Origin of the sequence: Streptomyces sp. NPDC058796, assembly GCF_042745235.1 — a bacterium.
Taxonomy (GTDB): domain Bacteria; phylum Actinomycetota; class Actinomycetes; order Streptomycetales; family Streptomycetaceae; genus Streptomyces.
The window spans coordinates 224,487-280,543 of sequence record NZ_JBHYOP010000008.1 but is presented as its reverse complement, the minus strand read 5'-3'; the positions used below and the strand labels follow the sequence as shown (position 1 = coordinate 280,543).

General features: G+C 72.3%; 52 protein-coding genes and 2 pseudogenes (2 of these 54 cut by a window edge). 29 read left to right on the top strand and 25 right to left on the bottom strand.

Annotated features, from left to right (window positions below):
- Nucleotides 1-944: the 3' portion of a hypothetical protein gene (locus tag ACFW47_RS21715; RefSeq protein ID WP_386306721.1), read on the top strand. It extends 529 nt beyond the left edge of the window; only the last 944 of its 1,473 coding nucleotides appear in the window; its start codon lies off the left edge, out of view; the stop codon is at nt 942-944.
- A gap of 21 nt (nt 945-965) precedes the next feature.
- Here ACFW47_RS21715 and ACFW47_RS21710 read toward each other — a convergent pair whose 3' ends face one another.
- Entirely contained in the window at nt 966-1,868 is a 903-nt protein-coding gene (locus ACFW47_RS21710) for an aminoglycoside phosphotransferase family protein (protein ID WP_386306720.1), read from the bottom strand.
- A 51-nt stretch (nt 1,869-1,919) separates the two neighbouring features.
- Nucleotides 1,920-2,516: a TerB family tellurite resistance protein gene (locus ACFW47_RS21705; protein ID WP_361205185.1), complete on the bottom strand. Its 597-nt coding sequence runs from the start codon at nt 2,514-2,516 to the stop codon at nt 1,920-1,922.
- 233 nt (nt 2,517-2,749) lie between these two features.
- Between ACFW47_RS21705 and ACFW47_RS21700 the strand changes: the two genes are divergently transcribed.
- The 3 genes and pseudogenes from ACFW47_RS21700 to ACFW47_RS21690 form a co-directional block, all read left to right on the top strand.
- A complete protein-coding gene (locus tag ACFW47_RS21700; RefSeq protein WP_386283484.1) occupies nt 2,750-3,157 on the top strand; it encodes a RidA family protein in 408 nt (135 codons plus the stop codon).
- Nucleotides 3,158-3,252: 95 nt separating this feature from the next.
- Nucleotides 3,253-4,182: an SDR family oxidoreductase gene (locus ACFW47_RS21695; RefSeq protein WP_386306718.1), complete on the top strand. Its 930-nt coding sequence runs from the start codon at nt 3,253-3,255 to the stop codon at nt 4,180-4,182.
- A 97-nt stretch (nt 4,183-4,279) separates the two neighbouring features.
- Nucleotides 4,280-5,331, top strand: a pseudogene (locus ACFW47_RS21690) (amylo-alpha-1,6-glucosidase); the annotation flags it as partial.
- A 21-nt stretch (nt 5,332-5,352) separates the two neighbouring features.
- On the opposite strand, the gene ACFW47_RS21685 reads toward ACFW47_RS21690, so the two are convergent.
- Nucleotides 5,353-5,787, bottom strand: a complete 435-nt coding sequence (locus tag ACFW47_RS21685; protein ID WP_386306717.1) for a hypothetical protein — start codon at nt 5,785-5,787, stop codon at nt 5,353-5,355.
- A 163-nt stretch (nt 5,788-5,950) separates the two neighbouring features.
- Between ACFW47_RS21685 and ACFW47_RS21680 the strand changes: the two genes are divergently transcribed.
- On the top strand, nt 5,951-6,880 hold the full coding sequence (locus tag ACFW47_RS21680) for a GNAT family N-acetyltransferase (protein WP_386306715.1): 930 nt from the start codon (nt 5,951-5,953) through the stop codon (nt 6,878-6,880).
- Between the two features lie 22 nt (nt 6,881-6,902).
- Here the strand turns inward: ACFW47_RS21680 and ACFW47_RS21675 are convergent, their stop codons facing one another.
- A complete protein-coding gene (locus ACFW47_RS21675) occupies nt 6,903-7,700 on the bottom strand; it encodes a TSUP family transporter (protein WP_386306714.1) in 798 nt (265 codons plus the stop codon).
- An 85-nt stretch (nt 7,701-7,785) separates the two neighbouring features.
- Here ACFW47_RS21675 and ACFW47_RS21670 point away from each other — a divergent pair, with 85 nt between their 5' ends.
- Nucleotides 7,786-8,562: an AraC family transcriptional regulator gene (locus tag ACFW47_RS21670; protein ID WP_386306712.1), complete on the top strand. Its 777-nt coding sequence runs from the start codon at nt 7,786-7,788 to the stop codon at nt 8,560-8,562.
- Here ACFW47_RS21670 and ACFW47_RS21665 read toward each other — a convergent pair.
- The 3 genes from ACFW47_RS21665 to ACFW47_RS21655 form a co-directional block, all read right to left on the bottom strand.
- Nucleotides 8,559-9,233, bottom strand: coding sequence for a GntR family transcriptional regulator (locus ACFW47_RS21665; protein WP_386283477.1), 675 nt, complete (start codon nt 9,231-9,233; stop codon nt 8,559-8,561). The two genes, ACFW47_RS21670 and ACFW47_RS21665, sit on opposite strands and share 4 nt — an antisense overlap.
- A gap of 129 nt (nt 9,234-9,362) precedes the next feature.
- On the bottom strand, nt 9,363-10,088 hold the full coding sequence (locus ACFW47_RS21660) for an aspartate/glutamate racemase family protein (RefSeq protein ID WP_386283476.1): 726 nt from the start codon (nt 10,086-10,088) through the stop codon (nt 9,363-9,365).
- Nucleotides 10,089-10,137: 49 nt separating this feature from the next.
- On the bottom strand, nt 10,138-11,625 hold the full coding sequence (locus ACFW47_RS21655; protein WP_386283474.1) for an NCS1 family nucleobase:cation symporter-1: 1,488 nt from the start codon (nt 11,623-11,625) through the stop codon (nt 10,138-10,140).
- A 223-nt stretch (nt 11,626-11,848) separates the two neighbouring features.
- On the opposite strand from ACFW47_RS21655, the gene ACFW47_RS21650 reads away from it, so the two are divergent.
- A complete protein-coding gene (locus ACFW47_RS21650) occupies nt 11,849-13,324 on the top strand; it encodes a glycoside hydrolase family 43 protein (RefSeq protein ID WP_386306711.1) in 1,476 nt (491 codons plus the stop codon).
- A gap of 18 nt (nt 13,325-13,342) precedes the next feature.
- Here ACFW47_RS21650 and ACFW47_RS21645 read toward each other — a convergent pair whose 3' ends face one another.
- On the bottom strand, nt 13,343-14,395 hold the full coding sequence (locus tag ACFW47_RS21645; protein ID WP_386306709.1) for a LacI family DNA-binding transcriptional regulator: 1,053 nt from the start codon (nt 14,393-14,395) through the stop codon (nt 13,343-13,345).
- 145 nt (nt 14,396-14,540) lie between these two features.
- Between ACFW47_RS21645 and ACFW47_RS21640 the strand changes: the two genes are divergently transcribed.
- The 4 genes from ACFW47_RS21640 (at nt 14,541) to ACFW47_RS21625 (ending at nt 19,673) form a co-directional block, all read left to right on the top strand.
- On the top strand, nt 14,541-15,911 hold the full coding sequence (locus ACFW47_RS21640) for an extracellular solute-binding protein (RefSeq protein WP_386283468.1): 1,371 nt from the start codon (nt 14,541-14,543) through the stop codon (nt 15,909-15,911).
- A 23-nt stretch (nt 15,912-15,934) separates the two neighbouring features.
- Nucleotides 15,935-16,876 carry a carbohydrate ABC transporter permease gene (locus ACFW47_RS21635; protein WP_386283466.1) on the top strand — a complete coding sequence of 314 codons (942 nt, stop codon included), beginning with the start codon at nt 15,935-15,937 and terminating at the stop codon, nt 16,874-16,876.
- A gap of 2 nt (nt 16,877-16,878) precedes the next feature.
- Nucleotides 16,879-17,778 carry a carbohydrate ABC transporter permease gene (locus ACFW47_RS21630; RefSeq protein ID WP_386283464.1) on the top strand — a complete coding sequence of 300 codons (900 nt, stop codon included), beginning with the start codon at nt 16,879-16,881 and terminating at the stop codon, nt 17,776-17,778.
- Between the two features lie 68 nt (nt 17,779-17,846).
- Nucleotides 17,847-19,673: a glycoside hydrolase family 2 protein gene (locus ACFW47_RS21625; protein ID WP_386306707.1), complete on the top strand. Its 1,827-nt coding sequence runs from the start codon at nt 17,847-17,849 to the stop codon at nt 19,671-19,673.
- Nucleotides 19,674-19,731: 58 nt separating this feature from the next.
- On the opposite strand, the gene ACFW47_RS21620 is transcribed toward ACFW47_RS21625, so the two are convergent.
- From ACFW47_RS21620 to ACFW47_RS21590, 7 genes are all read right to left on the bottom strand, one after another.
- Nucleotides 19,732-20,670: a TauD/TfdA dioxygenase family protein gene (locus ACFW47_RS21620; RefSeq protein ID WP_386283459.1), complete on the bottom strand. Its 939-nt coding sequence runs from the start codon at nt 20,668-20,670 to the stop codon at nt 19,732-19,734.
- A 327-nt stretch (nt 20,671-20,997) separates the two neighbouring features.
- Nucleotides 20,998-21,831, bottom strand: a complete 834-nt coding sequence (locus ACFW47_RS21615; protein ID WP_386283457.1) for a class II glutamine amidotransferase — start codon at nt 21,829-21,831, stop codon at nt 20,998-21,000.
- Between the two features lie 28 nt (nt 21,832-21,859).
- Nucleotides 21,860-23,338, bottom strand: coding sequence for a glutamate--cysteine ligase (locus tag ACFW47_RS21610; protein WP_386283455.1), 1,479 nt, complete (start codon nt 23,336-23,338; stop codon nt 21,860-21,862).
- Between the two features lie 150 nt (nt 23,339-23,488).
- Nucleotides 23,489-23,986, bottom strand: coding sequence for a peptidylprolyl isomerase (locus tag ACFW47_RS21605; protein WP_386283453.1), 498 nt, complete (start codon nt 23,984-23,986; stop codon nt 23,489-23,491).
- A 49-nt stretch (nt 23,987-24,035) separates the two neighbouring features.
- Nucleotides 24,036-25,034 carry a type I glyceraldehyde-3-phosphate dehydrogenase gene (gene gap, locus ACFW47_RS21600; protein WP_386283450.1) on the bottom strand — a complete coding sequence of 333 codons (999 nt, stop codon included), beginning with the start codon at nt 25,032-25,034 and terminating at the stop codon, nt 24,036-24,038.
- Nucleotides 25,035-25,147: 113 nt separating this feature from the next.
- The gene (locus ACFW47_RS21595; RefSeq protein ID WP_217254995.1) at nt 25,148-26,104 is read right to left on the bottom strand and encodes a DJ-1/PfpI family protein; all 957 of its coding nucleotides are present in this window, start codon (nt 26,102-26,104) and stop codon (nt 25,148-25,150) included.
- Between the two features lie 27 nt (nt 26,105-26,131).
- Nucleotides 26,132-27,004: an SGNH/GDSL hydrolase family protein gene (locus tag ACFW47_RS21590; protein ID WP_386283447.1), complete on the bottom strand. Its 873-nt coding sequence runs from the start codon at nt 27,002-27,004 to the stop codon at nt 26,132-26,134.
- Nucleotides 27,005-27,187: 183 nt separating this feature from the next.
- Between ACFW47_RS21590 and ACFW47_RS21585 the strand changes: the two genes are divergently transcribed.
- The 3 genes from ACFW47_RS21585 (at nt 27,188) to ACFW47_RS21575 (ending at nt 31,510) form a co-directional block, all read left to right on the top strand.
- Nucleotides 27,188-27,787 (top strand): GNAT family N-acetyltransferase, encoded by a 600-nt coding sequence (locus tag ACFW47_RS21585; protein WP_386306705.1) that lies wholly within the window; start codon nt 27,188-27,190, stop codon nt 27,785-27,787.
- A 214-nt stretch (nt 27,788-28,001) separates the two neighbouring features.
- Nucleotides 28,002-29,903: a molecular chaperone HtpG gene (gene htpG, locus ACFW47_RS21580; protein WP_386306704.1), complete on the top strand. Its 1,902-nt coding sequence runs from the start codon at nt 28,002-28,004 to the stop codon at nt 29,901-29,903.
- 311 nt (nt 29,904-30,214) lie between these two features.
- Nucleotides 30,215-31,510, top strand: a complete 1,296-nt coding sequence (locus tag ACFW47_RS21575) for a YeeE/YedE family protein (RefSeq protein ID WP_386306703.1) — start codon at nt 30,215-30,217, stop codon at nt 31,508-31,510.
- Between the two features lie 49 nt (nt 31,511-31,559).
- Here the strand turns inward: ACFW47_RS21575 and ACFW47_RS21570 are convergent, their stop codons facing one another.
- From ACFW47_RS21570 to ACFW47_RS21560, 3 genes are all read right to left on the bottom strand, one after another.
- Nucleotides 31,560-32,150: a TetR/AcrR family transcriptional regulator gene (locus tag ACFW47_RS21570; protein ID WP_386283438.1), complete on the bottom strand. Its 591-nt coding sequence runs from the start codon at nt 32,148-32,150 to the stop codon at nt 31,560-31,562.
- 10 nt (nt 32,151-32,160) lie between these two features.
- Entirely contained in the window at nt 32,161-32,742 is a 582-nt protein-coding gene (locus ACFW47_RS21565; protein ID WP_386283436.1) for a sugar O-acetyltransferase, read from the bottom strand.
- An 86-nt stretch (nt 32,743-32,828) separates the two neighbouring features.
- Nucleotides 32,829-34,040, bottom strand: a complete 1,212-nt coding sequence (locus ACFW47_RS21560; RefSeq protein WP_386306702.1) for an MFS transporter — start codon at nt 34,038-34,040, stop codon at nt 32,829-32,831.
- A 158-nt stretch (nt 34,041-34,198) separates the two neighbouring features.
- Between ACFW47_RS21560 and ACFW47_RS21555 the strand changes: the two genes are divergently transcribed.
- The 3 genes from ACFW47_RS21555 (at nt 34,199) to ACFW47_RS21545 (ending at nt 39,185) form a co-directional block, all read left to right on the top strand.
- The gene (locus ACFW47_RS21555; protein ID WP_386306701.1) at nt 34,199-35,407 is read left to right on the top strand and encodes a Cmx/CmrA family chloramphenicol efflux MFS transporter; all 1,209 of its coding nucleotides are present in this window, start codon (nt 34,199-34,201) and stop codon (nt 35,405-35,407) included.
- Between the two features lie 176 nt (nt 35,408-35,583).
- Nucleotides 35,584-36,699, top strand: coding sequence for a winged helix DNA-binding domain-containing protein (locus ACFW47_RS21550; RefSeq protein ID WP_386306700.1), 1,116 nt, complete (start codon nt 35,584-35,586; stop codon nt 36,697-36,699).
- Nucleotides 36,700-36,965: 266 nt separating this feature from the next.
- Nucleotides 36,966-39,185 carry an MMPL family transporter gene (locus tag ACFW47_RS21545; RefSeq protein WP_386306699.1) on the top strand — a complete coding sequence of 740 codons (2,220 nt, stop codon included), beginning with the start codon at nt 36,966-36,968 and terminating at the stop codon, nt 39,183-39,185.
- Nucleotides 39,186-39,245: 60 nt separating this feature from the next.
- On the opposite strand, the gene ACFW47_RS21540 is transcribed toward ACFW47_RS21545, so the two are convergent.
- Nucleotides 39,246-40,559: an aspartate aminotransferase family protein gene (locus ACFW47_RS21540; RefSeq protein ID WP_386306698.1), complete on the bottom strand. Its 1,314-nt coding sequence runs from the start codon at nt 40,557-40,559 to the stop codon at nt 39,246-39,248.
- 97 nt (nt 40,560-40,656) lie between these two features.
- Between ACFW47_RS21540 and ACFW47_RS21535 the strand changes: the two genes are divergently transcribed.
- On the top strand, nt 40,657-41,646 hold the full coding sequence (locus ACFW47_RS21535) for a LysR family transcriptional regulator (protein WP_386306696.1): 990 nt from the start codon (nt 40,657-40,659) through the stop codon (nt 41,644-41,646).
- A gap of 38 nt (nt 41,647-41,684) precedes the next feature.
- Nucleotides 41,685-41,935 (top strand): annotated as a pseudogene (locus ACFW47_RS21530) (MMPL family transporter); the annotation flags it as partial.
- 74 nt (nt 41,936-42,009) lie between these two features.
- On the opposite strand, the gene ACFW47_RS21525 reads toward ACFW47_RS21530, so the two are convergent.
- The 3 genes from ACFW47_RS21525 to ACFW47_RS21515 form a co-directional block, all read right to left on the bottom strand.
- Nucleotides 42,010-42,681, bottom strand: coding sequence for a CBS domain-containing protein (locus ACFW47_RS21525; protein ID WP_386283420.1), 672 nt, complete (start codon nt 42,679-42,681; stop codon nt 42,010-42,012).
- Nucleotides 42,682-42,775: 94 nt separating this feature from the next.
- Nucleotides 42,776-44,860: a SpoIIE family protein phosphatase gene (locus ACFW47_RS21520; RefSeq protein WP_386306695.1), complete on the bottom strand. Its 2,085-nt coding sequence runs from the start codon at nt 44,858-44,860 to the stop codon at nt 42,776-42,778.
- A gap of 141 nt (nt 44,861-45,001) precedes the next feature.
- The gene (locus ACFW47_RS21515; protein WP_386283416.1) at nt 45,002-45,217 is read right to left on the bottom strand and encodes a hypothetical protein; all 216 of its coding nucleotides are present in this window, start codon (nt 45,215-45,217) and stop codon (nt 45,002-45,004) included.
- Between the two features lie 133 nt (nt 45,218-45,350).
- On the opposite strand from ACFW47_RS21515, the gene ACFW47_RS21510 reads away from it, so the two are divergent.
- Entirely contained in the window at nt 45,351-46,340 is a 990-nt protein-coding gene (locus ACFW47_RS21510; RefSeq protein ID WP_386283411.1) for a Ku protein, read from the top strand.
- Here the strand turns inward: ACFW47_RS21510 and ACFW47_RS21505 are convergent.
- Both ACFW47_RS21505 and ACFW47_RS21500 read right to left on the bottom strand, forming a co-directional pair.
- Entirely contained in the window at nt 46,337-46,726 is a 390-nt protein-coding gene (locus ACFW47_RS21505) for a glycerophosphodiester phosphodiesterase (protein WP_386306694.1), read from the bottom strand. The genes ACFW47_RS21510 and ACFW47_RS21505 overlap by 4 nt on opposite strands.
- 270 nt (nt 46,727-46,996) lie before the next feature.
- Complete coding sequence (locus tag ACFW47_RS21500) at nt 46,997-47,200, bottom strand: hypothetical protein (protein ID WP_386283407.1); 204 nt, start codon at nt 47,198-47,200, stop codon at nt 46,997-46,999.
- A gap of 138 nt (nt 47,201-47,338) precedes the next feature.
- Between ACFW47_RS21500 and ACFW47_RS21495 the strand changes: the two genes are divergently transcribed.
- The 6 genes from ACFW47_RS21495 (at nt 47,339) to ACFW47_RS21470 (ending at nt 53,497) form a co-directional block, all read left to right on the top strand.
- Entirely contained in the window at nt 47,339-47,875 is a 537-nt protein-coding gene (locus ACFW47_RS21495; protein ID WP_386306693.1) for an AAA family ATPase, read from the top strand.
- Between the two features lie 135 nt (nt 47,876-48,010).
- Complete coding sequence (locus ACFW47_RS21490; protein WP_386306691.1) at nt 48,011-48,472, top strand: nuclear transport factor 2 family protein; 462 nt, start codon at nt 48,011-48,013, stop codon at nt 48,470-48,472.
- A gap of 77 nt (nt 48,473-48,549) precedes the next feature.
- Nucleotides 48,550-50,067, top strand: a complete 1,518-nt coding sequence (locus ACFW47_RS21485; RefSeq protein WP_386306690.1) for a Y4yA family PLP-dependent enzyme — start codon at nt 48,550-48,552, stop codon at nt 50,065-50,067.
- Nucleotides 50,064-51,401 (top strand): pyridoxal-phosphate dependent enzyme, encoded by a 1,338-nt coding sequence (locus ACFW47_RS21480; protein WP_386283399.1) that lies wholly within the window; start codon nt 50,064-50,066, stop codon nt 51,399-51,401. The genes ACFW47_RS21485 and ACFW47_RS21480 overlap by 4 nt, the downstream gene beginning before the upstream one ends.
- Complete coding sequence (locus tag ACFW47_RS21475) at nt 51,398-52,633, top strand: aminotransferase class V-fold PLP-dependent enzyme (RefSeq protein ID WP_386283397.1); 1,236 nt, start codon at nt 51,398-51,400, stop codon at nt 52,631-52,633. The genes ACFW47_RS21480 and ACFW47_RS21475 overlap by 4 nt, the downstream gene beginning before the upstream one ends.
- Before the next feature lie 93 nt (nt 52,634-52,726).
- Entirely contained in the window at nt 52,727-53,497 is a 771-nt protein-coding gene (locus tag ACFW47_RS21470; RefSeq protein WP_386283395.1) for a class I SAM-dependent methyltransferase, read from the top strand.
- Between the two features lie 30 nt (nt 53,498-53,527).
- Here the strand turns inward: ACFW47_RS21470 and ACFW47_RS21465 are convergent, their stop codons facing one another.
- Nucleotides 53,528-54,088, bottom strand: a complete 561-nt coding sequence (locus ACFW47_RS21465) for a GNAT family N-acetyltransferase (protein ID WP_386306688.1) — start codon at nt 54,086-54,088, stop codon at nt 53,528-53,530.
- An 81-nt stretch (nt 54,089-54,169) separates the two neighbouring features.
- Between ACFW47_RS21465 and ACFW47_RS21460 the strand changes: the two genes are divergently transcribed.
- The 3 genes from ACFW47_RS21460 to ACFW47_RS21450 all read left to right on the top strand — a co-directional run.
- Nucleotides 54,170-54,778 (top strand): GNAT family N-acetyltransferase, encoded by a 609-nt coding sequence (locus tag ACFW47_RS21460; RefSeq protein WP_386283391.1) that lies wholly within the window; start codon nt 54,170-54,172, stop codon nt 54,776-54,778.
- A 195-nt stretch (nt 54,779-54,973) separates the two neighbouring features.
- Entirely contained in the window at nt 54,974-55,462 is a 489-nt protein-coding gene (locus tag ACFW47_RS21455; RefSeq protein WP_386283389.1) for a DUF6083 domain-containing protein, read from the top strand.
- Nucleotides 55,463-55,578: 116 nt separating this feature from the next.
- A protein-coding gene (locus tag ACFW47_RS21450; protein ID WP_386283387.1) for a haloacid dehalogenase type II crosses the window boundary here: on the top strand, nt 55,579-56,057 show its 5' portion. Its footprint extends 205 nt past the window's final position; only the first 479 of its 684 coding nucleotides appear in the window; its start codon is at nt 55,579-55,581; its stop codon lies beyond the right edge, outside the window.

Genomic DNA, 56,057 nt, shown 5'->3' with positions numbered 1-56,057 from the left:
CCGCCGAGACCTACGGCGGGCGACCGGGCGCCTACGACGGGGTGCTGCTGACCAACGGCGTCCTCGGCGGCGGTTCGCGCGGCTACGACTACCGGGTCGACCTGCGAGTCGTCTACCAGTACTACTGCCGCAACCACCCGCGCCCGAGCGAGCCGCAGTACCCGCTGTGGCAGGGACTGCGCCCGGACTCCACCATGACCACCGCGGGGCTGCGCGCCCGTCTCCAGGAGTGCACCGGCTACGCCTCCGACCCGGCGGACCGCACCGCCCGCCAGCAGAGCAACCTCGACGACATCCTCGCGGTGACCGGCGTCCCGGAGCGCACCCTGGAGTCCCACCTGCGCTTCGCGACCTTCACGTTCCGGGACATCGTCGCGAACCGGCTCGGCGGCCGCAACCCGTTCTCCAACCGGGGCGTGCGCTACTCGGGTTCCCACGACGACAAGGCGCTCAACGCGGGCGTCGCGCGCTTCTCGGCCGACCCCACCGCCCGCCGGGACCTCTCCTACGACAGCGACCTCACCGGCAAGGTCTCCCTGCCGGTCCTCACCCTGCACGCGATCAACGACCCCACGGCCTTCGTGGAGCACGAGGCGGCCTACCGTGCCACCCTCCGGGGCGCGGGCCGGGGCGGGAACCTGGTCCAGACGTTCACCGACGAGCACGAGCACAGCTCACTGAGCGATGCCGAGTACGCCAACTCCCTCGCGGCGCTGGACGACTGGGCGCGCTCCGGCCGCAAACCGACCCCCCGCTCGGTCGCCGCGTCCTGCGCCGCCTTCGACGCGGTGTACGGCGGCGGCTGCCACTACGAACCCGGGTACCACCCGGCGTCCTACGCCTCCCGGGTGCGGCCCCGGCCGGGCGGGCTGGACTGGCCCGCCATGACGGCCGCACAGGAGCGGGCGTGGAGCAGGATCGACGGGGTCGGGATCGCGCCGTAACGGAGCGGTCGGGGCGAAGGTTCAGCCGGTCTCCGCCAGTACCGCCCGGATGACATGGCGAGCGTTGGCCGCCATCGCGGAGTTGGTCCTCCGGTAGTACGGCAGCGCGATCAGTGCCTGGGAGAGCGTCCGGCCCCGGCCGCGGCGCCAGGTCGCGTCGTCCACGTCCAGTGCTTCGAGGAAGACCTCACGGGCGGTGGCCGGAAGCAGATTCCACGCCGGGAAGAGGTCACAGGCCGGATCGCCCGCCCCCATGCAACCGAAGTCGATCACCGCGGCCAGCCTGCCCCCGTCGACCAGCAGGTTCCCCGGCATCAGGTCGGCGTGCAGCCAGACCGGCGGCCCGTCCCAGCCCGGCGCCCGCAGCGCGTCCTCCCACACGGCGGCCAGGGCCCCGCAGTCGATGCCCTCCTCGGGAAGGGCGCGCAACGCGTCGAGGGCGGCCCGGGTCTCCGCGTCGAGCGTGGCGAGCGGGCCGCCGCGATGGGCGGCCGGCGCGCCCGGCAGGGCGACGTCGCGCATGGCGGCGACGAAGCGGGCCAGGTCGCGGGCCAGCGGCTCCGGTGCGGTCAGCGCCCCGGCCTCCGGGATGTCGCCGGGCAGCCACCGGCAGACCGACCACGGCCACGGGTAGCCCCCGGCCGGCTCACCGGCGCCGAGCACCTCGGGGATCGTGGTGGGCAGCAGGGGCGCGAGGCGGGGCAGCCACTCGCGCTCCGCCGTCACGTCCCCGGCTCCGCCCGCCACCAGAGGCAGTCGTACGACCATGTCGTCGCCCAGCCGGTACATCGCGTTGACCGTGCCGCCAGAGGGGAAGCGCTCGACGGGCAGGCCCCTCCATTGAGGGAACTGCCCGGCGACCAACCGCCGCACGAGACCGGTGTCGAGGGGGTACGCGGCCGGCTCTGTCCGCCCTGAACTCATGGACGTCATCCGACCCCCCGACGGCGGCACCGTCAAACGCTTTCCGGTGGATCAGACGCCGAACTCCGACGGCGGCACGCCGAGAGCGGTGCAGGCCTCGCGGATCGCGTACTGCTCGGACGGCTCGAAGACCCCGTCGGCACCGGCGATGACCATGCCGGTCTGGATGACGGCCCGGGCCTCCGCGGGCTTCTTGGCGGCCTTGGCGATCACCTGAAGGGCCTCGCTCCTGCCCAGCTCGAAGTTGGCGAGGAGCTTGTCCACGTGCTGGTTGAAACGCTGGCGGAGCTGGTCGGCCGGGAAGTTCTGCAGCACCTCGTTGGAGACGATCAGCTCCTCCACGCGCTGCCGCTCCGCCGGCTCCACCTGGCCGTCGGCCGCGGCGACCAGCGCGCACATGGCCATGCTGGCGTCCCGGTAGGCACCGCTCTTGAGTTCGGTCTTGACCGACGCCAGCTGGGACTTGAACAGCCCGATCAGCTGTGCCTTGGAACCGCCCGACGACGACGACCCCGACCCGCCGCCGACGCCCTGCTGCCCGTACCCCTGCTGCCCGTGCCCCTGCTGTCCGTGTCCGCTTGCTCCCCGAGTGCCCTGGGACTGCTGGAAGGTCTTGGCCTGGTCCTTGATCTTGTCCCACATCGCCACTCGTGCCACCTCGGCTTCTGTTGCTGTGTATGCGTCTTGACTCTCACCAGCCTGAACGCCCCTGGGAGCCACGGGGTTCCCGGAAGGCAAAGGCGAGGCAAAGTGTCTCACGCCGGTGGCACGGCCATCGGGACTTCTCGGTCACCAAAAGGTTCCTCAGTCACCGAAAAGTGCGTTCTTCCATGTCAGGGGCCACTCTCCTACGGTTTCCGAGTAACCGAAGGAGACGAAACATGGCCATCGCCCTGATGAACCCCGAAGGACTGCCGGAGATCGACGTCTACCGGCAGGTGTCGATCGCCGCCGGATCGAAACTGGTCTTCGTCGCCGGCCAGGTCGCGTGGGACGCCGACGGCAGGACGGTCGGTGCGGGCGACCTCGCCGCGCAGACCGAGCGGTGTTACCTCAACGTCGCCACCGCCCTCGCCGCGGCGGGCGCCTCCTTCGCGGACGTGGCGAAACTGAACGTCCAGGTCGTCGACTGGACCCCCGACAAGATGCCCCAGCTGCTGGAGGGCATCGCCCGCGCGTCCGCCGTGCTGGGAACGACCCCGGTGCCGCCCGCCACGCTCACCGGCGTCGCGGCCCTGGACGTGCCCGAGCACCTGATCGAGGTCGAGGCCACCGCGGTCGTCGACTGAAGCGGTGGGTCGTTTGAGGCTCTGAGCTCGGGACACGCGAGCTCTGGGCGCCGTCGGCCGACGGCGCCGACCGTGCACGCGATCGGAGGCCAGTGATGGCGGAGAGGAACGGCACGGGCGGCGGACCGCTCGACCGTCCGGCGATGCCCCAGGAGGAGGCGGAGATCACCCCGCCCTACCGCTTCGAGCGCCAGCAGCGGCCCGGCCTGGAAGAGCTGATGGAGGTGCGCCCGCGCTACCTCGCCCCGAACTACCGGGGCTCCGGAAAGCTCGCCGGGAAGGTCGCGCTGATCACCGGGGGCGACTCCGGCATCGGCCGCGCGGTCGCCGTGCTCTACGCCCGCGAGGGGGCCGACGTCGCCGTCGTCCACCTGCCCGAGGAGCACGGCGACGCCGACGAGACCCGCGCGGCGGTCGAGAAGGAGGGCCGCACGTGCCTGCTGCTGCCGGGCGACCTGTGCGACCCGGCGTTCTGCGCGGACGTCGTCGAGCGCACCGTGGCGGGGCTGGGCGGTCTCAACATCCTGGTGAGCAACGCCGCCTACCTCAACAGCCAGAACAGCTTGTCCGATCTGACGGCGGAGGACTTCGACCGGGTCTTCAAGACCAACGTCTACGCCTACTTCCACCTGGTCATGGCGGCCCTGCCGCATCTCTCCCACGGCGACGCGGTGATCGCCACCGCCTCCGAGGAGGCCCTCAAGGGCAGCGAGATCATGATGGACTACGCCGCCTCGAAAGCCGCCCTGGTGGTCTTCACCAAGTCCATCGCCCCCCACCTCGCCCAGCGCGGTGTCCGCGCGAACATCGTCTCCCCGGGACCCACCTGGACGGTGCTCAACCTGTCGGGGCAGCGGTTCACGGACGACTACCTGACCAACCTCGGTGGTTCGGCCCCCATGGGACGCGTCGCCCAGCCGGAGGAGGTGGCGCCCGCGTACGTGTACCTGGCGTCCGACGCGGACTCCAGCTTCACCGTCGGTGAGGTCGTCGCCGTGACGGGCGGCCTGACGGACACGCGCTGAGGCACCCGCCCGCGGTCCGGCCGGTCAGCCGTGCGCGGCCCGCTCCAACAGCCGCCGCAGGTACAGGCCGCGCCCCGCGTCGAGCGGACCGGGAACTCCGGTGCGGACGGCCGTCGCGGAGTCGTGGCGCAGTCAGCCGCTGGCACCTCACCGGCGGCGGCACCGCCCCCGCCGCCCCGGTGCCCGTCACGCCGGAGACCGGCTCCACGGCTACCTGCGTGCTCACCCCCGAGGGCACCCGGGACCGCCCGCCTGTACCTACTACGGCGCCGTCGACGCCACGCCGCTCTTCCTGGTGCTGCTCCACGCCCACCACGAGACCACCGGTGACCCGTCCCCGGCCCTGCGCCCGGAGCGGCACGCGCGGCGTGCCGTGGAGTGGGTGCTCACCGACGGCGGCCCGGACGAGCACGGCTACCTCGTCTGCTCCCCGGACCCGGGCGGTCTGGTCAGCCAGAACTGGAGGTACTCCGCGGGCGCCGTCTGCTTCGCCGACGGGACCCGGGCCGAGGGGCCCGTCGCGGTGTCGTAGGCGCAGGGCTACGCCCACGACGCACTCGTCCGTACCGCTCGGCTCGCCGACGAGGTCTGGCGTGACGAACCGTACGCGCGCGGGCTCCGCGACACCGCCGCCCGCCTCCGCGACCGCTTCACGGCGGACTTCTAAATGCCGGAGGCGGACTACCCGGCCCTCGCCCTGGACGGCGCCGGACGCCGGGTCGACGCGCTGGCCTCGGACGCCGGGCACCTGCTGTGGTCGGGCATCCTCGACACCGGGCGCTCCCGGCGGGTCGGGCGGCGGCTGCTGGGGCCGGACTTCTTCTCCGGCTGGGCGATCCGCACCCTCGCCGCCGGCCAACGCCCGTACCACCCGCTGTCGTACCACCGTGGCAGCGCCTGGCCGCACGACAACGCGGTCATCGCCCTGGGGTTGGCCCGCCACGGCCTCGCGGCCGAGGTGCGCACCGTCACCGAGTCACTGGTCGCGGCGGCGGCCCACCACGGCCACCGGCTGCCCGAGGTCCTCGCCGGGTACGACCGCTCGGCGACCGCCGGACCGGTGCCGTACCCGCACTCCTGCTCGCCGCAGGCCTGGGCGGCCGCGACCCCCTCGTCCTGCGGACGGCGCTGGCACGGGCCGCCCGCTGACGCGACGGCCCGGCGAGTACCTCACGGCCCGGTACGGGCCCGGCCCGGTTCCGGACTGCCGGTGCGGTGGCGGCAGTCCGCGTCGTGGCCCGTGCCCAGCGAGGTCCACCACCGCTCGCAGCAGCCGCCGCGCCGGGTCGTGCGGGCGGCGGCCGGCCGGGTGCACTCGGGGCCGTGCACCGCGCCGTAGGAGTTCCGCCAGAACGCGCAGCACGGTGCGAGCGCGACGAGGGGCCGCCGTGACCGGGGGCGGGCCAGGCGCTCGGCACGCTGTGCCCGTAGGAGCCGCTGCCGGTGCTCCGTCCGCGCACGGGCGGCGCACCACGCGAACACGGCGGCGGCGTACAGGCCGGGCAGGGCGAGCCAGGGGTGATGGGTGGCCGCGTATCCGGCGGCGGCGAGCAGCAGGACGGCGGCGGCGCGGCACGCGCGGGCGGTGCGCAGACTCGGCGTCACGGGAACTCCCGTCGGTCGGCGTCGGAGAGGGGCTCGGGACTTCCGTATGCCCCCGGTTCGCCGGTCTACGTACCCCCGGTGGGGCCGTCAGCGCAGCCCTCGGGCGCGGCGGCCGCCGGAAAATCCGTTGCGGTCACCCACCGTCAACCCCAACCCTGCACTCATGTCCCCTGCTTCCGTGCGGCCGGCCACCCTCGCCGACGCCCCCGCCATCACCGGCCTGCTCAACGAGATCGACCGGATCGAGATCGGCCGCCCCGAGACCGACCAGCACACCGTCGAGGCCGACCTGAAACACCCGGAGACCGACCTGACGCGCGACTCGTGGCTGGCCTTCGACGACGGGCGGCTCGTGGCCTACGGGCTGCTGTGGGACGAGTCGGGCGGCGAACGCGTCGACATCGACCACTACGTGCTGCCCGAGCACCAGGCGACCGGGCTCCGGGTCCTGGCGGCCATGGAGGCCCGTGCCCTGGCCAAGGCACGGGACAACGGGGCGGAGCGGGCCGTCGTCCACCTCCACCTCAACACCCGGCCCACGACCGACACCGGGCTCCTCACCGACCGCGGCTGGAGCGTCGTACGGCGCTACCACGTGCTGAGGCGTGCGGTGGACCCGGCGAGCGACCTCCCGCCCGAGCCGCCGGCGGGAGTGCGGGTGCGGGCCTGCGCCACGGAGGCCGACCGCCTGCGGGTGCACGAGCTCTACCAGCGGGCGTTCGCGGACCACTTCGACTTCCAGCCGCGCGAGTACGCACTGTGGCTCAGCGACATCGACGCCGAGCGCCTGGACTGGTCCCTCGTGTGGATCGCCGAGACCGACGACCTCGGGGACGCCGGGTTCCTGCTGGCCCGCGACGACCGCGAGGCCATGGGCTGGATCCGCTCCATCGGTGTCCTGGACGAGGCCCGCGGCCGCGGCCTCGGCGGATTCCTGCTGCGGCACGCCTTCGCCCACTTCGCGGCGCGGGGCAGGGACACGGTGGGGCTCGGTGTCGACACCGCCAACGCAACGGGCGCCCCGCGGCTCTACGGCCGAGGCGGCATGTCGGTCCACTACGCGGTCGACACCTGGGAGGCCGTGCTCGTCTGACGCCGGGCCCGGGCGGTGGCGCTCACAGCACCATGGCCACCGCGACGACGCCGAGCAGCGCGATGTACGTCCAGGCGTGGACCCGGTCGGGGATGCGCGGCGGGCGGCGTCGCAGCACCGCGATCACGGGCAGGGCGCCCAGGAGCAGCGCGGCGGCCGCCCCGACGTCGACGAGTCCCACCAGGCGCGCGCCACCGTCTGCCGCGGCGGGGCCCTCGGTGCCGCCCAGGAAGACCAGCGCCGCCGGGAGCGCGATGGCGACGGTCAGCGGATTGGCCAGCGCGGTGGCCACTCGCATCGGGTGCCCGGCCCTGCGCATCGCGGGGACCGTCATGACGCTGCCACCCACTCCGAGGAAGGCGGCCACCGCGCCGACGGGCGCGCCGACGGCGGCCGGCAAGGGACGCGGTGCCTCGCGGGACGGTCCGGACGGGGTGTGCGGGCGCAGGAAGCCGGGGCGCAGCAGCAGGTCGACGACGGTGAGGACGACGTAGAGGACGAACGCCCAGCGGACCAGGCCGGGCGGGGCGTGCCGGGTGGCGAGGGCGCCGGCCGAGGCACCGGCCGCCAGCAGGAGGAGCAGCGGGACGCTGCCGCGCAGGGCGGCGAGCACCCGCCGGGGCGTGACGGCCGTGGCGAAGGCCGCGTTCACCACCATGACCAGTGCCGAGGTGGCCGTCGCCACCCGCATCGCGTCCGCGCCGAGGGCGGCGTCCGCCCACACCACGACCGGGACGGCGACGAAACCGCCGCCGAACCCGAACAGCACGGTCGTCAGGCCGGTGAGAAGCCCGATGCCGAGCAGAGCCAGAAGAGTCACGAGGACCACTCCACCAGCCCGTCCACCGGGCCCGCATTCGATGCCCGGCCCCGTTCCTTCGCGTCCCGGCCCGTAAGGTGGCCGGGTGAGGAACGTCCCCCTGGCCGACGTCGACCACGTGGACCGTGCCGTCGTCCCGATCGGCACCGACTACCTGCCCGGCCACCTCCTGGACTGGCACGAACACCGGCGCGCGCAGTTCCTGTACGGGGCCACCGGGGTCATGGTCGTGGACACCGCCGACGGCACCTGGACCGTGCCGCCCGAGCGTGCCGTGCTCATTCCGGCCGCCACCCGGCACCGGGTCCGCATGCTCGGCGTGAGCACCCGCAGCCTGTACGTCGAGCCGGCCGCCGTGCCGTGGTGGCCCGGCACCTGCACGGTCGTCGACGTTCCGCCCCTGCTGCGCGAACTGCTCCTCGCGGCGGTCGACTTCGAGGCCGAGTACAGCCTCTCCGGCCGGGAGGGGAGCATCGCCGACCTTCTGCTGCACGAGATCGCGGCCCGCGCTCCGCTGCCGTTCCACGTCCGCATCCCGGCCTCCGGCGGCCTGGCGGAGCTCTGCCGCGCCTACCTGGCCGCTCCGGACGCAGGGGTGACCAACGCCGAGTGGGCCACGAGGGCCGCGATGAGCGAACGCGCCTTCACCCGGCGCTTCCGTGCGGAGACGGGCGAGAGCCCCGCCGTCTGGCGGGCCCGCGCGCGGCTCCTCGCGGCCGTGCCGATGCTGCGTACGGGGTCGGTGAGCGCGGTCTCGGGCCGCCTCGGTTACGCCTCTCCCGCCGCGTTCACCGCCGCCTTCACCCGGGCCTTCGGCGCTCCGCCCTCGCGCTTCACGGCGCGCGGTCGGGGGCAGCGTTAGGACGCGTCCCGTTCCCGGCTCGTGGCCCGCTCCTGTGCGTGGTGGCCCAGGGCCGCGCTGCGGCTGGCCGCCAAGTGGTGCAGGACGAGTTCCTGCACCCGTTCGACGTCCCGCTCGGCGATGGCCTGGTACAGGGCCTCGTGTTCCAGCGCCACGGCCAGCAGGTCGTCGTGCTGGCCCAGGAGCCAGCGCAGCCGGCTGCGCAGTACGCGTTCGAGTTCGTTGAGCAGTTCGTTGGCGGCCAGGGAGACGACCGTCTCGTGGAAGTCGGCCGCCGCCCGCCGCGCCCGCACCGCGTCACCCGCGCGCGCCGCCTCCAGTTCCGCGTCCACCGTCGCGCGCAGCCTCTCCAGCCCCTCGCGCGTGTGCCGTTGCGCGGCGAGCCGGAAACCCAGGGTCTCCAGGCCCGAACGCACCTCGTCCAGGTCCGCGATGTCGCTGGTGGTGAACTCCCGCACCACCGCCCAGGTCCGCGGCCTCGGCGTCACCAGCCCCTCGGACACCAGGGTCTTGAGGGCTTCCCGCACCGGCAGCCGGCTCACTCCGAGCGCCTCGGCCAGCTCACGCTCGACCAGACGGCTGCCCGGTCGCCGGGTACCGTCGATGATCTCGTCGCGCAACTGCCGTGTGACCCGCTCGGACTCGGGCGTGAAGCCCCCTGACGCAGCCATCGCCGTCCTTCGTCCGTCTTCCCGTTCCGAGCCACGCCGACCGGGCGGTGCGGTGCGTCGGTCGGGCGGCCCGTCAGAATACCCCGGGGCCGGTCGCGGCCCGTGGAGCGGGGGACGGGCGGGGACGGGTCAGCCGGTCTCCGGGGGCCAGTTGACGATCTGCTTGGGGCGCGGACGTGCGTAGGTGCGGACCTTGGACGTGGACAGGCCCAGGCGGACCAGCGACTCGGCGATCGTCACGGCGGCGGCGACCCCGTCGACCACGGGGACACCGGTCCGCTCCACCACGCGTTCGGCGAGGCCGGCCATGCCGCCGCAGCCGAGGCAGATCACCTCGGCCCGGTCGTCCTCGACCGCGCGGGCGGCCTGCTCGGTGATGGCGTCCACGGCCGCCTGCTCGTCCCGCTCCAGTTCGAGCACGGCCAGCCCGCTCGCCCGCACCGAGGCGCACCGGGCACTCAGACCCGCCACCTCCAGCCGCTCCTCGATCAGCGGGACCGTCCGGTCCAGGGTGGTGACGACGGAGTACCGGCGGCCCAGGAACTGCGCCGTGCTCGCCGCGGCCTCCGTGATGTCGACGACGGGGACGTCGAGCAGTTCCTGCAGCCCTTCCCGGCCGTGTTCGCCGTATCCGGCCTGGATCACCGCGTCGAAGGGCTCCGGATGGGCCCGCACGGTCTCCATGACGGCGACCGCGGCCAGGTAGCTCTCGTAGTTGCCCTCGACGGACTCCGCGCCGAAGGAGGGGGTCAACGGGACGATCTCGGTGCCCGGCGAGGCGGCGCCGGCCGCCTGCTTGCCGATCGCGTCGGTGATGGACCGCGTGGTGTTGACGTTGACCACGAGAATGCGCATGAAGGGGCCTTCTGCTCGAAAGGGGGTACGGCGCGCGACGGTGCCGGAGCTATTCCGCGGCGACGGCGATGGACTCGCCGTCCACGTCGCGGATCGGGGAGGAACGGTCGGCGACGACCGCGTACAGCGCGGCGGCGAGGATCGCCCCGATGAACCACGAGAAGCCGGCCGCGGCGTGGAACCAGGGCACCAGCGCGACGACGACGGCGATCGCGGCGCTCGGCACGAAGGCGGCGACGGCCCGCGGGTTGTAGCCGCGGCGGTAGTGGTACTCCGCCTCCGCGTCCTCGGTGTAGAGGGCCGGCACGTTCACGCGGCCCTTCCGCAGCAGCCAGTAGTCCGCCATGATCACGCCGAACAGGGGGCCGAGCAGCGCGCCGAGCCCGCCGAGGAAGTAGTTGACGACGACCGGGCTGTTGTACAGGTTCCAGGGCGTGATGACCAGGCCCAGCACCGCGCTCACCAGTCCCGCGCGGCGGAAGTCGAGCCGGCGGGGGAAGAGGTTGACCAGGGCGTAGATCGGGGCGACGAAGTTGGCCAGCAGGTTCACCGCCACGGTCAGGGCGATGAGGGCCAGTGAGGCGACGGCGAGCAGGAACATGTTGGGCACGCTGCGCACGATGTCCGTCGGGCTGGTGATGACGCGCCCGTCGAGGCTGAACTGGGCCCCGCTGAGGACCGCCACGATGACGGCGAAGAACAGCATGTTCACCGGGATGCCGATGACGTTCCCGCGGACGATGGAGCCGCGGCTCCTCGCCGACCGGGTGAAGTCGCAGAAGTTCAGCACGAACGTCCCGTAGATCACGACCCACAGGGCGGCCGCCTGGAGCACCTGCAGCCACATCGCGCCGCCGGTGAGCGGGTCGTCGACGGACAGCGAGACCGAGCCGTCCGCGCGGACGAACATCCACGCGGCCAGGGCGCACATGGTGAGCAGCGTGGTGGGCGCCGCGAACGCCATGTACCGGCGGATCATCTGCATCCCGTAGCTGACGATGACGACCTGCACCGCCCACAGGACCAGGAAGGTGATCCAGCCGAGCGTCGACTGGCCGAGCAGGGAGTTCGTGTCCAGGCGGGCCAGGTCCGGGAACATGGCCACCAGGAGGGTGCTCAGCACGGCCGAGGCGAGGTAGGTCTGGATACCAAACCAGGCGATGGCCACGGCTCCTCGGACGGCGGCCGGTATCTGCGCGCCCTTGACGCCGAACGCGATGCGGCTCATGACCGGGAACGGCACCCCCGTCTTGTGCCCCATGAACCCGGACAAAGTCAACAGCAGGAAGAGCAGGACCGAGGCGAGCGCGAAGGCGGCGAGGATGCCCCACACGTTCAGCCCGAGGGCGAACAGTCCGATGGCGAACGCGTAGTTGCCCAGGCTGTGCACGTCGTTGGCCCAGAGCGTGAAGACGTTGTAGGCGCCCCAGCGGCGCCCTTCCCGCTTCGTCGGGGCCAGGTCGTAGGTGTAGAGGCCGGAGCTGGTGGCGGTGCCGTCGGTCTCGGCGGGCGAGCGGCGGTCTTCCAGGGCAGTCATACGGGACTCCTGGGCTCAGGGAGCGGGGCGGTTGGGGAGTTGGAGAGTTCCACAAAGCGGAAGTGGCGTTCCGGTGAACAGAACGTAGTTTTCGCCAAACGACACCGTCAAGGGGTCTGCGCCAAATGGAATACCATTTTTCGGCCTGTTGACAGGGGTGTGGCCCGTCCCTACCGTGACGCCCCGTCGTTACATCGATGTAAAGCTGCGGAAAGGACCCCTCGTGCTTCCCAGCCCCTCCCGCCGCCCCCGCGCGCACCCCGGCCTGCTGGCCGCCGCCCTCCTCGGGCTCCTCGTCGGCCTGCTGCCCGCGTTCACCGCCCCGGCCGCCGCGGACGGCCCCTCGTCCGCCCCACGCCCCACCGCGGCCGGCACGTTCCGCAACCCGCTCAACACCGGACCCGACCCGTTCATGACGCACTGGAAGGGGAACTACTACCTCACCGCCACCCAGGGCGACAGCATCCGCGTGTGGCGCTCCCCGTCGCTGGGCACCCTGCTGACCGCCGACCCGGTCACCGTGTGGACCGACTCCGACCCGTCCCGCAACCGCAACATCTGGGCGCCGGAGTTCTACCGCTTCGGTGACCGCTGGTACCTCTACTACACGGCCGACGACGGCGTCGACGAGCACCACCGCCTGTACGTCCTGGAGTCGGAGGGCGACGACCCGGCCGGCCCGTACCACTTCAAGGCGAAGCTCGCCCCGCCCAACCACGCGGACGACTTCGCCATCGACGCGGGAATCCTCCAGCTCGGCGGCCGCCTCTACCTCGCCTACAGCGGCATCAACCAGTACCAGCACAACGGCATCAACATCGCCCCGATGTCCAACCCTTACACCGTCTCCGGCGACGCCGTCGCGATCGACGCCGCCGGCGGCTGCCCCGAGGTGCGCGAAGGGCCGGAGTTCCTCTACCGCAACGGGCGCGTCTGGATGACGTACTCCACCTGTGACACGGGCAAGCCCGACTACCAGGTCTGGATGATGTCGATGCCGCTGGGCGCCGACCCGCTGGCGCCGGGCAACTGGCACCAGCACCAGGGCCCGGTGTTCTCCCGGGCCGACGACCGGGGTGTGTTCGGGCCGGGCCACCACGCCTTCTTCAAGTCTCCGGACGGCACCGAGGACTGGATCGTCTACCACGCGAAGACCACGTCGGTGAACACCTACGGCAACCGCACGACGCGGGCCCAGAAGTTCACCTGGCGGGCCGACGGCAGCCCCGACTTCGGCCGTCCGCTCGCCCTGGGTGCCACCCAGGAGCTGCCCTCCGGCGACCCCGGGCCGGGCAACTACTGGATCAACGACGACGGCCGTTCGAGCGGCCCCGGGGGCGTCGTCCGCACCGGCGCCTGGAACTCGGGCACGGGCTGCGCCACGCAGTGCTTCTGGAGCGACGACCACTGGAGCGACCGGGCCGGGGCCACGGCGACCTTCACCTTCACCGGCACCCGCATCGCCCTGCTCTCCGTCAAGGACACCGGCAACGGCTACGCCGGCATCAGCGTCGACGACGGCCCGGAGCGGCGGGTGGACTTCCACGGCCCCATCCGCGTCGGCGAGGCGGTGCAGTACGTCAGCCCCAGGTTGCCGTACGGGGAGCACACCCTGCGTGTCCGCGTGACGGGGGAGCGCAACTCCCAGTCCGGGGCGTCCTTCGTGAGCGTCGACCGCGCCGAGGTCTATGTGAACTGACGCGTCCGGCGACGACCGTCAGTGCCGGTCGTGGCCCTCCGTGCTCTCCCGCAGGACGAGCCGGTGGGCCACGACGCGCTCCTGGGGCGGCACACCGGGCTCCGCGCCCTCGTTGGCCTCCTCCGGCCCCGTCGCCTCCTCGATGCGGTGCTGGAGCAACTGCACCGCGACCTTGGCCACCGCCGCCTTGTCGGGCGCCACCGTGCTCAGCGTCGGCACCGAGTACCGCCCGCCCTCCACGTCGTCGAAGCCGATGACCGCGACGTCCTCGGGCACCCTGACCCCGTGCTCGTGCAGGGCGCGCAACGCCCCGAGCGCCAGCTGGTCGTTGAGGCAGAGCAGCGCGTCCGGCCGCAGGCCCGTCCCGAGCGCCCGAGCCACCGCCTCGGCGCCGTCGGGCATCCGGAACGACTCGACCGGCAGCAGGGCGGCCGGGTCGTAGGCGATGCCCGCCTCGGCCAGGGCCGCACGGTAGCCGCGGGTGCGGGCCTGGGCCGTGCCGAGGCCAGGGTCGTCGCGCCCGCCCACCGCCAGGATGGTGCGCCGGCCGAGCGCGATCAGGTGGCCCGTGGCCTCGCGCGCGGCCCGCTCGTTGTCGATCGCCACGTGGTCGGCGCCCTCCTCCAGCAGCTCACCGAGCAGCACCGTGGGCGGGGCGCCCGCGCGGCCCCGCAGATCGTCGGCGGTCAGGGCGAGCGGGCTCAGGATGATCCCGTCCACGAACGTGGAGCCGAAACCGGCCAGCGCCGCCAGCTCGTGGGCCCGGTCCGCGCCGGACTGGTGGATCAGGACGGTCAGGGAGCACTCCTCGGCCTCCCGGACGACGTGCCGGGCCAGCTCCGCGAAGTACGGGATGTCCAGCTCGGGCACGACCAGGGCGATGATGCCGGTACGGCCCTTGCGCAGGTGACGTCCGGCCAGGTTCACCCGGTAGCCGAGCTCTTCTATGGCCTCCCGCACCACGCGTCGGGTCCGGTCGGAGACATGGGCGTAGTCGTTGATGACATTGGACACCGTCTTCTCCGACACGCCCGCGTGACGTGCGACGTCCTTGATCCTGGGCCGTGCCACCGAGACCTCCCTGCCTCCTCGCGCTGCCCGAGTCTATGTCCCGGCAGCCGATCACCCCCAACCCGGGCGCCGCCTCTTTACAGCCAATGTACATCGATGTAAAAACTAGCCACCGCATGAGCGTCCGGCCGTCGAAAGGTCCGTGATGAGTTCCCGTTTGCCTGCCCAGGGGGCGGCCGCGTCCGATTCCGCACGCCGCCTCAGCCGCCGTCGGCTGCTGCGTCACACCATGGCCGCGGCGGGAGGCCTGCTCGCCGCCGGCCCGCTGTCCGGCTGCGCCTCACCGGCCTCCGCCTCCGGAGCCTCCTCGCTGAGCGTCTGGGACCTGTTCCAGGGCGGCGACGGCATGCTGATGGACGAGATGATCGAGGCCGTGTCCCAGGGCGCCGGGGGCGCCGGGGGATTCGAGGTGGACCGCACGATCCTCGACTGGGGACCGTCGTACTACACCAAACTCGCCATGTCCGCCGCCGGCGGCCGGGCCTCCGACGTGGCCGCCATGCACCTCTCCCGGCTCGCGGGGTACGCGCCCGGCGGCCTGGTGGACCCCTTCGACCTGGACCTGCTCGCCGAGTTCGGCGTCACGAGCGAGGACTTCACGCCGGCCGTGTGGTCGCGCACCCGGCACGAGGGGACCGTCTACGCGATCCCGCTGGACGTCCACCCCTTCATCGTGTTCTACGACAAGAAGGCCGCGGCGCGGGCCGGGCTCCTGACCACCGGCGGTGAGCTGGCCCCCATGGGTTCTCCCGAGGCCCTGCTGGAGGCGGGCAAGGCCCTCGCCGAGGCGACCGGGGAGGCGGGCATCCTGTTCGGGCACGTCACCGACACGGCACAGAACTGGCGCCTGTTCGCCGGCCTCTACGCGCAGACCGGCGCCGAGTTCGCCCTGCCGGACGGCGGTCCCCCGGAGATCGACGTGGACGCCGCCGTACGCGTCGTGACCCTCATGACGCGGCTCTTCGACGGGAGGACCAACCCCAACAACCTGGACTACAACGGCGCGCTGGCCGCCTTCACCAGCGGCCGCGGCGGCATGGCGATGCTCGGCGAGTGGGAGCTGCCGACCCTGAAGAAGTCCGGCATCGACCTGGGCGCGGCACCCTTCCCGCAGGTCTTCGACGAGCCGGCCGTCTACACCGACAGCCACAGCTTCGTCCTCCCGCACCAGGACAGCCCCGACCCGGACCGGCGCCGCGAGGCCCACCGCTACGTGGCCGAGACACTCAAGCAGAGCCTCACCTGGGCGAGCGCCGGGCACATCCCCGCCTACCAGCCCGTCATCGCGGAACCGGAGTACGCGGCACTGGACCCGCAGTCCTCCTACGCGGGCGCCGCGAAGGTGGCCGTGCTCGATCCGCCCAACTGGTTCGCCGGCGCGGGTTCGAACTTCCAGAACCGCATGTGCCAGCCGCTCCAGTCGGCGCTGCTGGGCAACACGACCGCCGAGAAGGCGGTGCGGCAGATGATCCGCGAGGCGGACACGCTGCTGCGGCAGCCCAACCCGGTGGCCTGACCAGCAGAAGGAGTGTGACCGACGTGACCACCACCGCACCGCCCGGCGCCGGGGAGCGGACCGGCTCGCCCGCCGGCCCCGCGGGCGGACGCCGCACCGCCCGGCGCCGCCCGCGCTCCGGCAACGGGCTCGTGTTCGTCCTGCCGTTCCTGCTGGTGTTCGGCCTCTTCATGGTGTGGCCGATCGTCCAGGGGCTCTGGATGAGCCTCACCGACAGCTCCCTCGCCCTGCGCGACACGGACTTCGTCGGCTTCGACAACTACACCGAGGCGCTCGGCGATCCGGACGTCTGGAGCAGCCTCGGCAACACCGTCTTCTTCACCGTCGTCTCCAGCGTCCCGCTGGTGCTGGTCGCGCTCGCGATGGCCCTGCTGGTGCACAGCGGACTCGCCGGGCAGTGGGCGTGGCGCCTGTCGTTCTTCGCCCCCTACCTGCTGCCCGTGACCGTCGTGACCATGATCTGGACCTGGCTCTACCAGCCGGAACTCGGCCTCGCCAACCAGCTCCTGGACACTTTCGGCATGGCACCGGTCGGCTGGCTGTCCGACGAGTCCGTCGCCATGTGGTCCGTCGCCGCCCTCACCGTCTGGTGGACGGTCGGCTTCAACTTCCTCCTGTACCTCGCGGCGCTCCAGTCCCTGCCCACGACCTTCGACGAGGCCGCCGCTCTCGACGGGGCCGGCGCCTGGCGCCGGCTGTGGTCCATCACCCTGCCCCAACTGCGCAGGACCACCGGCCTGGTGGCCATGCTCCAGGTCCTGGCCTCCCTCAAGGTCTTCGACCAGATCTACATCCTCACCAAGGGCGGACCCAACGGCTCCACCCGTCCGGTCCTCGAGTACGTCTACGACGTCGGCTTCACCGGCTACCGCCTCGGCTACGCCTCCGCCATCTCGTACCTCTTCTTCGCCCTGATCGTCGTCGTCTCGCTCGTGCAGCTCCGTCTCTTCCGCCGGGAGGACTGACCGTGTCCGCAACCGCCACCACCCTCCGTGCCCGGCGCCGTCCCCACCGCGAAGCGGCCGGCTCGCCCCTGCTCCTCGGTCACGGCCGGCTGCCGCGCGCCCTGGCCGGGACGGCACTCGTCGTCCTCGCCGTCGTCTGGCTGCTGCCGTTCGTGTGGGCGGTCATCACCTCGGTGCAGAGCGAGGAGGACATCAACACCACCGGGCTCTCTCCGTTCAAGGGCGCCTTCACCCTGGACGCCTACCAGCGGATACTGGAACGCGGGAACGTCACCGTCTGGGCCTTCAACAGCTTCCTGATCTCCGCCCTGGTGACGCTGATCACCGTCGCGGTCTCCACCCTCGCCGCGTACGGTTTCTCGCGCGGCGCCTTCCGCGGCCGCCGGGTGCTGCTCGGCGCCACCGTCGCCGCCATCATGGTCCCGCCGCAGCTGCTCGTCGTGCCGCTGTTCGACCAGATGACCCTGTTCAACATGGTCGACACCTACGCGGCGGTCATCCTGCCCCAAGTCGTCGCGCCGATGATGGTCTTCATCCTCAAGCGATTCTTCGACGCCGTCCCCAGGGAACTGGAAGAGGCGGCCCGGATCGACGGCGCCTCCGAGTTCCGGGTCTTCCGGTCGATCGTGCTGCCGCTGTCCCGGCCGATCGTGGCGGCCGTGGCCATCTTCGTCTTCATCGGCGCCTGGAACAATTTTATGTGGCCCTTCATCGTCACCAACGACCCCGACCTGATGACCCTCCCGGTGGGCCTGGCCACCGTCAAGGACGCCTACGGCATCCAGTACGCGCAGTCCATGGCCTCCGCCCTGCTCGCCGCCCTGCCGCTGATCGTGGTCTTCCTCCTCTTTCAGCGCCGCATCGTCAACTCCGTGGCCACCACCGGCCTCGGCGGCTCCTGACCCTCACCCCGGCTGTACCCACGGGTCCGGCGCGTCCCGCGCCGGCCCACCGATCGACTGGAGCATGTGTGCCCACTCACTCCGCCCCGCGCCCGGAGTACCCGCGACCGCAGTTCGTGCGCCGCGACTGGCTCAACCTGAACGGCGCCTGGCAGTTCGAGACCGACCGAGGCGACAGCGGACTCGAACGCGGCCTCCTGGAGCGCGAACTGACCGGCGAGATCCTGGTGCCCTTCCCGCCCGAGTCCGAGCTGTCCGGCATCGGCGACACCGACTTCCTGGAGGCCGTCTGGTACCGGCGCGCCCTCACGCTGCCGGCCTCGTGGTCCGGGCGCCGGGTGCTGCTGCACTTCGGCGCCGTCGACCACGACACCACCGTGTGGGCCGACGGCAGGGAGGTCGCCCGGCACCGCGGCGGCTTCACCCCCTTCACCGCCGACCTCGGGGACGTCGCCGGGGCGGGGGAGGAGGTCGTCATCACCGTCCGCGCCCGCGACCCCAAGTCCGGCCCGCAGGCCCGCGGCAAGCAGGCCGTCCAGTACGCCAACCACGACTGCAACTACACCCGGGTCACCGGCATCTGGCAGACCGTCTGGCTGGAGCCCGTCCCCGACCTGCACCTGCGCCGCCCCCGCATCACCCCCGACCTGGCCGGCTCCGCCTTCCACGTGGAGCTGCCCCTGTCCGGCAACCGCCCCGGCCACCGGGTGCGCGCCGTGCTCAGCGACGCCGACGGCGAGGTGAGCCGCGCCGAGGCACGCGCCGACCTGGACCTCGCCCCGCGCCTGCACCTGCCGGTGCCCGGTGGCCGGCGCCGCGAGTGGTGCCCCGAGGACCCGCACCTGTACGACCTGCGCCTCGAACTGACCGACGCCGCCGGGCAGGTCGTCGACAGCGCCGAGAGCTACGCCGGGCTGCGCGCCGTCGGCCTGCGCGGCAAGGCCGTCCTCCTCAACGGCCGCCCGGTCTTCCAGCGCCTCGTCCTCGACCAGGGCTGGTACCCGGACGGGCTGATGACCGCCCCCACCGACGAGGCACTGGTGCGGGACATCGAGCTGGCCATGGCCGCCGGCTTCAACGGGGCACGGCTGCACCAGAAGGTCTTCGAGGAGCGCTTCCTGTACCACGCCGACCGTCTCGGTTACCTGGTCTGGGGCGAGTTCGGCGACTGGGGCTGCGAGACCGGCGGCTCCTCCGGCGACAACCAGCGGCCCGACGCCTCCTACGTCGCCCAGTGGCTGGAAGCCCTCGAACGCGACTACTCGCACCCCTCGATCATCGGCTGGTGCCCGCTCAACGAGACCTACCAGAAGCTCCACGACCGCATCACGACCCTGGACGACGTGACCCGCGCCATGTTCCTCGCCACCAAGGCCATGGACACCACCCGCCCGGTCGTCGACGCCTCCGGCTACGCCCACCGGGTCCCCGAGACCGACATCTACGACGCCCACAACTACGAGCAGGACCCGGCCGCCTTCCGGCAGCTGATGTCCGGCCTCGCCAAGGACGCCCCCTTCGTCAACGCCTACGACAACGGCGCCCCCTACTCCCAGCCCTACCGCGGCCAGCCCTACTTCGTCAGCGAGTTCGGCGGCATCTGGTGGGACCCCGAGGCGGCCGCCGACCGGTCCGGCGAGGACCGCACCGTCTCCTGGGGCTACGGCGAACGCGTCCGCAACGAGGAGGAGTTCCACGAGCGGTTCGCCGGACTCACCGGAGTACTGCTGTCGGACCGCGACATGTTCGGCTACTGCTACACGCAGCTGACCGACGTCTTCCAGGAGCAGAACGGCATCTACCGCTTCGACCGCGGCGTCAAACTCGACGTCGAGCGCATCCGCGCCGCACAGTTGCGCCCGGCCGCCATCGAGGGGGAGCAGGACTCCGCGTAGGGCCCCGCCCCCGGGCCGGAGGCGAACCGCCGCCTCCGGCCTCGGGAGGGGCGGCGGATCAGAAGGGGCGGTCGCCCTCGATGGCGACGCGTTCCGCGACCCGCCGCTCGGAGCCGTAGTCACCCACGGCGTAGTGCTGCGTGGCCCGGTTGTCCCAGAAGGCGACGTCGCCGGGCTGCCAGCGGAAGCGGACCTGGTACTCCGGCACGTGCGCCTGCTGGAACAGGAAGCGCAGCAGCCGGTCGCTCTCGTCCCGGTCCATGCCGGTGATGTGGGTGGTGAAGGACGTGTTGACGAAGAGCATGCGCCGCCCGGTCTCCGGGTGGGTGCGCACGACGGGGTGCTCCACGGGCGGGAAGAGGTCCTGGTGCGGGACGAGCCGCTCGGGCCCGTAGAACCTCGCGAAGCCGGGGATGAAGTCGTGCACGGCGCGGGCGCCGTCGATGCGCTCCTTCACCTCCTGGGGGAGGTTGTCGTAGGCGGCGGCCATGTCCGCCCACATCGTGTCACCGCCGAACGGCGGCACCTCGCGCAACTGCAGCACCGCGCCGAGCGCGGGCCGCTCGCGGAAGGTGACATCGGCGTGCCAGACGTTCTCGTACGTCGGGACGGCGCCGTCGCGCTTGTCGAACCGCACGACGTCCTCACTGGAACCGGCGGCGAGCAGGGGATTGGTCTCCAGCTCGCCCCAGTTGCCCGCGAACGCGCGCTGCTGCCCGGAGGTGAGGTGCTGGGAGCGGAAGAACAGCACCTTCCACTCCAGCAGGGCGCGGTTCAGCTCCTCGCGCAGCTCGGGAGTGAGGGGACGCGACAGGTCGACGCCCCTGATCTCGGCACCGATCGTGCGGGCCTGCGGAACGACCTCGAAGCGTTCGTAGGGCCGCTCCTCCCACCCCTCGGGCAGTCGGCGCAGCACGCGCCGCCCCTCGTACAGGCCGTCGGCCGGGATACGCGCTTCGCGCAGTTCGACGGTGGGTCCGGCAGACATGACGGTCATGGGAATCCTTTCCATTCGTGGTGCTACGGGTACGTGTGGTGGTACGGGTACGGGCCATGGCGGCACCGCGTCGAGGCGCGATCGCCGGGAAGAAATGAAGGTGCTCCGGGCTGTTCGCCGGAGGGTGGGAACCTTGCGCGCTACGCGCGACACGCTCTACGCGCAGTGCGCGCCGAGCCCTCGGTCCGTGGACGGCCGGTTATCGGCCGGAACGCTCACATCCGGTGCGCTCGGGCACGCGAAGACACTCCGCCGTGGTGCCGAACCGGTATGTGGTCATGGCACTGATTGTGTGATCGTCACCCGCCGCTGTCAACGGGGCGGTGGTCACGCCGGTACCGGAGTGAAGGGCCGCAGGGCGTCCCCCTCGGGCTGCACGACCCCGTAACTGCCCTCCGGCACCTTGTTCCAGACACCCGGCAGGTCACCCAGGGGCTCCGACACGATCAGCCGGGTGTCCTCGGACGCCTCCTGGAGGAACGGCAGCCCGGGGTGCAGCGCCCGCAGGCTCTCCACCCGGCTGCTGTAGTAGAGCGACCGGGTCCGGGCCTGGCTGGAGTAGCGGAAGGCCCACAACCGCAGTCCGTCGGTCACGGCGACCGTCATCTGCAGCGGGAACTCCACGTCGTGCTCGTGGCCGATCTCCTCCACCAGTCCCGCCATCCGCGCCACGGCCGTCGGAGGGTCGTCCTCCAGGCCGAGGGTGAGTGCCAGGTAGAACATCATCTCCGAGTCCGTCGAGCCCTCGATGTCCAGGAAGAGCCGCGGATCGACGGCCAGGGCGAGGTCCCGGCGCAGCCGGTGGAACTCGGCGATGGCGCCGTTGTGCATCCACATCCAGCGGCCGTGGCGGAAGGGATGGCAGTTGGTCTGCTGCACGGGGCTGCCCGTCGAGGCCCGGATGTGCGCGAAGAACAAGGGCGAGCGGACGTGGCTCGCGATCTCCCGCAGATTGCGGTTGCTCCACGCCGGTCCGACCTCCCGCACGATCGCGGGCGTGGTCATCTCCGGCCCGAACCAGCCCACCCCGAACCCGTCCCCGTTCGTCGTCTCGACACCCATGCGGGCGTGCAGACTCTGGTCGATGAGCGAGTGCTCGGGCTGGTAGAGGAGCGTCTCCAGCAGCACGGGCGTTCCCGAGTAGGCGAGCCATCGGCACATCGTCCGCAGCCTCCCTGGTCTTGGGACGTCAGTCGACCGGCCAGGTGTGGACCGGGGCGTTCAGGTGCATGTAGTCCATGTACTGCCGCGTCATCCGGCGCAGCGCCTCGTGGCGGCCGGGACGGGCGGTGGCGTCGATGTGGTGGAACATCTCCTTCTGCCAGACCGCGCCGTTGCGGCCGGTGACGCACCGCTGCTCGATGATGCCCAGCAGCGGCTCCCGCCAGGCCGAGTCCATGCCGGACAGCTCCAGTCCACGGTGCGCCAGCGGCAGCAGCCGCCGGAGCACGAGTTCGGGCACGGTCACCTCGCCCATGCCCGGCCAGTACAGCCGGGCCTCGATGCCGTGCCGGGCCGCGGTGTGCAGGTTGTCCTCGGCGACCGAGAAGGACATCCGCGACCACACCGGCCGCTCCTCCTCCACCAGCGCGCGGGTGAGCCCGTAGTAGAAGGCGCCGTTGGCGAGGGTGTCGGCGACGGTCGGGCCGGCGGGCAGCACGCGGTTCTCCACCCGCACGTGGGGTTTGTCGTGGGCGACGGCGTAGACGGGACGGTTCCAGCGGTAGATGGTGCCGTTGTGGAGGGTGAGTTCGCCCAGTTCGGGGATGTCTCCCCGGTCCAGGGTCTCCGCGGGGTCCTGCTCGTCGCACAGGGGCAGCAGGGCGGGGAAGTAGCGCAGGTTCTCCTCGAAGAGGTCGAAGACGCTGTTGATCCACCGCTCCCCGAACCAGACCCGGGGCCGTACTCCCTGCGCCTTGATCTCCTGCGGGCGGGTGTCGGTGGCCTGCTCGAACAGCGGAATACGGCTTTCGTGCCACAGTTCCTTGCCGAGCAGGAAGGGCGAGTTGGCCGCGAGGGCGACCTGGACACCGGCGATGGCCTGGGCCGCGTTCCAGTAGCCGGGGAACTCCTCGGGGGCCACCTGGAGGTGGAACTGGGTGCTGGTGCAGGCGGCCTCGGGTGTGATCGTGTCCGCGTAGGTCCGCAGCCGGTCGACGCCGTCGACCTCGATGTGCAGGTCCTCGCCCCGGGCCGCGAACACCTGGTCGTTGAGCAGCCGGTAGCGCGGGTTCTCCGAGAGGGCGGCCTCGCCGACGTCCGACTGGCGCAGCGTGGGCAGGATGCCGACCATGATCAGGTGGGCGCCGACCGACTGCGCGCGGTCCTCCGCGTGGTTCAGCGCCGCGCGGATCTCGGTCTCCCAGGCGTCGGGGCCGCCCGCCGTCAGCGCACGCGGCGGAATGTTGATCTCCAGGTTGAAGCGGCCCAGCTCGGTCGACCAGGCGGGGTCCGCGATCGCCTCCAGCGCGTCGCTGTTGCGCATCGCGGGCTCGGCCCCGTCGTCGACCAGGTTCAGCTCGATCTCGAGGCCCACCTGGGGGCGCTCGGTCTCGAACCGGGACTCGCGCAGCATCTGCGCGAAGGCCTCGAGGCACTCCTGCATCTTGATCCGGTACCGGCGGCGGTCCTCACGGGTGAAGACCAGCGCCGGGACGTCCCGTCCCATCGGCCCTCCCGGGTTGCCTTGCTCGGACGCCTCTCCACCCCAGCGTCGCACCACCCGGCGCACCCCACCAGACGGAACGGGAACGGGGCTCACCGCAACGTGTGCGGTGAGCCCCGTGGGGATCGGGTACCCGTCAGGACCGGCCGGTCCTCAGAGCTTGCCGGACTCCCGGACCGTGATCTTCGCGGAGGTCTTGCCCGTCGGAGAGGAGCCGTAGCCCTCGATCTTGTCGACCACGTCGGTGCCCTCGACGACCTTGCCGAAGACGACGTGCTTGCCGTCCAGCCACGGGGTGGGGACCGTGGTGATGAAGAACTGCGAGCCGTTGGTGTTCGGACCCGCGTTCGCCATGGAGAGCAGGTACGGGCCGGTGTGCTTCAGCTCGAAGTTCTCGTCCGCGAACTTCTCGCCGTAGATGCTCTTGCCCCCGGTGCCGTTGCCCTCGGTGAAGTCACCGCCCTGGAGCATGAACTGCGGGATCACGCGGTGGAACGGGGAACCCGCGTAGCCGAAGCCGTGCTCGCCGGTGGCCAGCTCGATGAAGTTCCTGGCGGTCTTGGGGGTGACGTCCTCGAAGAGCTCGAAGACGATGCGGCCCGCATCCTGGCCGTTGATGTCGATGTCGAAGTAAACCTTGGAATTGCTCATCCCCCCATTGTGACCTGAGGGCCCCGGCGATGCCGAACCGGCTTCCCGTTCAGCGTGTGGCGAGCAGTTCCAGGGTGTCGATCACGCGGTTCGAGAAGCCCCACTCGTTGTCGTACCAGGCGACCACCTTGACGTGCCGGCCGTCGACGCGGGTGAGCGCCGAGTCGAAGATCGACGAGGCCGGGTTGCCGGTGATGTCCGAGGAGACGAGGGGGTCCTCCGAGTACTCCAGGACACCGGCGAGCGGTCCCTCGGCGGCGGTCCGGTAGGCGGCCAGCACGTCCTCGCGGGTCACGTCGCGGGCGACGGTGGTGTTCAGCTCGACGATGGAGCCCACCGGCACCGGCACGCGGATCGAGTCGCCCGACAGCTTGCCGTCGAGGTTGGGCAGCACCAGGCCGATGGCCTTGGCGGCACCCGTCGTGGTCGGCACGATGTTGACCCCGGCGGCTCGGGCGCGGCGCGGGTCGCGGTGCGGGCCGTCCTGGAGGTTCTGCTCCTGGGTGTACGCGTGCACCGTCGTCATGAAGCCGTGCTCGATGCCGGCGAGTTCGTCGAGCACGGAGGCCAGCGGCGCGAGGGCGTTGGTGGTGCAGGACGCGTTGGAGACGACCGTGTGCGCGGCGGGGTCGTAGGCGTCGGTGTTCACGCCGTAGGCGAGGGTGACGTCGGCACCCGCGGAGGGCGCGCTGACCAGGACCTTCTTTGCGCCGGCGGTGAGGTGGGCGCGGGCGGCCCCGGCCGAGGTGAAGCGACCGGTCGCCTCCAGTACGAGGTCCACGCCCAGCTCGGCCCAGGGCAGCCGGGCCGGCTCGCGCTCGGCGAGCACCCGGATGCGACGCCCGTCGACGACGAGGGTGTCCCCGTCGACGGTCACCGGGCGTCCCAGCCGTCCGGCCGTGGTGTCGAAGGCGAGCAGCCGGGCGAGGGTGGCGGGTTCGGTGAGGTCGTTGACGGCGACGACCTCGAGCTTGGTGTCGCGTTCGAGCAGCGCGCGCAGCACGTTGCGTCCGATGCGTCCGAAGCCGTTGATGCCGATGCGAGTCATGAGAGTGCCCTTCCGGTTCGCCGTGCGGTGCGATTCCCAGGTTGGCGCGCGGGGGCCGTCCGGGGCAGCGGCGTGAGTGCCATGGTTCGCAAGGATCGCGCCAAGGGGCCTGGCTACTCCCCCTGGGTGAAGGTGCGCCGGTACTCGCTCGGAGTGGTGCCCAGGATGCGCTGGAAGTGCAGCCGCAGATTCGCGCCGGTGCCGAGGCCGACGTCGGCGGCGATCTGCTCGACGCCGCGTTCCGAGCGTTCGAGCAGCTCACGCGCCATGTCGACGCGGGCGCGCATGACCCACTGCATCGGCGTGTAGCCGGTGTCCTCGACGAAGCGCCGGGAGAAGGTGCGCGCCGACACCGCCGCGTGCCGGGCGAGCGCCTCCAGCGTCAGCGGCTCGTCCAGCCGGCGCAGGGCCCACTCCCGGGTCGCGGCGAACCGCTCGCCCAGCGGCTCGGGCACGCTGCGCGGCACGTACTGCGCCTGACCGCCGCTGCGGTAGGGCGCGGCGACCAGGCGCCGGGCCGCGTGATTGGAGGCGGCCACCCCGAGGTCGCCGCGCAGGATGTGCAGGCACAGGTCGATGCCGGAGGCGGCACCGGCGGAGGTCAGCACGCTGCCCTCGTCCACGAACAGCACGTTCTCGTCGACCCGGACGCGGGGGTGCTTGCGCGCGAGCGCCCGGGTGTAGTGCCAGTGCGTGGTGGCCCGCCTGCCGTCGAGCAGACCGGTGGCGGCGAGCGCGAACGCGCCCGTGGAGATGGCGGCCAGTCGCGCGCCCCGGTCGTGGGCCGCCGTCAGCGCGTCGACGACGGTCCGTGGCGGGTCCTCGACGTCCGGCGCCCGGTATCCGGGGAGGAAGACCACGTCGGCCCATGCCAGCGCGTCCAGGCCGTGGGCGACGTGGTACGAGAGGCCGTCACCGCCGGTCACCAGGCCGGGCGCCGCCCCGCACACCCGCACCTCGTACGGCATGCTCGCGCGCGTCGTGAACACCTGCGCCGGGATGCCGACGTCGAGCGGCTTGGCACCCTCGAGCACGAGGACGGCGACGCGGCGCAGGCGGGAGGACGGCACGGCACGAGCGTACGCGGTGACGCGGCGTCAGCTCAGGTCGAGCACCTCCATGGTGTGCTCGGCCATGCGCCGCTCCCCGAGGGCGTTGGGGTGGACGGGGACGAGGCTGTGACCGAACAGGAGCGGTTCGATCCAGCGGGTGCCGGCGGACTGGCAGGCGTCATGGCCCTCGGACACCTCGGAGAAGTCCACGAAGGTCACGCCGGTCTCCTCGGCGGCGCGTTCGACGGCGTCGTTGAGGCTCGCCTGGATGTCGCGCAGGTAGGGGACGTCGCCGGCGGCGACCGGCAGCTTCAGGAAGCAGGACGGGTCGGCGGTGGCCGGCATGATCCACGGGTAACCCAGGGCCGCCACCCGGGCGTTCGGCGCCTCGGCGCGGACGGTGCGCAGCGCGGCCTTGAGCGCGGGGTAGGTGCTGGACTGGATCTCGTCCTCGAAGGCCGTGCCGTGCCTGTCCTTGCAGGGGCTGCCCTTGCCCCCGCTGAGGAGTCCGGCGGTGCCGCAGGCCGTGATGGCGTTGATGAACGTGTTGTTGTCGTTGCCGCCGATGGTGAGGGTGACCAGGTCCGTGCCGGTGCTCAGCGCGTCCACCTGGGGGGCGACGCCGGGGTACTGCGACTGGGTGAAGTGGGAGGTCTGTGCGGCCCCGCAGGTCACGTCCTTCAGGTCGGCGCCCGTCCTGGCGGCGATGACGTGGGGATAGTTCGCCGTGGAGCGCAGGCAGAGCAGGTTGGTGGGGTCGACGGGCAGGACGCCCGAGCCGGCGCTGTAACTGTCGCCGAGGGCGACGTAGTCCAGGGAAGGGGTGGCGTGGGCGGTGGCGCCGGTGAGACCGAGGGCCAGGGTGCCGACCGCTGCGACTGTCGCGGTCATGACACGTCTGAGGGCATGCTTGGGCATGGGCTCTCGCTTCCCGTGAGGTGTGGGGCGGGGTTACTGAGCGGTTCTACTTTTAAGTAATGTGCGGGTGCGCTGACTTGTAGTCAACGTTGTTGACGGAACTTCTTACGGAGTCTCCGTCTGAGGCCGGTCGGGCGGAAATGGCATTGCCCCACCGTCGTCACGTGTGATCAGGATGAGCCCATGCCAGCCCCCCCTTCCCCTGTGCGCCCCGCGACACCCGAGGACGTACCCGCCGCCGTGCGGACCCTGGCCCGCGCCTTCGCGGACTACCCCTTCACCCGCCACGTGGTCGCGGCCGACGACCATCCGGAGCGGGTCCGCCGGTTCCAGGAGCTGTTCCTGACCCGGGTCGCGATGGAGTACGGCCGTGCCTGGGTCACCGACGACGGCCGAGCCGTCGCCGCCTGGACCACCCCGGAGCGGGACCCGGGGCCCGGCTTCGCCGAAGTGGCGCCGCTGGTCGGCGACCTCGCGGGCGACCGGGCGGCGGCCCTCGAGTCCGCCGGGCAGGCGCTGGCGCCGCACCGCCCCGCCGGCCCGGTGTGGTTCCTCGCCACGGTGGGGGTCGACCCGGACGCCCAGGGCGCGGGTCTCGGCACCGCCGTGCTCCGTCCCGGCCTGGAGGCGGCCGAGCGCGCGGGGTTTCCCGCCTTCCTGGAGACGTCGGACGAGGGCAACGTACGGTTCTACGCCCGCCTCGGCTTCGAGGTGACGGCTGAGGTGACCCTTCCGGACGGCGGCCCCCGGACCTGGTGCATGCGCCGGGGCCCGGGTCGCTGAGGGGCAAGGAGCGCCGTGCGGTGCGCCCGGTCCCGTGTCGTTGCCCGTCGCCGTGCTCGCCGAGCCCCGCACCACCCGCCCGAGGCCCCGACCGACTGTCCGGCGGAAGCGGCGGCGCCGGCCGGCGCCCGAGGGGCGCCGACGGCGGCCCGCGCTGTTCTAAAGTTGTCCCGCCAGTGCAGACGACCGTGGACCTGTGAGGTACTCACCAGCCATGCCGACCGAAACGTTTGAGTTCCAGGTAGAGGCGCGTCAGCTGCTGCAGCTGATGATTCACTCCGTCTACTCGAACAAGGACGTGTTCCTGCGCGAGCTCGTCTCCAACGCCTCCGACGCGCTCGACAAGCTGCGCCTCGCCGCCCTGCGGGACGACCTGCCCGACGCCGACGTGTCCGACCTCCACATCGAGCTGGAGGTCGACAAGGAGGCCCGCACCCTCACCGTGCGGGACAACGGCATCGGGATGTCCTACGACGAGGTCACCCGGCTCATCGGCACCATCGCCAACTCGGGTACGGCCAAGTTCCTGCAGGAGCTGCGGGAGGCCGAGGACCCGGCCGGGGCGGACGGGCTCATCGGCCAGTTCGGTGTGGGCTTCTACTCCGGCTTCATGGTGGCGGACGAGGTGACCCTGGTGACCCGGCGCGCCGGCGAGACCCAGGGCACCCGCTGGACGTCACGGGGCGAGGGTACGTACACCCTGGAGACGGTCGAGGAGGCACCGCAGGGCACATCCGTCACCCTCCACCTCAAGCCGGCGGACTCCGAGAACCAGCTCCACGACTACACCTCCGCCTGGAAGATCAGGGAGATCGTCAAGCGCTACTCGGACTTCATCACCTGGCCGGTCCGGCTGCTGCCCGAGCCGGGCGGGGACGGAGCCGAGGCGGGCGAGCCCGAGACGCTCAACTCGATGAAGGCCCTGTGGGCTCGCCCCCGCGACGAGGTGTCCGACGACGAGTACCACGAGCTGTACAAGCACATCGCCCACGACTGGCGCGAACCGCTGGAGACGATCCGGCTGCAGGCGGAGGGCACCTTCGAGTACCAGGCCCTCCTCTTCGTGCCCTCGCACGCCCCGCACGACCTGTTCACCCAGGGCTACCGGCGCGGCGTCCAGCTCTACGTGAAGCGCGTCTTCATCATGGACGACTGCGAGGAACTGCTCCCGCCGTACCTGCGCTTCGTCAAGGGCGTCGTCGACGCCCAGGACCTCTCGCTCAACGTCTCCCGCGAGATCCTCCAGCAGGACCGCCACATCCGCATGATCCAGCGCCGACTGACCAAGAAGGTCCTGGCCACGGTCAAGGACCTGAGGACGTCCGCGCCGGAGCGCTACGCCACGTTCTGGCGGGAGTTCGGTCCGGTGCTCAAGGAAGGCCTGGTCACCGACTCCGAGAACCGCGACGCGATCCTCGCCGCCTCCTCCTTCGCGACCACGCACGACGCCGACGAGCCGACCACGCTTCAGGCCTACGTGGAGCGGATGAAGGAAGGCCAGAAGGACATCTACTTCATGACGGGCGAGTCCCGTCGCGCCATCGAGGACTCCCCGCACATGGAGGCCTTCCGTGCCAAGGGCGTCGAGGTCCTGCTGCTCACCGACGCCGTCGACGAGGTCTGGGTCGACGCGGTGGGGGAGTACGAGGGCAAGGCGCTGCGCTCGGTGGCCAAGGGCGAGATCGACCTCGACGACGACCGGGAGGAGAAGTCCGACGCCGAGAAGGAGCAGCAGGGCGAGGAGTACGCGGGCCTGCTCGGCTGGATGACGGAGCACCTGTCCGAGGACGTCAAGGAGGTCCGTCTCTCCTCCCGCCTCACGGTCTCGCCGGCCTGTGTCGTCTCCGACGCGAACGAGCTGACGCCCGCCCTGGAGAACATGTACCGGGCCATGGGCCAGGAGGTTCCGCACGCCAAGCGCATCCTCGAACTCAACCCCGAGCACCAGCTGGTGAAGGCGCTGAACCGCGCCTACACCGAGCAGCGGGACCGGGCGGAGCTCACCGAGACCGCCGACCTGCTGCACGCCCTGGCGGTACTCGCCGAGGGCGGCCGGCCCAAGGAGCCGGCCCGGTTCGTGAAGCTGGTGGCGGACCGCCTGGAGCGCACGCTCTGACCGGTCGTCCGGGGCGACTTGGCCGGGCTGGGTGACCGGGCGCGTGCCGCGGCGGGGAAGCCGCGCGGCACGCGCCTGCCCGTTTGACCATCCGCATGGCGAGACGGCATGGCATGCGGAGCCTTCCACTCCGTATATTCGCACGCATGTATGCATCGGCTCCGCTGCTGTGCCTCGCGCTCTTCGCGAACTCGGCGTGGTGCGTCGACGACGGTCTCTGTCGCCGCTGAACCCGCACCGGCCGCGCGTCACCCGCGCCGCCGGTCCGCCCAGCCCGCCGCCGTCCCCGTGCACCCCACCGGAGATCTTCCGTGACCACCGCACCCCCGGCCGCACCCCCGGCCGCGCCGCCGCGCGTGCCCGCGGCCCTGCTCGCCCCCTCTCCCACGTCCTCGCCCCGGCCCCCGGCACCGCCCCTGCCCCCGGTACGGCGGGCGCCGCTCGTGGTGTCCGCCCTGCTCGCCGCCGCCCTGACCGCGTACGTGTGGGCGGCGCACGGCGCCGAGCCGGGCGTGCTCCTCCTGCTCGGCCTCGGCCTGGGCGTCGCCCTCTTCCACTCCCGGTTCGGCTTCACCTCCGCGTGGCGGCAGCTGGTCGCCGTCGGCAACGGCACCGGGGTGCGCGCCCACGCTCTGCTGCTCGGCACGACGGCCACCTTGTTCGCGCTGGTCATCGGCACGGAGACCGGGTTGTTCGGAGCCCAGCCGGCACCCTCCGCCGGGGCCGTCGGCGTCGGTCTGTTCGCCGGTTCGGCGCTCTTCGCGATCGGCATGCAGCTCGGCGGCGCCTGCGCGTCGGGCACCCTCTTCGCCGTCGGCTCGGGACAGACGTCGATCGTGCTGACCCTCGGCGGATTCATCGCGGGCGCCACCCTCGCGGCCTGGCAGTTCGACCTGTGGAAAGACCTTCCGGCCTGGGAGCCGGTGGTCCTGTCCGACCACGTCGGCTGGTTCGGCTCGTGGGCCGTGACCATCGCGGCGCTGGCGCTGGTGGTCCTCGTCTCACGACGCGTCCAGGCGCGCCGCAACCCGCCGCCGCTCGGCGCGGTGCCCTCCGCGCGCGGTGCGGCCGTCCGCGCCCTGCGCGGCTCCTGGCCGCTGGCCGTCGGCGCCCTGGTGCTCGCTCTGCTCGGCGCGGGAGTCCTGCTGGTGTCCGGCGGGGCCTGGGGCGTGACGAGCGCCTTCAGTCTCTGGGGTTCGGAACTGGTGGGCGCGCTCGGCGGCCACCCGGAGAACTGGACGTGGTGGCAGCGGCCCGGCAACGCCGAGATGCTGGCCGGCCCGGTCCTCGCCGACAAGACCAGCCTCACCGACATCGGCATCATGATCGGTGCCGCTCTCGCCGCGGCGCTCGGCGGCACCTGGGCCCTGCACCGGGGCATCGCCTGGCGGACGGCGGTGGCGGCGGTGCTCGGCGGCGTCCTGATGGGCATCGGCGCCCGGCTGGCCGGCGGCTGCAACATCGGCGCCTACCTCGCCGGCATCGCCTCGGGCAGCCTCAGCGGCTGGCTGTGGGGGGCCTTCGCGCTGGCCGGCACCTGGGCCGGCCTCAAGCTGCGGCCCCTGTTCGGCCTGGGCAACCCGAAGCCCGGCGACGGCGTCTGCTGAGTGGGGACGCCCGTGCGGCACAGGGGTCAGGCCTGTGCCGCACGGGCGGCTAGGGGGTGCCCGCGCCCGGGGTTCTCCGGTCCGCCTCGGCGCCCCGGTCCGTGGTGGTGACGCGTGCGATGGCCTCCACGGTGAGCGCCCGGCTGTGCGGTTCCCGCGCGAGCGCGCGGTGCAGCGTCAGGCCCTCGATGAGGGCGTCGAGCTGGCGGGCCGTCTCCGGGTCGAAGTGCTTCTCCAGGTGGACGCGGCTGCGGCGCATCCACTCGTGCGTGAGCTCCCGGTAGGCCGGCTGCCGCGCGGCGAGGGTGTAGAGCTCCTGCGTGAGCACCAGGTCCCGCTGGCTCTCCTCGGACAGGGAGTGCACGAGGTCGGCCACCGCTGTCCGGGCCTGGTCGCGGTCGGCCGCGGCGCCCAGACGGGCGTCGAACACGGCGACGATGTGGTCGGTGAAACGGCCGAACGCCTCCCGCAGCAGCTGGTCCATGCCGCTGAAGTGGTAGGTCATGGAGCCGAGGGGGACGCCGGCGCGCGCGGCGATCCGCCGGTGGGAGACGCGCGCGATGCCCTCTTCCGCGATCAGGTCGAGCGTGGCGTCGAGGATGCGCTCGCGCCGCCGCGGATCCGTGTGTCCTGTCGCCATGGGAGCCTGCTCACACCTTCCGCACCGGCCGGGCGGGGTTGCCGACGGCGACGACGCCCGCGGGGACGTCCTTCGTGACGACCGCGCCGGCGCCGATGACGGAGTCGTCACCGATCGTCACGCCGGGCAGGACGATGGCGCCGCCGCCCAGCCAGACGTTGTCGCCGATGGTGATGGGCCGGGCCGCCTCCAGCTTGTCGCGCCGGGGCCCGGGCTCCAGGGGGTGGGTGGGCGTGAGCAGCTGGACGTTCGGCCCGATCTGGCAGTCCTCGCCGATCGCGACGGCCGCGACGTCCAGCGCCGTCAGGTTGTAGTTGACGAAGGTGCGCGCACCGATCGTGATGTTGCTGCCGTAGTCGACGTACAGCGGTGGCCGCACATGGGCGTCGACGCCGAGGGAGCCGAGCAGTTCCGCGAGGACCGGCCGTGCGGCACCGGCGTCCTCCGCGTAGGCGGCCTGGTAACGGGCGGCCAGTCGCACGGCCCGCTGCTGCCTGCGGGTGATCTCGGGATCGTCGGCGATGTAGAGGTCGCCCGCCCGCATGCGTTCGAGGTTCGAGCGGGGGTCGTCCGCGAAGTGGTCGGTCGGCATGCGTACGATCCTACCCGCCGGAGCGTACGACCGTACACTCTCCGCCCGCTGTGTCGCTGTGTCGCTGTTCCGCTGTGCCGCGCGTCTCAGCCGCGGCGGAGTCGCAGCACGCCGGCGAGCAGCAGCACGGTGACCCCGGCGAGCGGCACCACCAGCAGTCCCGCCCGCAGGCTCGTCGCGTCGGCGACCAGGCCCACCACCGGCGGGGAGAGCAGGAAGCCCAGCCGCATGAGCCACGAGACGATGGTCAGCCCCGAACCGGGCTTGAGGCCGGGCAGCTCGTCCGCCTCGTGCATCGCCGCCGGCACCAGGGTCGCCACCCCGAACCCGGCCGCGGCGAACCCGAGGATCGTCCCGGGCACCGTGGGCACCGCCAGCGCCAGGCCCATGCCCACGGCGGCGATCAGGGCGCCGGAGCGGGCCACCGCGCGCTGCCCGAACCGGTCCACGAGCCGGTCACCGATGAGTCGGCCGACGAACTGGGCCCCGACCAGGGCGACGTAGCCGGAGGCGGCCAGCGCCACCGTCGCGTGCAGCGAATCGGAGAGGTAGAGCGTCGCCCAGGAGCTGCCCGCGTCCTCGACGAGCGTGCCGGCCGTGGCGATCAGCACGAGCGCGGCGAGCACGTAGCCCGTCCGCGCACCCGGCACCGCGAGTTCGCGCCGGGCCGGCTGCGCGCGGTCCTCCGCCGTGTCCTCCGCGGGCGTCTCGTTGTCGGGACCGGGCAGGCAGAACCGCAGGGCGACGCAGGCCGCGACGGCGAACAGCACGGCCGACAACAGCAGGTGCGGACCGCGGGGGATGTCCAGTGCGATCGCGCCGGCGGCCATGGACCCTCCGGTGACGGCACCGACGGACCAGATGGCGTGGAAGGAGTTGATGATGGAACGTCCGTAGCGGCGCTGCACCCGCAGCGCATGGGCGTTCTGCGCCACGTCGGTGACCGCGTCGGCGGCTCCGGCCAGGAGCAGCGCGCCCGCGAACAGCGCCACCGAGCCGCCGAGGCCGGCGGCGAGGATCCCCGCGCCGGTCACCAGCGTGCCGCCGACCGCCACCCGAGCCGAGCCGAAACGGCGGGAGAGGGCGCCGGCCGCGAGCCCGGCCGCGATGGCGCCCGCCGGGAACGCCGCCACGGCCAGCCCGTACGCGGCGTTGCCGATGCCGAGGTCCGCCTTGATCTGGGGGTACCTCGGCAGGAGGTTGGCGAACAGGGCTCCGTTGGTGAAGAACAGCACGGCGACGGCCACGCGGGCCCGCCGCTCGCCCAGGGCCGGCCGGCGCAGTACGTCAACAGTCATGCGCCGGAGCCTACAACCGCAAGCGTACGAACGTACACTCGTCCGCCACCGTCCCGCGGCCGCATGGTGAGACGCGCACCACGGCGGGAATGGCGGGGAACGGATCTTCGTTGACACCTGTCATGCCCGCTTCTTCCCCACGGCCCGCGACCCCCCGCATGCCGCTCGCCGTATACATCCTCGGCCTCTCCGTCTTCGCGCTCGGTACCAGCGAGTTCATGCTCTCCGGTCTGTTGCCGCCCATCGCCGACGACATGGACGTGTCCATCCCGCAGGCCGGGTTGCTGATATCGGCGTTCGCGATCGGCATGGTGGTCGGCGCGCCGCTGCTCGCGGTCGCGACGCTGCGGCTGCCGCGCAAGACCACACTGATCGCGCTGATCTCGGTGTTCGGCCTCGGCCAGGTCGCGGGCGCCCTGGCGACGACGTACGAGGTCCTGTTCGTCTCACGGGTCGTCAGCGCCCTCGCGTGCGCCGGTTTCTGGGCGGTCGGCGCCGCCGTCGCCATCGCGATGGTGCCGAAGACCTCGCGGGCCCGGGCGATGGCCGTGATGATCGGCGGACTGTCCATCGCCAACGTCCTCGGCGTCCCGGCGGGCGCGTTCCTCGGTGAGCACCTCGGATGGCGGTCCGCGTTCTGGGCGGTGGGCGCGGCGTCCGCCGTCGCACTCGTCGGTGTGGTGACCCTGATCCCGCGCATCCCGCTGCCCGAGCGGCGGTCCCGGCTGAAGGGCGAGCTGGCGATCTACCGCGACCGCCAGGTCTGGCTGTCCGTCGGCTTGACCGCGCTCGCGGCCGGCGGCGTGTTCTGTGCCTTCTCCTACCTCGCCCCGCTGCTCACCGATGTGGCCGGGCTGGCCGACGGCTGGGTGCCGACCGTGCTGGCGCTGTTCGGTCTCGGCGCGCTGATCGGCACGACGATCGGCGGCCGGGTCGCCGACGCCCACCTGTTCGGCGTGCTGCTCTCCGGCATCGCCGCGTCCACCGTGTTCCTGGCCGCACTGGCGCTGTTCGCGTCGAGCCCCGCCGTCGTGATCGCCCTGTCCCTGCTGCTCGGGGTCTCCGCCTTCTACACGGCGCCGGCCCTCAACGCCCGCATGTTCAACGTCGCGGGTGCCGCGCCCACCCTCGCGGGCGCGACGACGACCGCGGCGTTCAATCTGGGCAACACCGGCGGCCCCTGGCTCGGCGGCACGGTGATCGACGCGGGCCTCGGCTACGCCGCCACCGCCTGGGCGGGAGCCGGCATGACCCTGGCCGCGATCGTCCTCGTCGCGGTGTCGCTGCGGCTGCACAGCCGGTCCCGGATCGTGATGGGAGCCATGGCCGCCGAGCCGGCGGGCGTGGAGTCCGGCCGGCCCGTCTGACCTCCCGCGGGTAGGCGGGCGCCAAGCGCGGGTGCCGGCGCGTGTCCCGGCGTACAGCGGTCGCCACTTGCCGCGCATGGCGGTCACCGTCTGACCGCTGTCCCTGCCACGGTGGGGACCGCCGCACCGAGCGGGGCCCGCTGCCGGGCCCCACCGAGGAAGACAGGACGCGATCAGTGAGCCGCCACCTCCATGTTCTCGACGCCCGCGCGCTGAACCGCGCCACGCTGGCCCGGCAACTGCTGCTCGACCGGGCCGACCTCCCGGTCCCGGACGCCGTCGCCCACCTCGGCGGCATGCAGGCACAGGAGCCGCAGGAACCGTTCGTCGGGCTCTGGTCGAGGCTGCGTGCCTTCGAACCGGCCGCGCTCTCAAACCAGCTGACGGGCCGTCAGCTGGTGCGGACCCACCTGATGCGCCGGACCGTCCACCTCGTCACCGCCGCCGACGTCCTGGCCTGGCGCTCCCGGCACGACGCGATGCTGCGCCAGAAGGTGCTCGGCACCTACCGCCGCGAGCTGCGAGGAGTGGACCTCGGCGAACTCGCCGCGGCAGGACGGGAGGTGATGGCCGACGGCGAGCCCCGCTCGATGGGCGAGCTGGCGCGGGCGCTCGCCGGACGCTGGCCGGCTCCGGGGCCACGGGCCCTGGGGGAGATGCTGGCCGCCGCCCTGATCCCGATGGCGCAGCTGCCGCCGCGCGGTTTGTGGCGCACCAGGGCGGGCGTACGCTACCTGCCGCTCTCCCGCTGGCTGGGCCGGGAGATCGACCCGCCGTCGCCGCACGGCTCCGACCCGGTCGGCCAGGCACTGGTGCGGCGCTACCTCGCGGCGTTCGGACCCGCCGCCTCGGCGGACCTGCGCGCCTGGTGCGGCCTCGCCGGACTGCCCGCGGCCGTCGCCGCCGTCCGCGGGGAGCTGGTCGCCTTCCGCGACGAGCGGGGCCGGGAACTGCTGGACCTGCCCGACGCGCCGCGACCCGATCCCTGCACCCCCGCACCCGTGCGGTTCCTGCCGGCGTTCGACAACGCGGTCCTCGGCTACCACGAGCGGGGCAGGATCATCGACGACGTCCACCGCGGACTGTCGGTCGCCGGCGCCCGCGTGGTCCTGGTCGACGGCCGGGTCGCCGCGACCTGGAACGTCGAGGCGGACACGGTGACCGTCACCCCCCTGCGCCGCCTCTCCCGGGCCGACCGCACGGCCGTCGCCGAGGAAGGGAGGGCCCTGGCGTCCTTCCTCTCCGACCAGGACAGCGACCGGGTGCGGGTCACCGCGCCCCTCGACGAGTGAGGGCGGTGGAGACGCGATGCCGGTGACCGGCTGACGGACACTGGTTCCACGATGGAACAAATGCGGCGTACACCCATCCTCGGGATCTACACCCCGGGGAGAGGGCAACGGGCAGGCGCTACACCCAATGCAGTACGCCGGTCCAGCCCCAGGGGCGGATCAAATGAAACAGAAGCCGGGTGAGTATGGGTGGGTATCCCGGAGAGAACGCCTGCGTTCCCATCTGCCGGGTCTCGTCCTGCCCGTATCCGACGGATTGGTCCCAGGTGGCTACGTTCCTTTACCGACTCGGCCGACGCGCGTTCCGGCGCCGCGGTCTCGTCGCCCTGCTCTGGGTGGCCATACTCGTGGGCGCCGGCGTCGCCGCGTCCACCGCGCCCGCCCCGCCCGAAGACTCCTTCTCCATGCCCGGCACCGAGTCCCAGAAGGCGTTCGACCTGCTCGACGAGCGCTTCCCGGCCGCCAGTGCCGAAGGCGCCACGGCGCGAGTCGTGATCCGCGCCCCCGAGGGCGACAAGATCTCCGACCCGGCCGGCAAGTCCAAGGTCGAGGAACTGGTCACCGCCCTCGGGAACGGCCCGCAGGTCGCATCGGTGGACGACCCGTTCGAGGCGAACGCCGTGAGCCAGGACGGGACCACCGCGTACGCCTCGGTGACGTACAAGGTCAATGCCATGGAGCTGACCGACCAGGCCCGCGAGTCCCTCACCGCGGCCACCGACGACGCGCGCGGTGACGGCTTCACCGTGGAGACCGGCGGCGACGCGGTCATGGCCGAGCAGGAGATGGGCGGCACCGCCGAGCTGATCGGGATCGGTGTCGCGGCCGTCGTGCTCCTGCTGACCTTCGGTTCACTGGTCGCGGCCGGCATGCCGCTGCTCTCGGCGATCATCGGCGTCGGCATCGGCATCTCCGCCATCGGGGCGCTCGGCAGCACCCTCGAACTCTCCGCGACGACCTCCACCCTCGCCATGATGATCGGCCTCGCGGTCGCCATCGACTACGCGCTCTTCATCGTCTCGCGCTACCGCGCCGAGATCGCCGAGGGCCGCGCCCCCGAGGACGCCGCGGGACGCGCCGTCGGCACGGCCGGCTCCGCCGTCGTCTTCGCCGGACTCACCGTCATCGTGGCCCTGGCCGGGCTCGCGGTGGTCAACATCCCGATCCTCACCAAGATGGGCCTGGCCGCCGCCGCCACCGTCGGCATCGCCGTGCTGATCGCGCTCACCATGACCCCGGCGCTGCTCGGCTTCGCCGGCAAGAAGGCGCTCAGCCGCAAGGACCGCAAGGCGGCCGCCGGACAGCGCGCGGTGTCCGACAAGCCGAAGCTCGGCACCCGCTGGGCCCGCTTCGTCCTGCGCCGCCCGGTGACCGTGCTGCTCACCGCGGTGATCGGCCTCGGCGCCGTCGCCGTACCGGCCGCGAGCATGGAACTGGGTCTGCCGGACGAGGGCAGCTCCGCACCGGACACCACGCAGCGCAAGGCCTACGACATGCTGTCCGAGTCCTTCGGCGCCGGGTTCAACGGCCCGCTGATGGTCACCGTCGACACCCGGGGCGCGGACGACGCCAAGGCCGCCGCGGCCACCGTCGGCAAGGAGATCACCGGCCTGGGCGAGGCCGCGGCCGTCACCCCGGCCAACTTCAACGAGCAGGGCGACACGGCCGTCCTCACCGTGGTGCCCAAGACCGGGCCCAGCGACGCGGCCACCGAGGAGCTGGTCAAGGACATCCGCTCGCTGTCCGGGGACGTCAAGTCCGAGACCGGCGCGACCATGCTGGTCACCGGCATGACCGCGATGACGATCGACTTCTCGCAGACCCTGGACGACGCGCTCGTCCCGTACCTGGCCCTGGTCGTCGGCCTCGCCTTCCTGCTCCTGATGCTGGTGTTCCGCTCGGTCCTCGTCCCGCTGAAGGCGGCCCTGGGCTTCCTGCTCTCCGTGGCGGCGGCGCTCGGCGCGGTGGTCGCGGTCTTCCAGTGGGGGTGGCTCGCGGACGTGTTCGGCGTGGACCAGCCGGGTCCGATCATGTCGATGATGCCCATCTTCATGATCGGCGTGGTCTTCGGTCTGGCGATGGACTACGAGGTCTTCCTCGTGACCCGGATGCGCGAGGCCTACGTCCACGGCTCGTCCGCCGCCGACTCCGTCACCACCGGATTCACCCACGGCGGCCGGGTCGTCGCGGCCGCCGCGATCATCATGATCAGCGTCTTCTCCGGCTTCATCATGGAGAACGACGACATGATCAAGATGATGGGCTTCGGTCTCGCCATCGCGGTCCTCTTCGACGCCTTCGTCGTCCGCATGGCCATCGTGCCCGCCGTGCTCGCCCTGCTCGGCACCAAGGCGTGGTGGCTGCCCAAGTGGCTGGACCGCATCCTGCCGAACGTCGACGTGGAGGGCGAGAAGCTCCACAAGGAACTCGGCGACACCTCCGGACCCGCGCAGCCCAGCCGCGCGCCCGAGACGGCCGGAGTCTGACACCCACACCCCCGCGGCGCCGCCCGGCCTGGACCACCGGGCCGGGCGGCGCCGCGTCCGTCACAGGTCCCCGGAGGCGTCGGTCAGTGCCTCGTCCAGGATGTCGACGCCCCGGGCGATCTCGTCGTCGCCCGCGGTCAGCGGGGGCGCGATCCGGAAGATGCCCCCCATCCCCGGCAGCTGGACGATGTTCATGTGCAGCCCGAGCTCGAAACAGCGCCGGGTGACCGCCGCGCCGAGCCGGTCCGCGCCGCCCGGCCCCAGTACGTCGTCGCCGACCAGCTCCATGCCCAGGAGCAGCCCCCGGCCGCGGACGTCGCCCACCACCTCGTGGCGTGCGGCGAGCTTGTCGAGCCGGTCGCGCAATGCCGTGCCGAGCACCCGCGCGCGTTCGTCGAGGCGGTCGCGGACCAGGACGTCCAGGACGGTGTTGCCCACCGCGGCCGGCAGCGGGTCGCTGACGTGGGTGGTGAAGAACAGGAACCCCCGGTCGTGGGCGCGCTGCTCGATCTCCGGGCTGGTCAGCACGGCGGCCAGCGGGAGTCCCGCGCCGAGCGTCTTGGACACGGTGAGGATGTCCGGGACGACGCCCTCGTGCTGGAAGGCGTACCAGTCACCGGTGCGGCACAGCCCGGTCTGGGCCTCGTCCAGGATCAGCAGCATGCCGCGCTCCCGGCACTTCTCGGCCAGCGCGGCGAGATAGCCCGGCGGCAGCTCGACGACGCCGCCGGAGCTGAGGATCGGCTCGACCAGGCACGCGGCCAGGGAGCCGACCGACTGGGCGTCGATCATCTCGAAACCCAGGTCGAGCTGGCGGCGCCAGTCGAGGCCGCCGTCGGCGTCGACGACGGCGGGCCGGTACCGGTCGGGCACCGGCAGCGCGAAGTTGCCCGGGGCGGCGGGCCCGTAGCCCTTGCGGCCCGCGCTGTACGTCGCGTTCGCGGCGGCCTGGGTCATGCCGTGCCAGGACCGGGCGAAAGAGACGATCTCGTGGCGGCCGGTGACGAGCTTCGCCATCCGCACCGCGGCCTCGTTCGCCTCCGCCCCGGTGGTCAGCAGCAGCGCCTTGTCCAGCGGGTCGGGCAGGGTGCCGGCGAGCCGGCGCGCCAGCTCGACCACCGGCGGGCTCAGCATGCCGCTGTGCAGGTGGTCGAGGCGTGCGACCTGCTCGCGCACCGTCGAGACGATCGCCGGATGGGAATGCCCGAGGATCGCGCTCATCTGACCGGAGGTGAAGTCGAGCAGCTCACGGCCGCCCTCGGTGAACACCGACGTCCCAGCGGCGCGCACGACCAGCTCCGGTGAGAAGGCGCCGTGACCGGAATAGCGGACGAGGTGGCGCTCGGGATCGGTGAATGCAGTCTCGGAAGGCATGCGGTCGACGTTAAGGACGCCGTACTGCGCGTGTCCATCGCACGCTTTCGACTGCGCTGTTCATGAAAACCGTACAGGCGCGCCTACAATGCGCCACATGCTCAATTCGGGACGTCTGCAACTGCTCAGCCTGCTGGACACCCTCGGGACCGTCCGCGCGGTCGCCGACACGCTGCACCTGAGCGCGTCGACGGTCTCGCAGCAACTGGCGGTGCTCGAGACCGAGACCCGGTGCCCGCTGCTGGAGCGGACGGGCCGGCGCGTCCGGCTGACCCCGGCCGGGCTCCTGCTGGCCCGGCGGGGCAGGGAGATCCTGGACCGCATGGCCGAGACCGAGGCCGAGCTGCGTGCGCTGAACGACGAACCCATCGGCACCGTGCGTCTCGGCGTGTTCCAGAGCGCCATCTACACCCTCGCGGTGCCGGCGGCCACCCGCCTCGCGGCCAGCCACCCGCACCTGCGCGTGGAACTGACCGAGATGGAGCCGCACGAGAGCGGGCCCGCCCTGCGCTCCGGCGAGGCGGACGTCATCGTGACCACCACCGACTACACCGGCCTGTCCTGGGGCGCGGACCTCGAGGTCATGTCCCTCGGCACCGACTCGGTCGTACTGGTTCTGCCGCGCGCCCACCCGCTCGCCTCGCGGACCGCGGTGAGCCTCGCCGCCTGCAAGGACGAGACCTGGGCCTGCGACCGGCCGCAGTCGTACATGGCGGACCTGACCCTGCGGCTGTGCCGTGAGTCGGGCTTCGAGCCCCGCGTGGCCTGCCGGTTCAGCAACTACCTGATGCTGCTGCGGCACGTCGAGACGACCGGCTCGGTCGCCCTGCTGCCCGCCCTGGCCGTCACCCCGGACCATGCCGTCGTCACCCGCGAGCTCACCCCGCAGGTGCGCCGCAACATCGCCGTCCTCGTGCGGCGCGGCACCACGCAGCGCGCCGCGGTGAACGCGGTGATCGCCGCGCTGCGCGACCACCCGGACCTCCCGGCCCTGGCCGCCCCCGGCCGGCACACGGCAGGCGAGGAGCACCCACCCGCGCCCGTGATCGGACAGCCGGAAACCGGCGGTGGACGTCCTCCACCATGATCCGCATCGGGGTCCGCAGATACCGAGTCCGCCGGGGTGGCTTCGGGCACGCGGGACGCGTCGTCACCGCGGCGGCCTGTCTGCTCACGGTGGGCTTCTTGGTCTTCGGGACCGCCGAGATCGGCCCCGTGCGGATGTTCGGCCTGGGCGGCGGGCCGGCCGTCCTGATCGAGACCGTGGCCGTACGGGTGTGCTCCTCCCTGCGGCGATGCGGCTGCTCGGCCGGTCCGCTGCCCGCGCCCGCGGCGGCGGCGCGGCCGCCCCAGGTCAAGAATTCGACGGAGTCTGACCGCGGCCCGACCGTGCCGCCGGGTGCCGCCTCCGCCGCCGGTCCGGAGGCGGCCCCGCGGCGCGGGCGTCTGGTCAGTGACCGACGGCGGCCGGGTCCTCGGCGTCGGCCTCCCCGGCGGTCCTGAACTCCACGGCGACCACGCCGTCGACGCGCCGGCAGAGCTCCTCCAGCACGGAGACGGACACGTCGCCCGGGAGCCGGCCGCTGAGGACGACATGGCCGTGGGCCACGTCCACCTGCATCGAGGACGGAGCCAGACCGAGCGACTTGACCAGGGCCTCCTCGATGATCTCGGTCCGGATCGCCCGGTCCGTGCGCAGGAAGACCCGCAGCAGATCGCTCCTGCTGACGACCCCGATCAGCCGGCCCGCCTCGTCGACGACGAGAAGCCGCTTGATGCCGTGCCGGGCCATCACGCGGGCGGCCTCGACGACGCTCCAGTCCTCGCGCGCGCAGACGGCGGGCGACGTCATCAGCCCGGCCGCGTCCGTGGCGGACGCCTTGGCGTCGGCCGGCCGGGGCAATTCCCCGCCACCGGGAGGGGCGTCCGGCTCCCCGCCCCACATCTTCTGCAGGAGGTCCGCCTCCGACACCACCCCCACCGGCCGGTCCTCCTCGTCGACGACGGGCACCGCGGTGATGTCGTACTCCTGCAGCAGGTGGGCGATCTCCTTGAACGGCGTTCCGGGCTGGGCCCGGACCACGGCGTCGCTCATCAGATCGCTCACCTTCTGGTGCTTCATCGAGGGTCTCTCCTCCGCTGCCGGCCGGGATGGGCCGGCGTTCGTCCTTCTTGTCATGTGAAACGGTCCGTCGGCCCGGTGAGTGCCCCACGCCTCACGCGCTCGGGCTGACGAGGAGCAGGGCGACGTCGTCGCCGGGAGCGGGCGCATGCCGGATCAGGGCGTCGGCCATGGCGTCGAGGCCACCGGGGTCCGCGTGTTCCAGAAGTCCGGCGAGGGCCGCGATCGCGTCGTCCAGGTCGACACCGGGCGCCTCGACGAGCCCGTCGGTGTACAGGGCGAGGACACTGCCGGGCGGCAGCGAGAACTCCAGCGCCGGGTAACGGGTGTCCGGCTCGATGCCGAGCAGCAGACCGGGCGGCACACGGACCAGTTCGGTGCGTCCGTCGGCATGCCGCAGCAGGGGCGGCGGGTGGCCGGCGGTGGCCAGGCAGGCGCGGTGCGTCGCGAGGTCGAGGTGCACGTAGACACAGCTCGTGAAGAGGCCGGGGTCCAGATCGGTGAGCAGGCGGTTGGTGCGGGCCAGGACGTCGTCGGGGGAGGCGCCCACCGTGGCGTGGGCGTGGACGGCGGTCCGGACCTGGCCCATGAGCGCGGCCGCGTCCACGTTGTGGCCCTGGACGTCGCCGATGGTGGCGCCGACGGTGTGCTCGTCGAGACGGATGAGGTCGTAGAAGTCGCCGCCTACGCCCAGGCCGTGGGCCGCCGGCAGGTACCGGGCGGCGACCCGCAGACCGGGCACGCGGGGGAGGGTGTGCGGCAGCAGGGCGGACTGCAGACGGTGGGCGAGGTGGTGCTTGGCGTCGTAGAGCCGGGCCCGGTCCAGGGCCTGGCCGACCAGACCGGCCAGTGACGTCAGAGCGGCGCGCTCGCCCGGCGGGAAGGTGTGGGGCCGCTCGTACGAGAGGAGGAGGGAGCCGATGGGGCGGCCGGACGCGATCAGCGGCAGCACCGCCCACGCGGCCATCCCGTCCTCGTGCACCATGGCCGGATAGGCGTCGGCCATCTCGGCGAAGGTCGCGAAGAACCCAGCGACGCCCGTGGCCATGACGTCGGCGCCGGGCACCTCGGAACTGAGCGGAATGCCGTCGAAACGGTCCATGAGCTCGGTCCGGTAGCCGCGGTGGCCCGCGATCCGCAGACGGCCGTCCTCGGCGGTCATCAGCACCATGGCCTGCGCGCCCAGCGCCGGCAGCAACTGGTCGGCGGTCTGCTCGACCACCTCCTGCACGCCGATGGCCTCGGTGAGGGTCGAGGCCAGGTGCATCAGGTGGTACAGCACGGTGGCGCGGCTGGGCCCTGCGGTCGGCAGCGCCCGCGCCGGAGCACCGTCGGCCGGGTCACCGCGAGTGATGCGGACACTGATGCCGGTGGAGTCCGGGTACAGCTCGAAGGACAGCCAGGTCCGTGGCGGGCGCAGCACGGTGAAGGCCTGCGGCAGACGGCTGACCAGGGCGGCCCGGTAGCGGTCCTCGACCTGGGGGACGTCCATCCACGGCAGCGCCTCCCAGGGCAGCGCACCCACCAGCGCGGCCTGGTCGGCACCCACCAGTTCGGCCGCCCCGGGGGTGATGAAGGTGATGCGTCCGTTCGGGTCCAGCCCGCACGACCCGCCCGGCAGACGGTCGACGAAGGCCGAGAGCGCGGAGGCCTCGGCGGGTGCGGGAACGCGACCGGCCGGGGGCCGCAGGGTGCGCGGCCGCTCAGCGGGCAGCAGCGGGGCGCCACTGTCCGCCGCCTGACGCAGCAGCCCGGCCAGGCGACGGCAGCCCGTCTCGACGACGTCCCGCTCCTCGCGGCTGAGCCGCGACGCATGGGTGCCGGGCCACAGCAGCACCAGCCCGCCCCGTACGGCGCCGCCCGAAACGACCGGCGCCGCCCCCAGCGCGAAGTCGTACGGCAGCACCAGCGCCGGCCGGGGGTACTGGCGCGCCATCTCCTCCCGGCCGCCCACCCACACCAGGCGCTCCTCTCGCACGGCGTCCGCCACGGGCATCGGATCGGTCGGCGCGACACGGCGCCACGGCAGGGCGATGTCCTGGGGCACTCCCGCCGTCATGACCAGCCACAAGGCGTCGTCGCGCGGGGGCAGCACGTACAACAGCCCTCCGTAGGCACCGCTGTCGCGCACCACGGCGGTCATCGCGGTGTCCATCGCGGTGTCCAGAGTGGTGTGCATCAGATGTCCGCCCGCCGACGGCCGAGTCCCACGGGATCCGGCGGGACGGCCCGACGCCGGCCACACCGAACATCACCCATATGAGGACACTACGCCCGCTTTCCCCCGGCGGCATGCGAGGGCGTGACCGTCGGTACTCCGTCAGTGGTCCCACACGTCCGGGCCACCCCCGCGCCACTCGACGATGGCCGACCGGACCACGTCCATCTCGTCCCAGTCCTGCAGGCCGGCCTCCTGAAGGAAGCGGGCGACGTCCCGCACGCCGTAGGCCCGGCCCAGGACCTCGCCGTCCACGCGCACCCGGCGTCCCCCTTCCTCGTCGGGCGGGTACACGATCACGGGCGGTGCGGTCGTCATGGCACCAGCGTGCGGCCGGAACCGGTGGCACGCATGCCGGGTGGGCGGCGTGGGTGGGGCGGCGCGTGTGCGGAGGCGGTGTGCCGCTCATAGGCTGGTACCGCTCGGGGACGTCACGTGGAGAGGCCTGTCCATGCCCCGGTCGATCTGGAGCGGTGCCATCTCGTTCGGCCTGGTCACCGTGCCGATCCATGTGGTCGGCGCGACCGAGGACCACAGCATCCGGTTCCACCGCTACCACTTGGCGGACCAGGGCAGGATCCGGACCCGGAAGGTCTGCGAACTCGAGGACCGGGAGGTTCGCCCCGACGAGATCGGCAAGGGATACGAGCTCAGCAGCACCCAGGTGGTGCCCATCACGGACGAGGACCTGCGGGAGCTGCCGCTGCCGACGGCCAAGGCCATCGAGATCGTGGCGTTCGTGCCGCTCGCGTCCGTGGACCCCATCCGGATCGGCGACGGCTACTACCTGCAGCCGGACGGGCAGGTGGCGGCCAAGCCGTACAAGCTGCTGCGGCAGGCGCTCGCCCGGTCGGCGAAGGTGGCCGTGGCGAGGTACGCGTGGTCCGGCCGGGAGCGCCTGGGCCTGCTGCGGGTGCGCGGCGAGGCGATCGTGCTGCACGCCATGCGCTGGCCTGACGAGATCCGCGACCCCTCGTCCCTCACCCCGCCTCCGGTCGAGGTGTCCGAGGAGGAGATCGACGGGGCGCTCGCGCTGATGGACACGATGACCCGTGAGGATCTGGAGGGCGACGAGTTCCGCGACACCTACACGGAGGCCGTCGCGGAACTCATCGAGGCGAAGCGTGAACACAGGGAGCCGGAGGCGGCGCCGGAACCGGAGGAGCGGCCGGGGCAGGTGCTGGACCTGATGGCCGCCCTTCAGGAGTCCGTGTCCAAGGCGAAGGAGTCCCGGGGCGAGGGCGATCACGCGGAGGTGCGGGAGCTGCCCGGGCGGAAGAAGAAGGCAGCCGCGAAGAAGACACCCGCCGCCAAGTCCGCCAAGACCGCGAAGGCCGCGGCGAAGGAGCCGGCCGGGAAGAAGGCCGCGGCGAAGGAGCCGACGGCCGGGAAGAAGACCGCGAAGAAGACGGCGGCGGCCCGCGGACCCAGGAGTGCCTAGCCTCCCTGGCGCTGGGTGAGCGACTGGGGGAAGTCGGTGATGATGCCGTCCACGCCCAGACCGGGCATCGTGCGCATGGCGCCGGGTTCGTCGACCGTCCAGACGTTGATGTCCATGCCGAGTGCGCGGACGCGGTCGACGAGGTCCTGGTCGGTCACCGTGTACTGCGGGTCGGCCTGGTCGGCCCACCGGCTGAGCCGGACGAGTTCGGTGTCCGTGGGGCGGTCGGCGTCCAGGATGCCGATGGGGACGTCCGGCAGGAGGGCGTGGAACTCCCGGGCGTCGTCGGTCTGGAAGGACTGGACGGCGAGCTGGTCGCGGTCGAGTGCGCGGCGGACGTAACGGGGCTTGTCCCGAAGCCGGCGCGCTGACGTCCGGAGCCCCAAAGGTGTGCGCCTCGGCGTGTGCGGAGGTCGCGGCGGACTCCAGGGCCAGTCCGGTCAGCACGGCCACGACCAGGCTCGCGCGCCTCCTGCTCACATGTTTCACTTCGGCCTCCCGGATCGAACGGCTCCCCGGAGGCTGTCCGGCGCCGGTTACGGGAGGCCTGCCGCGGTCTGGCGGCGCCGGGATCAGCCGGTGGACCGGAACGGTGAACCGGCTGATCCCGGGCCGAAGGGGTGATCACCCACCATCACGCTCGGCGCGGTACCCCGTCACCTGCCGACGAGCCCCTCGGGCAGCAGCGACTGGGGGGAGGTGGCCGGATGGCCGATCTCGAGGGAACCGAGCAGACCGTTCAGGAGCGGTCCGCCGGGGATGCCGGACGAGGGGGCGGGATCGGGGGCCGCCTCGGCGGCGGGCGCGGCCGCGAGGAGGGCGATGGCCATGACGGAGGCACAGGCGAGCTTCTTGATCATGCCGACCTCAACGAGCGGCGGCCCGCGCGGAAACGCCTCCCGTGCCCCGGCTGCTCCACTCGGGTGCATGCGGCCGAGGCTTCGTCACCCCGGGCAACGGCGGCCGGGTCAGGGACGGTTGCCGGTAGCGTGCCGCGGATGAAGGTGGGCACGGAGGGGACCCGGCTGGTCGTGCTGCGCGGCAACAGCGCCTCGGGCAAGTCGTCCGTCGCGGCCGGTGTCCGCGGCAGATTCGGGCGCGGCCTCGCCCTGGTCGCCCAGGACAACCTCCGCCGGATCGTGCTCCGGGAACGCGACCGGCCCGGAGCGGCGAACATCGGCCTCATCGAGCTGACAGCACGTTACGCCCTGGACGCCGGGTACCACGTCGTGGTGGAGGGCATCCTGTACGCCGACCACTACGGTGACATGCTGGCCCGCCTGCGCGCCGACCACCGCGGCCCCACCCACGGCTACTACCTGGACGTACCGCTCGACGAGACCGTGGCGCGGCACGCCACCAAGCCGATCGCGGACGAGGTCGGCGAGGCACAGCTGCGTGCGTGGTACCGGCCGGGCGACCTGCTCTCCTCAGGCGTCGAGACCGTCATCGGCGCAGACAGCACGCTCGCCGAGACCGTCGACCGGATCATGCGCGAGACCGGACTGGACGGCCTCCCGCCGCTCGAACCCTGACCGCCGGCCCCCGCCGCCCGCGACCCTACCTCCGGGGTAATCGACCACCGTCCCGCGGCCCGGCAGGATCGGGGCATCGGCACGGACCCGACGGACAGCCGCCGGGAACCGCCGCGATTCGAAGAGGAGAGGACGATGCCGGTGTCCCCCGAGTCCACCTCAGACCTGGTGAGTTCGACCACCGAGGCGACCCGCGCCGTCGTGCGGGCCTTCCTCGCCGCCCGGCTCGCCGGCGACACCGATCGGCTCGCCGGCCTCTTCGCCGACGAGGTCGACTGGCTGCTGGCCGACAACCCCACCGTCCCGTGGATCCGTCCGCGCTCCACGGCCGCCGAATGCGCCGCACAGTCCGAGGAGCTGATGGCCCACACCGTGCCCGAGGACGCGCGCGCCAGCGTCGACGCCTTCCTCGTCGACGGCACCGACGCAGTCCTCACGGGTCATGTCTCGGGAACGGTACGTGCCACGGGAAAGTCCTTCGAGGGCCCGTTCGCGCTGCGCCTCACCGTCGAGGACGGCAGGATCACCCGGCACCACCTGTACGAGAACAGCCTTTCGATCGCCGAGGCGTGCTCACCGACGGGAACCGAGGCTTAGCGGAGCGTGTACCTGGAAACGACTACTCCCGAACGGTCGTCGAAACGACGGTCGGCCGACACGGGGAGGGGTCTTTCGTGGACGTGCCCTTATATCTGAGGCCGCGGGTGGAACCGCCGCTCGCCTCACTGCTGGGCGCCGCACCGTTCCTGCACTCACTCGTCGACGCCCTCGGATCTCCGCTCAACGTACTGCTGCCCGAGACGATCGCCGAGAACGCGGCGCGCTTCCGGGCCGTCTACCGCCGCCACCGTCTCACCGGCCGCCTCTACTTCGCACACAAGGCGAACCGCTCCAGCGCCCTGGTGCGCAGACTGGCGGCCGAGGACCCGGCGGCCGTGGGAATCGACGTCGCGTCGCTCGAAGAGCTGCGGCACGCCTTGAGCTGCGGATTCACCGGGGGCCGCGTCATGGCCACCGGTCCCAAGGACCCGGAGTTCCTCTGGCTGGCGGCCCGGGTCGGCGCCACGGTGAACCTGGACTCGCCGCGTGAGCTGGAGCAACTGGCCGCTCTCGTACGTGGCCACGGGCTCGGCCGGGTCCGTGTGCTGGCGCGCCTGTCCGGCTTCGAGTCGACCGCCGGTCAGAACGGAGCGGGTACCCGCCTGCTGTCCCGGCGCAGCCGCTTCGGCACGCCCGTGCGGGACGCGGAGGCGCTCTGGACGGCCCTGGAGCGGCATTCGGACGCCGTCGAACTCACCGGGCTCGCCTACCACTTGGACACCACCGGCCTGGAGGAGAAGGCCCGTGCCCTGGAACAGTGCGTGCTGCTCATGGACGCCTGCCGCGAGCGGGGCCTCGCCCCGCGTGCCGTCGACATCGGCGGCGGCTTCGGCGTCGGTTACGTCGCCGACGCGGGGGAGTGGCAGCGCTGGACCACCGCGCTCAGTGAGGCGGTCCTCGGCGGCCGCCCGCCCCTGACCTGGCGCGGCCACGGCTACGGGCTGCGCAACGAGGGCGGTACGGTGCGCGGGTCCGTCGCCCTGTACCCCGGTCACCGCCCCGACGCCGGCCCCGGATACCTCGACGAACTCCTCTCGCTCCCGGCGCCGGTCCTGGGCCGGGAGCCGGGCACGCTCCTCCTCGAGCACCTGCACGACCTGCACATCGAACCCGGCCGTTCCCTCGTCGACCAGTGCGGGCTGTCGCTGGCGCGGGTGCTGGACGTCCGGGGCACCGGCGCGGGCCCGGACCCGTACCTGGTGCGTCTCGGCATGAACGCGGGAGACGTGAGCCTGGAGGAGCACGGAGTGCTGATGGACCCCGTGCTGCTGTCCCGCGGTGACCCGCCGGGGGACGGACGGGGCGGCGGCCCGGAGACGGAGGCCCCGGTCGGCGTCCACCTCGTCGGCAACCTGTGTCTGGAGGCCGACCTGATCACCCGTCGGCTCGTGTTCCTCCCGCGACTGCCGCGCCCCGGTGACGTGCTGGCCTTCGCCAACACCGCGGGCTACGCGATGGACTTCCACGCCCACCACGCGCAGCGGCAGCCGTCGGCGCGGACGGTGGCCGTGGAAAGGGTGGGCGACTCCTGGCGCTGGTGCCCGGACGAGGACTACTGGCCGATCACACACCCGGGGGGAACGCCCGCATGAGGTACGACAGCATCACGGACGCCATCGGCAACACACCGTTGGTCCGCATCGACCCCGCCGTGCACGGGCTGCGCAACATCGACCTGTACGCGAAGCTGGAGATGCTCAACCCGTTCGGCTCCGTCAAGGACCGTCCCGCCTGGCACATGGCCCGCCCCCATCTGGAGGGCGCGGGCGACGGCGAGGGGACGGTCGTCGAGCTCTCCAGCGGCAACACCGCCAAGGCGCTGGCCCTGCTGGCCGGCATGCACGGCCTGAAGTTCAAGAGCGTCACCAACCGCATGCGCGTACCGGAGATCAAGGAGCTGCTCCTGCTCCTGGGCGCCGAGATCGAGGAGCTGCCCGGGCGCAGCGAATGCCTGGACCCGACCGACACGGACGATCCGCTGACCCACTTCCACCGGGCCCTCACCGAGCCGGGCAGCACCTATCTGCACACCGACCAGTACTTCAACCCGCGCAACGTCGAGGCCCACGCCGCAGGCACCGGACCGGAGATAGTCAAGGACCTGGACGGGCGGGCTCCGGACTGGTTCGTCGCGTGTGTCGGCACGGCGGGTTCCTCGACCGGCGTCGCCAGGGTGCTGCGCGAGCACGACCCGGACGTGCGGGTCCTCGGTCTGGTCGCCCACAAGTCCGACTTCGTCCCCGGCATCCGCACCATCGACGAGGTCCACCAGGTGGGCCTGTTCGACCCCGCGACGTACGACACGATCGAGTCGGTCACATCCGGCCAGGCCATCGACGGGATGCTCACCCTGATCCGCCGCTGCGGACTGCTGTCGGGGCCGACCGGGGGCGCCGCCTACCAGGGTGCCGTGCGGCACCTGCGGGACGCCGACGAGGCACTGGAGGGGACGGGACGCCGGGAGACCGCGGTGTTCATCGTGTGCGACCGGGCCGAAAGCTACCTCAGCTACGTGCGCGCGCGACGACCCGAACTGCTGGGCAGGACGAGCCGGGTGCCCACCCTGGCCACGCTCACCGAGGACGACGTGCGGGCGGACGCCCGCTCCGTCGGCGTGGACGACGCCCGCCGCTGGATCGACGAGAGCGATCCCCGGCCGCTCGTCGTCGACCTGCGCAGCCCGCACGCCTACGCGGCCCTGCACATCGAGGGCTCGGTCAACATCGTCGACGAGCTGTTCGAGGAGCTCGTCCGCGGGGGACTTCCCTTCAGCAAACGAACGCCGGTGCTGCTGGCCTGCCCGGTGGGCGAGAAGTCGCTGCGCCACGCGGCGCTGCTGACCCGCATGGGCCACCCCGACGTGCGGAGCCTGGCCGGCGGAATCGTCGCCTGGCGGGACGCGGGCGCGCCGCTGGTGCGCGAGTGAGCGCGGGCCGCCCGCTCCCGGCCGGCGGGTACGCCGAGGAGGCGCAGGACCAGCTGTGGCAGCGGGAGCTGAGGGGACAGTTCCCCATCGTCGCCGCCCACCCGGAGTCGGCCTACCTGGACAGCGCGGCGACCGCCCAGAAGCCGCGTGCCGTACTGGAGGCCGCCCAGACCTATCTCACGACGTCGAACGCGAACGCAGGGCGGGGCACCTACCCCTGGGCCAACGAGACCACCCGGCTCGTGGAGGACACCAGGGAGCGGGTCAAGGCGTTCCTTCGCGATCCGGAACCGGACCGCTCCACCGTGCACTTCACCAGCGGCACCACCGAGGGACTGCGCACCGTCGCCCGCGACTGGCTGGCGCCGCACCTCTCCGACGGCGACGAGATCCTCGTGCCGTTCGCCGACCACCGCGCCAACCTGGACCCGTGGCTCGAAGCCCGGCAGTTGCTGGCCGAACGCGGCGTGGAGGTGCACGTCCGCGCCCTGCCGTACCAGGCGGTGTCGGGCGACTACGACCACCGTGCCCTCGGCGACCTCGTCGGCCCACGGACCCGTTTCGTGGCCGCGACCCACGTCCACCACGTCTACGGCGGTGACATGAACGTGCACCGCATCCGTGCGGCGGTCGGCCCGGACGTGCCGATCTGCCTGGACGCGGCCCAGAGCGTCGGCCACCTGCCCGTCGACCTGGCCGATCCCTCGCTGGACGTCGACTTCGTGGTCTTCTCGGGGCACAAGGCGATGGCCCTGCCCGGTTCGGGGGCCGTGTGGGCGCGCAACACGCGTGGGCCCGTGTTCCGGCCGGGCGGCTGGCAGGGCACGCCCAACACGGTGGGCATCGTCTCGCTGGGGGCCGCGCTCGACTGGCTCGACCGGGCCGGAGTGGACCGGATCGCCCGCTGGACGGCCGGCCTCACGACCCGGCTCACCGACCGGCTGCGGCACCTCGACGCGTACGAGATCCTCGGCTGCCCCACGAGCCTGGCCGCCGACTCCGTGCTTCCCGGGGACCAGCGGCGCCACGGCATCGTCACCTTCCGGCACCGGGACATCCCGTCCGACGACCTCGGCTTCATCCTCTACAGCCACGGCTTCATGGTGCGCGCCGACAGCCTCTGCCAGGCGGGCGTGGAAGACGGGAAGGGTTCGGTGCGGGTGAGCGTGCACGCGTACAACACGGGGGAGGAGATCGACCGCCTGCACGGTGTACTCGCCTCGTTGGCGTGAACCGGCGACCGATGAGGCAACTGATAACCGTTTCCACCTGTAGATTCGGTCCCGACCACGACGGGTGCGAATCGGAAGAGGTGGCGCGACCAGATGGGCATCAGCATGGCGGTGGCCGGGAGGTGGGTGGAGCGCTGGGAGCGGCAGCAGCAGCGTTACGCCGTGGACCGCGAGGAACGGTTCACGGTGATCACGGATGTCGTCGAGTACGTCACCGCCGGCCGCCCCCGTCCGCTCCTGCTCGACCTCGGATGCGGCCCGGGCTCCCTGGCCGCCAGGCTCGTCGGCCGTCTGCCCGACGCGGAGATCGTCGCCGCCGACATGGACCCCCTGCTCCTGGAGCTGGGGCGGACCCACCACGCCGACGCCGCCCGCTACGTGGACACCGTGATCGGCGCCGACGGCTGGACCGACACCCTCGGGCTGGACCGCCCGCTGGACGCCGCCGTCTCGACCACGGCCCTGCACTATCTCCCCGAACCGGTCCTGCTGGACACCTACCGAAGGCTCGCCGCCATGCTGCGCCCGGGCGGGGTACTCGTCAACGGCGACCACTTCCCGCCCGGCGACGCCTCCTGCGCCGGCATCACCGCGCACGTGGGGCGGCGCCGTGCCGAGCGGACCGGCGGCCACGCCCACGAAGACTGGCACGCGTGGTGGGGCGCGGCCGCACGGGACCCCGAACTGGCCGACCTGTACGCCGAGCGTGCGCGGCGCCACGAGGCCCACGGCGGGAAGGGGACCGGCGAGGACCTCGCGCTGGAGCGGCACGCCGAGTTGCTGGTCGGGGCCGGCTTCCGTCATGTCGCGCCGGTCTGGAGGTTCGGCGACAGCGCGGTGCTGGTGGCGGTCGTGGGTGACTGATCCGGGAGAGGGAGCGCCCCGGGCGCCGGGTCAGAGCGTGAGGCTCATCAGGATCTCGTCGCGGTCGTCACCGGGCGCCACGCGCAGCGCGCCCGGCCACCGGCCGACCTCGGACCAGCCCACCCCGCGGTAGAAGTCGTCCAGGCCCAGACCGTCCCGCACCGAAAGCCGCAGCCGCTCCAGGCCCATCTCGTCGCGGGCGATCGCGGGGAGCCGTCGCATCAGGGCGGCTCCGACGCCCGTACCGCGGAAACGGACGTGCGTCTGAAGGTGGTTCACCGTTCCGCAGTGCGCCTCCAGGGCGTGCGCCTGGCGACGCAGTAGCACCCAGCCCGCGAGAGCGTCCCCGACGGAGGCCAGGAGCAGCCGGCCTCGCTGGGGAGAGAGCCCGCGGAGGATCGCGTCCACCGCCGGTTCCAGCTGTCGAGGAGAGACCGGCGGAAGCGGGCAGCCCGTGGGCACGACCGCGCCCCCGGCGTTGATGACCGCCGCCCAGCACTCCCCGAGGTCCCGTCGTACGGCCTCGGTGGCGTCCTGATCCCGCATCAGCTGGGCGAACGCGGGTGCGTGTACCGTCTCGTGCGCTGTCACGCCGGCCAGTCTGCCAGGCGCACACGCGTCACTCGGGTACCTGCCGGCCATTGAAGATCAACTGCCGTGCAGAATGGCCTCATGCCGACAACGAGCACTCCGGAGACTGCGACGCCGGACGACGCCGCAGCGGTCAGCGGAACCCTGGCCCGCGCCTTCGACGACGACCCCATGATGCGCTGGTTCTTCCGCGACGACTCCTCGCGCCAGGAGGCGCTGGGCCGCTACTTCACCACGATCTTCACCCGGCAGTACGTCCGCCATGGCGTGTGCGAGCGCACGGGTGCCGCGGCGGCCTTCTGGGTGCCGCCCGAGGGCCAGGCGCAGGCCGTTCCCGACGCGGAGACGATCCAGGAGCTGGTCAGCATCCTCGGCGACCGGGCCGGGCTGTTCCGCGAAGCCGTTGAGACCGCGGGCCGGCACACTCCTCAGGAACCGCACTGGTACCTGGCGGTGATCGGTGCCGACCCCGCCGCACAGGGCGGTGGACACGGGGCCGCCCTGCTGCGCTCGGGACTGGCCAGGGCGGACGCGGCGGGCCTGCCCGTGTGTCTGGAGTCCTCCAAGTCGTCGAACCTCGGGTTCTACGAGCACTTCGGCTTCACCGTGCGCGAGGAGTTCTCGCTCCCGGGAGGCGGGCCGGTGCTGTGGGCCATGCGGCGCGAGCCGCGTTCACCGCTCCGAGCCTGAGGGCGCACACGTAGGCCGGGGCGAGCCGGGAGCGAAGGTGTTGCCGCTCCCGGCGAGCGCTGTCCGGTTTCACGTGAAACGCAAGCTGTTCAGGCATTTGGGGGATCCGTGAGCCCCGTCCGGCCCACCCCATGCTGCCGTTGCGCCCGCTTTGCGCCCTACCCGGCCTCCGGCCTGCGTCGCACCCTCACCTTCATGGCGGATACACACGAACCGCGACTCGTCCCGTTACCCGGCCCCGACAGCAGCCGGCAGCCACCCGCCGACGCCCCTCGTTCCTGGGAGAGCGCCGACCGGAGGCAGGCCGCACACGACGGAGCCACCGGGCCGGAACCTCCTGCCCGGCCCGTCTGCCCGCACTGTGGTCTGACCGGTGAACGCCGCCTCACCTACACCGGTCAGCACGTGCTGCTCGAACCCGGGCTCACCGTCCCGGCCCACCTGGTCCCCGCAGGGCACCGGTGGCACATCGACCCGGGCGGGCAGGCCTGGAACGGAGGGCTGAGCGAACCCCCGCCGGGCTCCACCTGCCGCATCCCTCACCAACTCGCCTGCCCCGGCCTTGCCTTGGACGAGCTCAAGCCGTGGCGCTGGCTGGCCGCCGTACGCGAGGAGAACGCGCGCCGCGCCGCGCGGCAGGCCGAGGACGGCGAATACCCGGGAGCGCTTCCCGACGCGGGGTGAACCGTCCCACGGCTCCGGTCGGGGCGGTTGCAGCATGCACAGGAATCCGGTCGGCTCCCGGCGATGTTGAAACTACTGCCACTGCCGCCCTCGTAGTCCTCCGGGAGCCCTCCGCCATGAAACCACTGGAGATCGACGCCCTCGTCTTCGACGTGCTCGGCACGCTCGTCGACGAACCCGCCGGCATCCGCGCCGGCCTCCGTGCGCTGGCCCCGTCCGCCGGCGAAGGCGAGGTCGAGGAACTGCTCGCACTGTGGCAGCGGCATGTCGAACGGGAGCAGCGCCGTGTCCTCGACGATGCCCGGCCTTACGTGACCAGCGACGTCCTCGATCTGGAGGCCGCCCGGCTCGTCGCCGACGCCGTCGGAGTCCGCGACTCGGCCGCCGTCGAGGAACTGGCCAGGTCGGGCCGCAGGCTCCCGCCCTGGCCCGACACCGTGCCGGGGCTCGCCCGCCTCGCCGAGCGGTTCCCGCTGATCGGTCTCTCCAACGCCGGCCGGACGGCACTGCTGCAGCTCAACGCCCACGCCGGACTGCGCTGGCACCAGGCACTGTCCGCCGAGGACGCCCGTAGCTACAAACCGGATCCGGCGGT

Excerpts from the sequence above, each read along its gene's own strand:
- ACFW47_RS21535 (WP_386306696.1), top strand. The coding sequence starts at position 40,657 with ATGCTCAATTCGGGACGTCTGCAACTGCTCAGCCTGCTGGACACCCTC.
- ACFW47_RS21665 (WP_386283477.1), bottom strand. The coding sequence starts at position 9,233 with ATGGCTGCGTCAGGGGGCTTCACGCCCGAGTCCGAGCGGGTCACACGG.
- ACFW47_RS21640 (WP_386283468.1), top strand. The coding sequence starts at position 14,541 with ATGAGTTCCCGTTTGCCTGCCCAGGGGGCGGCCGCGTCCGATTCCGCA.
- ACFW47_RS21460 (WP_386283391.1), top strand. The coding sequence starts at position 54,170 with ATGCCGACAACGAGCACTCCGGAGACTGCGACGCCGGACGACGCCGCA.
- ACFW47_RS21470 (WP_386283395.1), top strand. The coding sequence starts at position 52,727 with ATGGGCATCAGCATGGCGGTGGCCGGGAGGTGGGTGGAGCGCTGGGAG.
- ACFW47_RS21680 (WP_386306715.1), top strand. The coding sequence starts at position 5,951 with ATGTCCCCTGCTTCCGTGCGGCCGGCCACCCTCGCCGACGCCCCCGCC.
- ACFW47_RS21710 (WP_386306720.1), bottom strand. The coding sequence starts at position 1,868 with ATGAGTTCAGGGCGGACAGAGCCGGCCGCGTACCCCCTCGACACCGGT.
- ACFW47_RS21700 (WP_386283484.1), top strand. The coding sequence starts at position 2,750 with ATGGCCATCGCCCTGATGAACCCCGAAGGACTGCCGGAGATCGACGTC.
- ACFW47_RS21655 (WP_386283474.1), bottom strand. The coding sequence starts at position 11,625 with ATGACTGCCCTGGAAGACCGCCGCTCGCCCGCCGAGACCGACGGCACC.
- ACFW47_RS21510 (WP_386283411.1), top strand. The coding sequence starts at position 45,351 with ATGCCCCGGTCGATCTGGAGCGGTGCCATCTCGTTCGGCCTGGTCACC.
- ACFW47_RS21570 (WP_386283438.1), bottom strand. The coding sequence starts at position 32,150 with ATGGCGACAGGACACACGGATCCGCGGCGGCGCGAGCGCATCCTCGAC.
- ACFW47_RS21540 (WP_386306698.1), bottom strand. The coding sequence starts at position 40,559 with ATGCCTTCCGAGACTGCATTCACCGATCCCGAGCGCCACCTCGTCCGC.
- ACFW47_RS21565 (WP_386283436.1), bottom strand. The coding sequence starts at position 32,742 with ATGCCGACCGACCACTTCGCGGACGACCCCCGCTCGAACCTCGAACGC.
- gap (WP_386283450.1), bottom strand. The coding sequence starts at position 25,034 with ATGACTCGCATCGGCATCAACGGCTTCGGACGCATCGGACGCAACGTG.
- ACFW47_RS21695 (WP_386306718.1), top strand. The coding sequence starts at position 3,253 with ATGGCGGAGAGGAACGGCACGGGCGGCGGACCGCTCGACCGTCCGGCG.
- ACFW47_RS21590 (WP_386283447.1), bottom strand. The coding sequence starts at position 27,004 with ATGCCCAAGCATGCCCTCAGACGTGTCATGACCGCGACAGTCGCAGCG.
- ACFW47_RS21480 (WP_386283399.1), top strand. The coding sequence starts at position 50,064 with ATGAGGTACGACAGCATCACGGACGCCATCGGCAACACACCGTTGGTC.
- ACFW47_RS21490 (WP_386306691.1), top strand. The coding sequence starts at position 48,011 with ATGCCGGTGTCCCCCGAGTCCACCTCAGACCTGGTGAGTTCGACCACC.
- ACFW47_RS21585 (WP_386306705.1), top strand. The coding sequence starts at position 27,188 with ATGCCAGCCCCCCCTTCCCCTGTGCGCCCCGCGACACCCGAGGACGTA.
- ACFW47_RS21455 (WP_386283389.1), top strand. The coding sequence starts at position 54,974 with ATGGCGGATACACACGAACCGCGACTCGTCCCGTTACCCGGCCCCGAC.
- htpG (WP_386306704.1), top strand. The coding sequence starts at position 28,002 with ATGCCGACCGAAACGTTTGAGTTCCAGGTAGAGGCGCGTCAGCTGCTG.
- ACFW47_RS21605 (WP_386283453.1), bottom strand. The coding sequence starts at position 23,986 with ATGAGCAATTCCAAGGTTTACTTCGACATCGACATCAACGGCCAGGAT.
- ACFW47_RS21515 (WP_386283416.1), bottom strand. The coding sequence starts at position 45,217 with ATGACGACCGCACCGCCCGTGATCGTGTACCCGCCCGACGAGGAAGGG.
- ACFW47_RS21610 (WP_386283455.1), bottom strand. The coding sequence starts at position 23,338 with ATGGGACGGGACGTCCCGGCGCTGGTCTTCACCCGTGAGGACCGCCGC.
- ACFW47_RS21615 (WP_386283457.1), bottom strand. The coding sequence starts at position 21,831 with ATGTGCCGATGGCTCGCCTACTCGGGAACGCCCGTGCTGCTGGAGACG.
- ACFW47_RS21555 (WP_386306701.1), top strand. The coding sequence starts at position 34,199 with ATGCCGCTCGCCGTATACATCCTCGGCCTCTCCGTCTTCGCGCTCGGT.
- ACFW47_RS21500 (WP_386283407.1), bottom strand. The coding sequence starts at position 47,200 with ATGATCAAGAAGCTCGCCTGTGCCTCCGTCATGGCCATCGCCCTCCTC.
- ACFW47_RS21560 (WP_386306702.1), bottom strand. The coding sequence starts at position 34,040 with ATGACTGTTGACGTACTGCGCCGGCCGGCCCTGGGCGAGCGGCGGGCC.
- ACFW47_RS21525 (WP_386283420.1), bottom strand. The coding sequence starts at position 42,681 with ATGAAGCACCAGAAGGTGAGCGATCTGATGAGCGACGCCGTGGTCCGG.
- ACFW47_RS21495 (WP_386306693.1), top strand. The coding sequence starts at position 47,339 with ATGAAGGTGGGCACGGAGGGGACCCGGCTGGTCGTGCTGCGCGGCAAC.
- ACFW47_RS21620 (WP_386283459.1), bottom strand. The coding sequence starts at position 20,670 with ATGACCGTCATGTCTGCCGGACCCACCGTCGAACTGCGCGAAGCGCGT.
- ACFW47_RS21660 (WP_386283476.1), bottom strand. The coding sequence starts at position 10,088 with ATGCGCATTCTCGTGGTCAACGTCAACACCACGCGGTCCATCACCGAC.
- ACFW47_RS21520 (WP_386306695.1), bottom strand. The coding sequence starts at position 44,860 with ATGCACACCACTCTGGACACCGCGATGGACACCGCGATGACCGCCGTG.